The 55196-nt window shown below is 63.0% G+C and carries 58 protein-coding genes, 2 tRNA genes and 4 pseudogenes (2 of these 64 cut by a window edge); 8 read left to right on the forward strand and 56 right to left on the reverse strand.

The genetic code is table 11. From position 1 onward, the window contains the following. From rplE to rpsL, 18 genes are all read right to left on the reverse strand, one after another. A protein-coding gene (rplE, locus tag IVA80_RS25450; protein ID WP_247436924.1) for a 50S ribosomal protein L5 crosses the window boundary here: on the reverse strand, window positions 1-389 show its 5' portion. It extends 169 nt beyond the left edge of the window; the window shows 389 of its 558 coding nt (coding positions 1-389); it begins with the start codon at window positions 387-389; its stop codon lies off the left edge, out of view. Beyond that, window positions 382-696 (reverse strand): 50S ribosomal protein L24, encoded by a 315-nt coding sequence (gene rplX, locus IVA80_RS25455; RefSeq protein ID WP_247436927.1) that lies wholly within the window; start codon window positions 694-696, stop codon window positions 382-384. The genes rplE and rplX overlap by 8 nt, the downstream gene beginning before the upstream one ends. Next, on the reverse strand, window positions 696-1064 hold the full coding sequence (gene rplN / locus IVA80_RS25460; RefSeq protein ID WP_007603030.1) for a 50S ribosomal protein L14: 369 nt from the start codon (window positions 1062-1064) through the stop codon (window positions 696-698). Before rplN ends, rplX begins: the two co-directional genes overlap by 1 nt. An 83-nt stretch (window positions 1065-1147) precedes the next feature. Then, on the reverse strand, window positions 1148-1396 hold the full coding sequence (gene rpsQ, locus IVA80_RS25465) for a 30S ribosomal protein S17 (protein WP_247436929.1): 249 nt from the start codon (window positions 1394-1396) through the stop codon (window positions 1148-1150). Window positions 1397-1409: 13 nt separating this feature from the next. Beyond that, the gene (rpmC, locus tag IVA80_RS25470; protein ID WP_011088144.1) at window positions 1410-1616 is read right to left on the reverse strand and encodes a 50S ribosomal protein L29; all 207 of its coding nucleotides are present in this window, start codon (window positions 1614-1616) and stop codon (window positions 1410-1412) included. A 5-nt stretch (window positions 1617-1621) separates the two neighbouring features. Further along, window positions 1622-2035 (reverse strand): 50S ribosomal protein L16, encoded by a 414-nt coding sequence (gene rplP / locus IVA80_RS25475; RefSeq protein ID WP_063982581.1) that lies wholly within the window; start codon window positions 2033-2035, stop codon window positions 1622-1624. A 31-nt stretch (window positions 2036-2066) separates the two neighbouring features. Continuing rightward, the gene (gene rpsC, locus IVA80_RS25480) at window positions 2067-2789 is read right to left on the reverse strand and encodes a 30S ribosomal protein S3 (RefSeq protein WP_028177968.1); all 723 of its coding nucleotides are present in this window, start codon (window positions 2787-2789) and stop codon (window positions 2067-2069) included. An 18-nt stretch (window positions 2790-2807) separates the two neighbouring features. Then, window positions 2808-3194, reverse strand: a complete 387-nt coding sequence (gene rplV / locus IVA80_RS25485; protein WP_092034894.1) for a 50S ribosomal protein L22 — start codon at window positions 3192-3194, stop codon at window positions 2808-2810. 10 nt (window positions 3195-3204) lie between these two features. Continuing rightward, window positions 3205-3483, reverse strand: a complete 279-nt coding sequence (gene rpsS, locus IVA80_RS25490) for a 30S ribosomal protein S19 (RefSeq protein WP_008136357.1) — start codon at window positions 3481-3483, stop codon at window positions 3205-3207. Window positions 3484-3495: 12 nt separating this feature from the next. Further along, window positions 3496-4329: a 50S ribosomal protein L2 gene (gene rplB / locus IVA80_RS25495; RefSeq protein WP_247436931.1), complete on the reverse strand. Its 834-nt coding sequence runs from the start codon at window positions 4327-4329 to the stop codon at window positions 3496-3498. Between the two features lie 12 nt (window positions 4330-4341). After that, a complete protein-coding gene (locus IVA80_RS25500) occupies window positions 4342-4644 on the reverse strand; it encodes a 50S ribosomal protein L23 (protein ID WP_247436933.1) in 303 nt (100 codons plus the stop codon). Then, window positions 4641-5261 carry a 50S ribosomal protein L4 gene (gene rplD, locus IVA80_RS25505; RefSeq protein ID WP_011088150.1) on the reverse strand — a complete coding sequence of 207 codons (621 nt, stop codon included), beginning with the start codon at window positions 5259-5261 and terminating at the stop codon, window positions 4641-4643. The genes IVA80_RS25500 and rplD overlap by 4 nt, the downstream gene beginning before the upstream one ends. A 1-nt stretch (window position 5262) precedes the next feature. Next, window positions 5263-5976, reverse strand: a complete 714-nt coding sequence (gene rplC, locus IVA80_RS25510) for a 50S ribosomal protein L3 (RefSeq protein WP_247436935.1) — start codon at window positions 5974-5976, stop codon at window positions 5263-5265. 53 nt (window positions 5977-6029) lie between these two features. After that, window positions 6030-6338, reverse strand: coding sequence for a 30S ribosomal protein S10 (rpsJ, locus tag IVA80_RS25515; protein ID WP_002712302.1), 309 nt, complete (start codon window positions 6336-6338; stop codon window positions 6030-6032). 82 nt (window positions 6339-6420) lie between these two features. Next, window positions 6421-7611: an elongation factor Tu gene (tuf, locus tag IVA80_RS25520; protein ID WP_148770523.1), complete on the reverse strand. Its 1191-nt coding sequence runs from the start codon at window positions 7609-7611 to the stop codon at window positions 6421-6423. A 40-nt stretch (window positions 7612-7651) separates the two neighbouring features. Next, window positions 7652-9724, reverse strand: coding sequence for an elongation factor G (gene fusA, locus IVA80_RS25525; RefSeq protein ID WP_247436937.1), 2073 nt, complete (start codon window positions 9722-9724; stop codon window positions 7652-7654). Between the two features lie 30 nt (window positions 9725-9754). After that, a complete protein-coding gene (rpsG, locus tag IVA80_RS25530; RefSeq protein WP_247436939.1) occupies window positions 9755-10225 on the reverse strand; it encodes a 30S ribosomal protein S7 in 471 nt (156 codons plus the stop codon). A gap of 15 nt (window positions 10226-10240) precedes the next feature. Next, the gene (gene rpsL / locus IVA80_RS25535) at window positions 10241-10612 is read right to left on the reverse strand and encodes a 30S ribosomal protein S12 (RefSeq protein WP_007603006.1); all 372 of its coding nucleotides are present in this window, start codon (window positions 10610-10612) and stop codon (window positions 10241-10243) included. A gap of 658 nt (window positions 10613-11270) precedes the next feature. On the opposite strand from rpsL, the pseudogene IVA80_RS38680 reads away from it, so the two are divergent. Continuing rightward, window positions 11271-11620 (forward strand): annotated as a pseudogene (locus IVA80_RS38680) (FAD-dependent monooxygenase); the annotation flags it as partial. 62 nt (window positions 11621-11682) lie between these two features. On the opposite strand, the gene IVA80_RS25545 reads toward IVA80_RS38680, so the two are convergent. From IVA80_RS25545 to IVA80_RS25600, 12 genes are all read right to left on the reverse strand, one after another. Then, window positions 11683-13716, reverse strand: a complete 2034-nt coding sequence (locus IVA80_RS25545; RefSeq protein WP_247436945.1) for an ABC transporter ATP-binding protein — start codon at window positions 13714-13716, stop codon at window positions 11683-11685. Between the two features lie 132 nt (window positions 13717-13848). Next, window positions 13849-15912: an FAD-dependent oxidoreductase gene (locus IVA80_RS25550; protein ID WP_247436948.1), complete on the reverse strand. Its 2064-nt coding sequence runs from the start codon at window positions 15910-15912 to the stop codon at window positions 13849-13851. A gap of 192 nt (window positions 15913-16104) precedes the next feature. After that, entirely contained in the window at window positions 16105-20301 is a 4197-nt protein-coding gene (gene rpoC, locus IVA80_RS25555; RefSeq protein WP_247436951.1) for a DNA-directed RNA polymerase subunit beta', read from the reverse strand. 129 nt (window positions 20302-20430) lie between these two features. Then, window positions 20431-24546 carry a DNA-directed RNA polymerase subunit beta gene (gene rpoB / locus IVA80_RS25560; protein WP_247436954.1) on the reverse strand — a complete coding sequence of 1372 codons (4116 nt, stop codon included), beginning with the start codon at window positions 24544-24546 and terminating at the stop codon, window positions 20431-20433. 482 nt (window positions 24547-25028) lie between these two features. After that, window positions 25029-25400 carry a 50S ribosomal protein L7/L12 gene (gene rplL / locus IVA80_RS25565; protein WP_247436956.1) on the reverse strand — a complete coding sequence of 124 codons (372 nt, stop codon included), beginning with the start codon at window positions 25398-25400 and terminating at the stop codon, window positions 25029-25031. 52 nt (window positions 25401-25452) lie between these two features. Continuing rightward, window positions 25453-25971, reverse strand: coding sequence for a 50S ribosomal protein L10 (rplJ, locus tag IVA80_RS25570; RefSeq protein ID WP_247436959.1), 519 nt, complete (start codon window positions 25969-25971; stop codon window positions 25453-25455). 577 nt (window positions 25972-26548) lie between these two features. Next, entirely contained in the window at window positions 26549-27502 is a 954-nt protein-coding gene (locus IVA80_RS25575) for a 2-hydroxyacid dehydrogenase (RefSeq protein WP_247436961.1), read from the reverse strand. A 90-nt stretch (window positions 27503-27592) separates the two neighbouring features. Continuing rightward, window positions 27593-28285 carry a 50S ribosomal protein L1 gene (gene rplA, locus IVA80_RS25580; RefSeq protein ID WP_247436963.1) on the reverse strand — a complete coding sequence of 231 codons (693 nt, stop codon included), beginning with the start codon at window positions 28283-28285 and terminating at the stop codon, window positions 27593-27595. 6 nt (window positions 28286-28291) lie between these two features. After that, window positions 28292-28720 (reverse strand): 50S ribosomal protein L11, encoded by a 429-nt coding sequence (gene rplK / locus IVA80_RS25585; protein ID WP_247436965.1) that lies wholly within the window; start codon window positions 28718-28720, stop codon window positions 28292-28294. 133 nt (window positions 28721-28853) lie between these two features. Then, on the reverse strand, window positions 28854-29411 hold the full coding sequence (gene nusG, locus IVA80_RS25590; protein WP_247436967.1) for a transcription termination/antitermination protein NusG: 558 nt from the start codon (window positions 29409-29411) through the stop codon (window positions 28854-28856). Then, window positions 29411-29602 carry a preprotein translocase subunit SecE gene (secE, locus tag IVA80_RS25595; RefSeq protein WP_007611620.1) on the reverse strand — a complete coding sequence of 64 codons (192 nt, stop codon included), beginning with the start codon at window positions 29600-29602 and terminating at the stop codon, window positions 29411-29413. The genes nusG and secE overlap by 1 nt, the downstream gene beginning before the upstream one ends. 340 nt (window positions 29603-29942) lie before the next feature. After that, a tRNA-Trp gene (locus IVA80_RS25600) sits at window positions 29943-30018 on the reverse strand. 162 nt (window positions 30019-30180) lie between these two features. Here IVA80_RS25600 and IVA80_RS25605 point away from each other — a divergent pair. Further along, window positions 30181-31416, forward strand: coding sequence for a serine hydrolase domain-containing protein (locus IVA80_RS25605; protein ID WP_247436969.1), 1236 nt, complete (start codon window positions 30181-30183; stop codon window positions 31414-31416). A gap of 155 nt (window positions 31417-31571) precedes the next feature. Here IVA80_RS25605 and IVA80_RS25610 read toward each other — a convergent pair whose 3' ends face one another. Both IVA80_RS25610 and IVA80_RS25615 read right to left on the reverse strand, forming a co-directional pair. Beyond that, on the reverse strand, window positions 31572-32339 hold the full coding sequence (locus IVA80_RS25610; protein ID WP_247436972.1) for an SDR family oxidoreductase: 768 nt from the start codon (window positions 32337-32339) through the stop codon (window positions 31572-31574). A 72-nt stretch (window positions 32340-32411) separates the two neighbouring features. Further along, window positions 32412-33110, reverse strand: a complete 699-nt coding sequence (locus IVA80_RS25615; protein WP_247436975.1) for a histidine phosphatase family protein — start codon at window positions 33108-33110, stop codon at window positions 32412-32414. A gap of 133 nt (window positions 33111-33243) precedes the next feature. On the opposite strand from IVA80_RS25615, the gene IVA80_RS25620 reads away from it, so the two are divergent. Next, window positions 33244-34029, forward strand: coding sequence for an SDR family oxidoreductase (locus IVA80_RS25620; protein WP_247436977.1), 786 nt, complete (start codon window positions 33244-33246; stop codon window positions 34027-34029). A gap of 359 nt (window positions 34030-34388) precedes the next feature. Here the strand turns inward: IVA80_RS25620 and IVA80_RS25625 are convergent, their stop codons facing one another. Continuing rightward, on the reverse strand, window positions 34389-34919 hold the full coding sequence (locus IVA80_RS25625; RefSeq protein WP_247436979.1) for a hypothetical protein: 531 nt from the start codon (window positions 34917-34919) through the stop codon (window positions 34389-34391). A gap of 43 nt (window positions 34920-34962) precedes the next feature. On the opposite strand from IVA80_RS25625, the gene argE reads away from it, so the two are divergent. Next, window positions 34963-36156, forward strand: coding sequence for an acetylornithine deacetylase (gene argE, locus IVA80_RS25630; protein ID WP_247436982.1), 1194 nt, complete (start codon window positions 34963-34965; stop codon window positions 36154-36156). A 244-nt stretch (window positions 36157-36400) separates the two neighbouring features. Here the strand turns inward: argE and IVA80_RS25635 are convergent, their stop codons facing one another. Both IVA80_RS25635 and IVA80_RS25640 read right to left on the reverse strand, forming a co-directional pair. Continuing rightward, window positions 36401-37459 carry a phosphotransferase family protein gene (locus IVA80_RS25635; protein ID WP_247436984.1) on the reverse strand — a complete coding sequence of 353 codons (1059 nt, stop codon included), beginning with the start codon at window positions 37457-37459 and terminating at the stop codon, window positions 36401-36403. Window positions 37460-37617: 158 nt separating this feature from the next. Beyond that, window positions 37618-38853, reverse strand: a complete 1236-nt coding sequence (locus IVA80_RS25640; protein ID WP_247436986.1) for an acyl-CoA dehydrogenase family protein — start codon at window positions 38851-38853, stop codon at window positions 37618-37620. Window positions 38854-39106: 253 nt separating this feature from the next. Here IVA80_RS25640 and IVA80_RS25645 point away from each other — a divergent pair, with 253 nt between their 5' ends. Further along, window positions 39107-39778, forward strand: coding sequence for a TetR/AcrR family transcriptional regulator (locus tag IVA80_RS25645; protein ID WP_247436988.1), 672 nt, complete (start codon window positions 39107-39109; stop codon window positions 39776-39778). Window positions 39779-39781: 3 nt separating this feature from the next. Here the strand turns inward: IVA80_RS25645 and IVA80_RS25650 are convergent, their stop codons facing one another. From IVA80_RS25650 to IVA80_RS38425, 18 genes and pseudogenes are all read right to left on the reverse strand, one after another. Beyond that, window positions 39782-40174: a RidA family protein gene (locus IVA80_RS25650; RefSeq protein WP_247436990.1), complete on the reverse strand. Its 393-nt coding sequence runs from the start codon at window positions 40172-40174 to the stop codon at window positions 39782-39784. 96 nt (window positions 40175-40270) lie between these two features. Beyond that, a complete protein-coding gene (locus IVA80_RS25655) occupies window positions 40271-40486 on the reverse strand; it encodes a hypothetical protein (RefSeq protein WP_211386695.1) in 216 nt (71 codons plus the stop codon). Between the two features lie 242 nt (window positions 40487-40728). After that, on the reverse strand, window positions 40729-41958 hold the full coding sequence (locus tag IVA80_RS25660; RefSeq protein WP_247436992.1) for a CaiB/BaiF CoA-transferase family protein: 1230 nt from the start codon (window positions 41956-41958) through the stop codon (window positions 40729-40731). 179 nt (window positions 41959-42137) lie between these two features. Continuing rightward, window positions 42138-43343: an MFS transporter gene (locus tag IVA80_RS25665; RefSeq protein WP_247436994.1), complete on the reverse strand. Its 1206-nt coding sequence runs from the start codon at window positions 43341-43343 to the stop codon at window positions 42138-42140. A gap of 112 nt (window positions 43344-43455) precedes the next feature. Next, a complete protein-coding gene (locus IVA80_RS25670; RefSeq protein ID WP_247436995.1) occupies window positions 43456-43626 on the reverse strand; it encodes a hypothetical protein in 171 nt (56 codons plus the stop codon). A 45-nt stretch (window positions 43627-43671) separates the two neighbouring features. Next, window positions 43672-43875: a hypothetical protein gene (locus IVA80_RS25675; protein ID WP_247436996.1), complete on the reverse strand. Its 204-nt coding sequence runs from the start codon at window positions 43873-43875 to the stop codon at window positions 43672-43674. 57 nt (window positions 43876-43932) lie between these two features. Then, complete coding sequence (locus IVA80_RS25680; protein WP_247436997.1) at window positions 43933-45267, reverse strand: sorbosone dehydrogenase family protein; 1335 nt, start codon at window positions 45265-45267, stop codon at window positions 43933-43935. Continuing rightward, window positions 45264-45716 carry a DUF2231 domain-containing protein gene (locus IVA80_RS25685; RefSeq protein WP_247436998.1) on the reverse strand — a complete coding sequence of 151 codons (453 nt, stop codon included), beginning with the start codon at window positions 45714-45716 and terminating at the stop codon, window positions 45264-45266. The genes IVA80_RS25680 and IVA80_RS25685 overlap by 4 nt, the downstream gene beginning before the upstream one ends. A 63-nt stretch (window positions 45717-45779) precedes the next feature. Next, a pseudogene (locus IVA80_RS25690) lies at window positions 45780-45989 on the reverse strand (GDP-L-fucose synthase); the annotation flags it as partial. Window positions 45990-46035: 46 nt separating this feature from the next. Further along, window positions 46036-46266: pseudogene (locus IVA80_RS25695) on the reverse strand (GDP-mannose 4,6-dehydratase); the annotation flags it as partial. Between the two features lie 171 nt (window positions 46267-46437). After that, the gene (locus IVA80_RS25700) at window positions 46438-47205 is read right to left on the reverse strand and encodes a glucose 1-dehydrogenase (protein ID WP_247437089.1); all 768 of its coding nucleotides are present in this window, start codon (window positions 47203-47205) and stop codon (window positions 46438-46440) included. Window positions 47206-47215: 10 nt separating this feature from the next. Beyond that, a complete protein-coding gene (locus IVA80_RS25705) occupies window positions 47216-47605 on the reverse strand; it encodes a putative quinol monooxygenase (RefSeq protein WP_247436999.1) in 390 nt (129 codons plus the stop codon). After that, window positions 47602-47985: a DUF2255 family protein gene (locus IVA80_RS25710; protein ID WP_247437000.1), complete on the reverse strand. Its 384-nt coding sequence runs from the start codon at window positions 47983-47985 to the stop codon at window positions 47602-47604. Before IVA80_RS25710 ends, IVA80_RS25705 begins: the two co-directional genes overlap by 4 nt. 8 nt (window positions 47986-47993) lie before the next feature. Continuing rightward, window positions 47994-48389, reverse strand: a complete 396-nt coding sequence (locus IVA80_RS25715; RefSeq protein WP_247437091.1) for a cupin domain-containing protein — start codon at window positions 48387-48389, stop codon at window positions 47994-47996. A 116-nt stretch (window positions 48390-48505) separates the two neighbouring features. Further along, entirely contained in the window at window positions 48506-49288 is a 783-nt protein-coding gene (locus IVA80_RS25720; protein WP_247437001.1) for a carboxymuconolactone decarboxylase family protein, read from the reverse strand. Further along, on the reverse strand, window positions 49285-50493 hold the full coding sequence (locus tag IVA80_RS25725; protein WP_256467519.1) for an arabinose transporter: 1209 nt from the start codon (window positions 50491-50493) through the stop codon (window positions 49285-49287). The genes IVA80_RS25720 and IVA80_RS25725 overlap by 4 nt, the downstream gene beginning before the upstream one ends. 209 nt (window positions 50494-50702) lie before the next feature. After that, the gene (locus IVA80_RS38420; RefSeq protein ID WP_256467525.1) at window positions 50703-50864 is read right to left on the reverse strand and encodes an SDR family NAD(P)-dependent oxidoreductase; all 162 of its coding nucleotides are present in this window, start codon (window positions 50862-50864) and stop codon (window positions 50703-50705) included. Between the two features lie 40 nt (window positions 50865-50904). Further along, window positions 50905-51321 (reverse strand): annotated as a pseudogene (locus IVA80_RS38425) (SDR family NAD(P)-dependent oxidoreductase); the annotation flags it as partial. A gap of 42 nt (window positions 51322-51363) precedes the next feature. Between IVA80_RS38425 and IVA80_RS25735 the strand changes: the two are divergent. Beyond that, window positions 51364-52263 carry a LysR family transcriptional regulator gene (locus IVA80_RS25735; protein WP_247437002.1) on the forward strand — a complete coding sequence of 300 codons (900 nt, stop codon included), beginning with the start codon at window positions 51364-51366 and terminating at the stop codon, window positions 52261-52263. Between the two features lie 253 nt (window positions 52264-52516). On the opposite strand, the gene IVA80_RS25740 is transcribed toward IVA80_RS25735, so the two are convergent. Both IVA80_RS25740 and IVA80_RS25745 read right to left on the reverse strand, forming a co-directional pair. Beyond that, window positions 52517-52590 (reverse strand) — tRNA-Gly (locus IVA80_RS25740). 377 nt (window positions 52591-52967) lie between these two features. Beyond that, entirely contained in the window at window positions 52968-53129 is a 162-nt protein-coding gene (locus IVA80_RS25745) for a hypothetical protein (RefSeq protein WP_247437004.1), read from the reverse strand. 200 nt (window positions 53130-53329) lie between these two features. On the opposite strand from IVA80_RS25745, the gene IVA80_RS25750 reads away from it, so the two are divergent. Then, entirely contained in the window at window positions 53330-53710 is a 381-nt protein-coding gene (locus IVA80_RS25750) for a YciI family protein (protein ID WP_247437095.1), read from the forward strand. Window positions 53711-53719: 9 nt separating this feature from the next. Here the strand turns inward: IVA80_RS25750 and IVA80_RS25755 are convergent, their stop codons facing one another. Then, window positions 53720-54310 carry a TMEM175 family protein gene (locus tag IVA80_RS25755; RefSeq protein WP_247437006.1) on the reverse strand — a complete coding sequence of 197 codons (591 nt, stop codon included), beginning with the start codon at window positions 54308-54310 and terminating at the stop codon, window positions 53720-53722. Between the two features lie 128 nt (window positions 54311-54438). Between IVA80_RS25755 and IVA80_RS25760 the strand changes: the two genes are divergently transcribed. Next, window positions 54439-55196, forward strand: partial view of an ATP-dependent helicase gene (locus IVA80_RS25760; protein ID WP_247437008.1) — the 5' portion only. The gene runs 1300 nt beyond the window's last position; the window shows 758 of its 2058 coding nt (coding positions 1-758); the start codon lies at window positions 54439-54441; its stop codon lies beyond the right edge, outside the window.

Raw genomic sequence — 55196 nt, forward strand, 5'->3', positions numbered from 1 at the left:
CCGTCGAAGCTCTTCGGATTCAGGCCGCGGAAGTCGCGGACGCGCGGCAGCGCGACCGTCACCAGGCGATCGATGAACTCGTACATGCGCGCCTTGCGCAGCGTGACCTTGCAGCCGATCGGCTGGTTCTCACGCAGCTTGAAGGTCGCGATCGCGACACGCGAATAGGTCACGATCGCCTTCTGGCCGGAGATCAGGGTCAGCTCGGCAGCGGCGGTCTCGGCCTTCTTGCGGTCGTTGACGGAATCGCCGACGCCCATGTTCAGCACGACCTTGTCCAGGCGCGGAACCTGCATCACGTTCTCATAACCGAATTTCTCGGTCATCTCCGTGCGGATCTTCGCGTCGTATTCCGCGCGCAGGCGCGGCGTGTAAGCGGCCTCAGCCATCGATCTCAGCTCCCGAGCGCTTGGCGATGCGGACCTTCTTGCCGTCCGCCAGAATCTTGAATCCGACGCGGGTCGGCTTTCCATCCTTGCCGGCATACGCGATGTTGGACAATTGGATCGGCGACTCCTTGGAGATGATGCCGCCCTCCTGGGCCTGCGTCTGCTTCTGGTGACGCTTGACCATGTTGATGCCGCGCACGAGCGCCGTGCCGGCGTCGGGGCGCACTTCGAACACTTCGCCGGTGCGGCCCTTGTCGCGACCGGTCAGCACGACGACCTTGTCGCCCTTGCGGATCTTCGCAGCCATCACAGCACCTCCGGCGCGAGCGAGATGATCTTCATGTGGTTCTTGGCGCGCAGCTCGCGCGGCACGGGCCCGAAGATACGGGTGCCGACCGGCTCGGACTGATTGTTGATCAGAACGGCGGCGTTGCGGTCGAAGCGGATGACCGAGCCGTCGGCGCGGCGGATGTCCTTGCGAACGCGCACCACGACGGCCTTCATCACGTCGCCCTTCTTCACCTTGCCACGCGGAATCGCTTCCTTGATCGAGACGACGATGATGTCGCCAATCGTGGCGTAGCGGCGCTTGGAACCCCCGAGCACCTTGATACACATGACACGGCGTGCGCCAGAATTATCGGCCACGTCGAGGTTGGTCTGCATCTGAATCATTGATGCACCTCGTCCTCTTCTCTTTGCGCCAGCCCAGCCGGCGCTCAACATTTTCCTGAAGTCAGTCGGCTAAAGCCAACAGATCAGGCGCTTTTCTTGTGTTCGCCCCGGATCACGACCCAGTGCTTCAACTTCGAAATCGGCTTCGATTCCTCGATCCACACCATGTCGCCCGGCTTGAACTCGTTGCTCTCGTCGTGCGCGTGATAGTTCTTCGAACGGCGGATCGTCTTCTTGTAGATCGGGTGCGTGAAGCGGCGATCGACGCGCACCACGATGGTCTTGGCCTGCTTGTCGCTGACGACCACGCCCTGCAAAGTACGTTTCGGCATCTTCGTAAGCCTCTTACTTCTTCTTCGCGCGCGTCTGCGCGGCGACGGTCTTGATCCGGGCGATGTCACGACGAGCCTCGCGCAGGCGCGAGGTGTTCTCGAGCTGCCCGGTGGCGCGCTGGAAGCGCAAGTTGAAGCGCTCCTTCTTCAGGTTCAGGATGGCGTCATCCTGCTGGTCGGGGCTCATCGCGCGGATGTCTTCGATCTTCATCTGTGCCATGGCCATTACTCCGCAATACGCTCGACGAAGCGCGTCTTGATCGGCAGCTTGGCCGCCGCCAGGGTCAGCGCTTCACGCGCCGTCTGGGTGTTGACGCCGTCGATCTCGAACAGCACCCGGCCCGGCTTGACGCGCGCGACCCACAATTCCGGCGCGCCCTTGCCGGAGCCCATGCGGACTTCGGCCGGCTTCTTCGACACCGGAACGTCGGGGAACACCCGGATCCAGACGCGGCCGGCGCGCTTCATGTGGCGGGTCAGCGCGCGGCGAGCGGCTTCGATCTGGCGCGCGGTGACGCGCTCAGGTTCGGTCGCTTTCAGGCCGAACTGGCCGAACGCCAACGTCGCGCCCGAAGACGCAACGCCGTGGATGCGGCCCTTGTGCGCCTTCCGGAACTTCGTTTTCTTAGGTTGCATCATGGCTTTAAGCCCTCAAATTCCTGTGCTGGCTTTAGGCTGCAGCCGTGTCGCGGCGCTGACGGCCACGATCACCACTACCACCAGTCTCGCCTTCGGCCATTCTCTTGTCCTGGGCCATCGGATCGTGCTCGAGGATCTCGCCCTTGAAGATCCAGACCTTGACGCCGCAAGTGCCGAAGGTCGTGAACGCGGTCGCAACGCCGTAGTCGATGTCGGCGCGCAGCGTGTGCAGCGGCACGCGACCTTCGCGGTACCACTCCATGCGCGCGATTTCGGCACCGCCCAGACGTCCCGAGCAGTTGATGCGGATGCCTTCCGCGCCGAGACGCATCGCCGACTGCACCGCGCGCTTCATGGCGCGGCGGAACGCCACGCGGCGCTCCAGCTGCTGCGCGATCGACTCGGCCACCAGCGTCGCATCGAGCTCCGGCTTGCGGATCTCGACGATGTTGATGACGACGTCGGACGAGGTGATGTCCGCGACCTTCTTGCGCAGCTTGTCGATGTCGGCGCCCTTCTTGCCGATCACCACGCCCGGACGGGCCGAGTGGATGGTGACGCGGCACTTCTTGTGCGGACGCTCGATCACGATGCGGGCGACGGCCGCCTGCTTGAGCTCCTTGTGCAGGATCTCGCGGATCTTGACGTCCTCGTGCAGCAGCTTGCCGTATTCCTGCTTGCCGGCGAACCAGCGGGAATCCCAGGTCCGGTTGATGCCGAGACGCAGACCGATCGGATTGATCTTTTGACCCATCGTGTTCTCCTGCGTCCCTTAAGCCGCTGCTTCGGCTTCGACCTGACGAACGATAATCGTCAGCTGCGAAAATGGTTTGTAGACACGGCCCGAGCGGCCGCGGCCGCGGGCGGCAAAGCGCTTCATCACCAGGCCGTTGCCGACGAAGGCCTGCGCCACGACGAGATCGTCGACGTCGAGGTCATGATTGTTCTCGGCATTGGCGATAGCCGATTCGAGGCACTTCTTCACGTCGACCGCGATCCGCTTGCGCGAGAACTGCAGATCGGCAAGCGCAGAAGCCGCCTTCCGGCCGCGAATGAGCTGGGCGACCAGGTTGAGCTTCTGCGGGCTCACCCGCAGCATCCGGGCGACCGCCTTGGCCTCGTTCTCGGCGAGGCTCCGTTCGCGCTTAGGTTTGCTCATCGTTTAATCCTCAAGCCTTCTTGGCTTTCTTGTCGCCGGAGTGGCCATGGAAGGTCCGGGTCGGCGAGAACTCGCCGAACTTGTGACCAACCATTTCCTCGTTGACGGCCACCGGCACGTGCTTCTGACCGTTATAGACGCCGAAGGTCAGGCCCACGAACTGCGGCAGGATCGTCGAGCGACGGCTCCAGATCTTGATGACGTCGTGACGGCCGGACGCGCGGGCGGCATCTGCCTTCTTGAGCAGAGAACCCTCGACGAACGGGCCTTTCCAGACTGAACGAACCATGTCCGGCGTTCCTTACTTCTTCCGCTTGTGGCGGCTTAGGAGAATGAATTTGTTGGTCGACTTGTTGCTGCGGGTCTTTTTGCCCTTGGTCGGCTTGCCCCACGGAGTGACCGGGTGGCGACCGCCCGAGGTACGACCTTCACCACCGCCGTGCGGATGGTCGATCGGGTTCATCGAAACGCCGCGGTTGTGCGGCTTGCGGCCCAACCAACGGTTGCGGCCGGCTTTGCCGATCGAGGTGTTCATATGATCCGGGTTCGACACCGCGCCGATCGTGCCACGGCAACGGCCGTGCACCAGGCGCTGCTCGCCCGAATTCAGGCGGATGATCACGTAGTCCTGGTCACGGCCGACGAGCTGGGCGTAGGTGCCCGCGGAACGGGCGAGCTGGCCGCCCTTCCCGATCTTGGTCTCGATGTTGTGGATGATCGTGCCGACCGGCATGTTGCCGAGTGGCATGACATTGCCCGGCTTCACGTCGACGTAGTTGCCGGCCACGACGGAATCGCCGACGGCCAGGCGCTGCGGCGCCAGGATATAGGCCTGGGTGCCGTCCTCGTATTTGACGAGCGCGATGAACGCGGTGCGGTTCGGATCATATTCCAGCCGCTCGACCGTCGCGGGCGCATCGACCTTGTCGCGCTTGAAATCAACGGTGCGCAGGGTCCTCTTGTGACCGCCGCCGCGGAAGCGCACGGTGATGCGACCGGTGTTGTTGCGACCGCCCGAGGAGTGCTTGCCTTCGGTAAGCGCCTTGACCGGCTTGCCCTTGTAGAGGGCCGAACGATCGACCATGACCAGCTGGCGCTGGCCCGGCGTCGTGGGATTGAATTTCTTCAGTGCCATCGTCGTACGACCTTACAGACCGGTGGTGACGTCGATCCGGTGGCCCTCTTCGAGGGTCACGATCGCGCGCTTGGTGTTCGACTGCGAGCCGAGGTTGCCGCGGAATATCTTGGTCTTGCCCTTGCGGACCAGCGTGTTGACGCTCTTGACCTTGACGTCGAACAGCTTCTCGATCGCTTCCTTGATCTGCGGCTTGGTTGCCTTGGCGGCAACCTTGAACAGGACCTTGTTGTGCTCGGACGCCAGCGTCGCCTTTTCGGTGACGACCGGCGCGACGATCACGTCGTAGTGGCGAGGCTCGATGTTCTTCGTCATTTGAAGCGCGCCTCCAGCGCATCGATGGCGGCCTTGGTCAGAACGAGCTTCTGGCGGCGCAGGATGTCGTAGACGTTGATGCCCTGGATCGGCAGCACGTCCATGTTCGGGATGTTGCGGGCCGCAGCGGCAAAGCCGTTGTTGAGCTCGGCGCCGTCGATGATCAGCGCGTTGGTCAAGCCGAGGCCCGAGAAGTGGCCGAGCAGCGCCTTGGTCTTGGCGGCTTCCAGCGCGGCCTTGTCGATTACCAGCAGATCGCCGTCCTTGGCCTTCGCCGACAGCGCATGCTTGAGAGCAAGCGCGCGGACCTTCTTCGGCAGGTCGGTGGCGTGCGAACGCACCACCGGACCAAAGGCACGACCACCGCCGCGGAACTGCGGCACGCGGGCCGAGCCGTGACGAGCGCCGCCGGTGCCCTTCTGCTTGTACATCTTCTTGCCGGTGCGCCAGATCTCGGCGCGGCCCTTGGCCTTGTGGGTGCCGGCCTGACGCTTGTTGAGCTGCCATTGCACGCAACGCGCAATGATGTCCTGGCGCGGCTCGAGGCCGAAAATGGCGTCGGAAAGCTGGACCGAGCCAGCTTCCTTACCTTCGAGGGTCGTGACCTTCAATTCCATCTCACGCCTCCTGCACTGCCGGAGCGGCTTCCGCTTCGCCAGCAACCTTGAACTTGCCGGGCTTCGGAGCTTCCCTCGGCAGCGGCTTCTTGACGGCGTCGCGCACGCGGATCCAGCCGCCCTTGGAGCCGGGAACGGCGCCTTCGACGAGGATCAGACCGCGCTCGACATCGGTCTGGACGACGCGAAGGTTGAGCGTGGTGATGCGGTCGACACCCATGTGGCCGGGCATCTTCTTGTTCTTCCAGGTCTTGCCGGGGTCCTGACGGCCACCGGTCGAACCGATCGAACGGTGCGAGACCGACACACCGTGCGTAGCGCGCAGACCACCGAAGTTCCAGCGCTTCATGCCGCCGGCGAAACCCTTGCCGACCGAGGTGCCGGTGACGTCGACGAACTGGCCGACGACGAAGTGGTCGGCCAGGATCTCGGCGCCCACCGGGATCATGGCATCCGCGGACACGCGGAATTCCTCGACCTGCCGTTTCGGCTCGACCTTGGCGACCGCGAACTGGCCGCGCTCAGCCTTGGGCATGTACACGGTCTTGCGGCTGCCAGAACCAAGCTGGAGCGCGACGTAACCATTCTTCTCTTCGGTACGGTGGCCTAAGACCTGGCAATTGCCGAGTTTCAGCACGGTCACGGGGATATGTTCGCCGGCCTCCGTGAAGACCCGCGTCATCCCGACCTTTTGTGCGATCACTCCGGAGCGCATCGGCGTGCTTCCTGTTCTTTCTGTCCGCTAGTCGCGAACCTGATCCAAAAATCTTAGAGCTTGATCTCGACGTCGACACCGGCGGCCAGGTCGAGCTTCATCAAAGCATCGACGGTCTGCGGGGTCGGATCGACGATATCGAGCAGGCGCTTGTGGGTGCGCATCTCGAACTGCTCGCGGCTCTTCTTGTCGACGTGGGGCGAACGGTTGACGGTGAACTTCTCGATGCGGGTGGGCAGCGGAATGGGTCCGCGAACCTGCGCGCCGGTGCGCTTCGCCGTGTTCACGATCTCGCGTGTCGACGTATCGAGGATACGATGGTCGAACGCCTTGAGACGGATACGAATATTTTGGCCGTTCATTGCCGTGGTCTCTCTTCGTTGGGTGGCGAATAGCGAATAGCGAATGTCTCCATTCGCTACTCGCCGATCCCTATTCTCGTAATTACTCGATGATCGAGGCGACGACGCCGGCGCCGACGGTACGGCCGCCTTCGCGGATCGCGAAGCGGAGCTTCTCTTCCATCGCGATCGGCACGATCAGGTGCACTTCCATCGCGATGTTGTCGCCCGGCATCACCATTTCGGTGCCTTCCGGCAGATGCACGACACCGGTCACGTCGGTGGTGCGGAAGTAGAACTGCGGACGGTAGTTGGTGAAGAACGGAGTGTGGCGACCGCCCTCTTCCTTGGTGAGGATGTAAGCCTCAGCCTTGAACTTGGTGTGCGGCTTGACCGAACCCGGCTTGCACAGCACCTGGCCGCGCTCGACGTCCTCGCGCTTGGTACCGCGGAGCAGCGCACCGATGTTGTCGCCGGCCTGGCCCTGATCGAGCAGCTTGCGGAACATTTCGACGCCGGTGACGGTGGTCTTCTGGGTCGCACGCAGACCGACGATCTCGATTTCCTCGCCGACCTTGACGATGCCGCGCTCGACACGGCCGGTCACGACGGTGCCGCGGCCCGAGATCGAGAACACGTCTTCAACCGGCATCAGGAACGGCTGGTCGATCGGACGCTCCGGCTGCGGGATGTACTCGTCGACGTTCTTCATCAGCTCGAGGATGGCGTCGTGACCGAGCTTCTTGTCGGAATCTTCGAGAGCGGCGAGCGCCGAGCCCTTGATGATCGGGATCTTGTCGCCCGGGAAGTCGTACTTCGAGAGCAGTTCGCGAACTTCGAGCTCGACGAGCTCGAGCAGTTCCGGATCGTCGACCATGTCGCACTTGTTGAGGAACACGACGAGCGCGGGCACACCGACCTGGCGGGCGAGCAGGATGTGCTCGCGGGTCTGTGGCATCGGGCCGTCAGCAGCCGACACGACCAGGATCGCACCGTCCATCTGGGCGGCGCCGGTGATCATGTTCTTGACGTAGTCGGCGTGGCCGGGGCAGTCGACGTGGGCGTAGTGGCGGTTCTTGGTTTCGTACTCGACGTGGGCGGTCGAGATCGTAATGCCGCGCGCCTTCTCTTCCGGCGCCTTGTCGATCTGGTCGTACGCCGTGAACGTCGCACCGCCGGTCTCAGCGAGGATCTTGGTGATCGCAGCCGTCAACGACGTCTTGCCATGGTCGACGTGACCGATGGTGCCGATGTTGCAGTGCGGTTTGTTACGTTCAAACTTTGCTTTGGCCATTTGACTCTCCGTTCAATCGTCAGTTCGAGACCGACGACAATCAGGCAAACTTCTTTTGGACTTCTGCCGACACGTTTGCCGGCGCTTCTGCGTAGTGGTCGAACTGCATGGTGAAGGTCGCGCGACCCTGGCTCATCGAGCGCAGGTTGTTCACGTAACCGAACATGTTCATGAGCGGCACCATCGCGTTGATGACGTTGGCGTTGCCGCGCATGTCCTGCCCCTGGATCTGACCGCGCCGGGAATTCAGGTCGCCGATGACCGAGCCGGTGTAGTCTTCCGGGGTCACCACTTCGACCTTCATGATCGGCTCGAGCAGGACGGACTTGCCCTTCTGCAGCGCTTCGCGGAATGCCGCGCGCGATGCGATTTCGAAGGCGAGTGCCGACGAGTCGACGTCGTGGTACTTGCCGTCGACGAGCTGAACTTTGACGTCGACCACGGGAAAGCCCGCGACGACACCAGAGCCCATCACGCTGTTGAGGCCCTTTTCGACGCCGGGGATGTATTCCTTCGGAACCGCACCGCCGACGATCTTGGACTCGAACTCGTAGCCCTTGCCGGGCTCGTTCGGCTCGACCACGATCGACACTTCCGCGAACTGACCGGTACCGCCGGTCTGCTTCTTGTGGGTGTACTTGACCTCGGCCTTCTTGGTGACGCGCTCACGGAACGCAACCTGCGGCGCACCGATGTTGGCGTCGACCTTGTAGGTGCGCCTGAGGATGTCGACCTTGATGTCGAGATGGAGTTCGCCCATGCCCTTGAGGATGGTCTGGCCGGACTCCTGGTCGGTCGACACGCGGAAGGACGGATCCTCCGCGGCAAGCTTCGCCAGCGCCACGCCAAGCTTTTCCTGGTCGGCCTTGGACTTGGGTTCGATCGCGATCTCGATGACCGGCTCGGGGAATTCCATCTTTTCGAGGATCACCGCCTTGTCAGGATCGCACAGCGTGTCGCCGGTGCGCGCTTCCTTCAGGCCAGCCAGCGCAACGATGTCACCGGCATAGGCTTCCTTGATGTCTTCGCGGTTGTTCGCATGCATCAGCAACATGCGGCCGATGCGCTCCTTGCGGTCGCGCGTCGAATTGATGACGCCGGTACCCGACAGCAGCGTGCCCGAATAGATACGGCAGAAGGTGATGGTGCCGACGAACGGGTCGTCCATGATCTTGAACGCCAAGAGAGCCAGCGGCTCCTTGTCGTCCGGCAGGCGAACGATCTCGTTGCCGTCTTCATCGACACCCTTGATTGCGGGCACGTCTACAGGCGACGGCAGATAATCCACGACCGCGTCGAGCAAAGGCTGCACGCCCTTGTTCTTGAACGCCGAGCCGCACAATACCGGGAAGAACGCGCCAGTCAGCACGGCCTTGCGGATCAGGCGCTTCAACGTCCCCTCATCGGGCTCCTTGCCGTCGAGGTAAGCGGCGAGAACTTCGTCGTCGAGTTCGACGGCGGCTTCCAACAGCTTCTCGCGATATTCCTTGGCCTTCTCGACCATGTCCTCGGGAATATCGATGTCCACGAACTTGGCGTCGAGCTTCTCTTCTTCCCAGACCACACCCTTCATGCGAACGAGATCGACCAGCCCCTTGAAATTGTTCTCGGAGCCGATCGGAAGCTGGATCGCGATCGGCTTTGCGCCGAGGCGATCGATAATGTCCTGCATGCATTTGTAGAAGTCGGCGCCGGTCTTATCCATCTTGTTGGCGAAGACGATGCGCGGAACCTTGTACTTGTCGCCCTGGCGCCAGACCGTCTCGGTCTGGGGCTCGACGCCCTGGTTGGAGTCGAGCACGCACACGGCGCCGTCGAGCACGCGCAAGCTGCGCTCGACTTCGATGGTGAAGTCGACGTGGCCGGGAGTGTCGATGATGTTGAGACGCTTGCCTTCCCAGAACGCGGTGGTCGCAGCCGACGTAATCGTAATGCCGCGCTCCTGCTCCTGCTCCATCCAGTCCATCGTCGCGGCACCTTCGTGCACTTCGCCGATCTTGTGGCTCTTGCCGGTGTAATAGAGGATGCGCTCGGTGGTCGTGGTCTTGCCGGCATCGATATGCGCCATGATACCGAAGTTGCGGTAATTCTCTATGGCATGAACGCGGGGCATGGAGTGTTCCTTAGATTCCGTGTGTCGCCGTTACCAGCGATAGTGCGAGAAGGCGCGGTTGGCTTCCGCCATACGATGCACATCTTCACGCTTCTTGACGGCGTTACCCCGGCTGTTCGATGCATCCAGGAGCTCCGCCGAGAGCCGCTCTGTCATCGTCTTCTCGTTGCGCTCGCGCGCGGCCGAAATCAGCCAGCGAATGCCCAGCGCCTGACGCCGCACCGAGCGAACCTCGACCGGAACCTGGTAGGTCGCGCCGCCAACGCGGCGGGAGCGCACTTCGATCGTCGGCATGACATTCTCGAGCGCCTGCTCGAATACGCCGAGCGGATTCTGCTTAGTCTTGCTTTCGATGAGGCCGAGCGCACCGTAGACGATGCCTTCGGCGACCGACTTCTTGCCGGCATACATCACCGAGTTCATGAACTTCGTGATCACGATGTTCCCGAACTTCGGATCCGGCAGAACTTCGCGCTTTTCCGCTGAGTGGCGACGAGACATGGACCTGGTTCCCGCTTACTTCGGACGCTTCGCGCCGTACTTCGAACGGCGCTGCTTACGGTTCTTGACGCCCTGGGTATCCAGAACGCCGCGGAGGATGTGGTAGCGCACGCCGGGCAAGTCCTTGACGCGGCCGCCGCGGATCATGACCACCGAGTGCTCCTGAAGGTTATGGCCCTCACCCGGAATGTAGCCGATCACTTCGAAGCCGTTGGTCAGGCGCACCTTGGCGACCTTACGAAGCGCCGAGTTCGGCTTCTTCGGCGTCGTGGTGTAGACGCGCGTGCAAACGCCACGCTTCTGCGGCGACTGCTGCAGCGCCGGCACCTTCTTGCGCGACTTCTGCACTTCCCGCGGTTGTGCGATCAGCTGGTTGATCGTCGGCATCCTGGCCTTCACCCTTTTTCTGCTGCGATCCCTTTCGGGCCCGCTGTCTTGCCGCAGCCCGTCACCGGGTCCGCAAACTCTCTTCGGACTACCCGCCCGAGGGGCCGCCTGCACGGAAACAATCCGCACAAAGCGAAATCGCGCCAACCGCTCGTCACTGAGCGGAAAGCGCTTCGACGCCACAGAGGACCGCAGTCTTTGGACCACATAGCGAAAACGCCGTAGCCCGCGCACCGAGGTCATGCATCCGAATTCGATCTCAAGAGAACAAGCTCAAGAGAACTAGAATCGTCCTGGCATTGCCTAGCTATAATCGACAGCGTTTGAGCGGCATTCGTCGAGGTTGGTGCCCGTTTAGCGATCCCAGGAGGATCAAACGGGTGGCCCGTTCCGACGTTGGCGATGCTCACCGCCTGTCGTTAAGTGAGGGGGGTTCTATAAGTGAGAGTCGATCAAGTCAAGGCGAAACGACAGTCACAAAGCGCTTGAGGAGGCTGTCAAATCGCTGTTTGCCGCGCTCACGCGCCTCTCCGATATGGGAACACAGACTCCAGTCCGCCAGCCCGAAAAATTATTTATATCCGGGCGAATTGTACTTTTATAACCCTTACTAGGGCTTTTTCTCTGTTGATGCATCAATCTGCCCTCTTCGGCAGAGATTTGCACCGTCCGGTACACCGACAGTGCCACTATCGGTGGGGATTGTCCGGCTCGGCCGCCGCCGCAATGCTCGGCCGTTCCGGCATTTCGGCCGTGTTGATTGATCCGCATGAGAGCTATTCGGCGGACTTTCGAGTCGAAAAACTCAGTGGTCACTTCCAGATCGAGCGATTCCTGAAGACCGGAATCGGAGAATCGGTGCTCCGCCGCGCGACCTTTGCCGGCGAAAACTGGATCGCGCGATTCGGCCGTTTGCTCGACGAGGCGCCGAGCCGGCAGTTCAACATCCTCTGCGATTCCCTCGTCGACGCCGTCCGCGTCGAAATCCCTGCTGGCGTCGCGCGCATCTCGGCCTTGTCGACGTCCTGCCCCGCCCGCCGACACCGGCTGCGACAAGGTCTTCACGGATGTCACTCCTCCTCGTCGTCCTCATCGTCCTCGTCCTCATCATCCTCGTCGAGGTCGTCTTCATCCTCGTCGCGGTCGTCATCAGCCCGAGCTGCAGCGCCATGCGGCTGGTGGATCTGGTCGTTCCACAGCTTGCGATAGGTGCCGTTCTTGGCGAGCAGCTCGGCATGCGAGCCGCGCTCGATCGCCCTGCCTTCTGAGATCACGATAATCTCGTCCATCTCGACCACCGAGGTCAGGCGATGGGTCGACCAGATCATGGTGCGACCCTTGGCGACCTTCAGCAGCGTGCGGTTGATTGCGGCTTCCGTGGTCTGATCGAGCGCCGAGGTGGCTTCGTCCAGCAGCAGCACGGACGGATTACGGATTACGGCGCGCGCGATCGCGATGCGCTGACGCTGGCCGCCCGACAGGGTATCGCCGCGCTCGCCGACCGGCGTGTCGTATCGCTGCGGCAGGCTCATGATGTAGCGGTGGATCTCGGCCTTCTTGGCCGCCTCCTCCACCTCCTCGTCGGTCGCGCCTTCCTTGCCGAGCCGGATGTTCTCGCGGATCGACATGTTGAAGAGCATGTTCTCCTGGAACACCACCGCCATGCTCCGCCGCAGCGAATCCAGCGTCACCTTGCGGACGTCGACGCCGTCGATCGTGACGCGCCCCTCGTCGGGCACGTAGAGCCGCAGGATCAGGTTGAGCAACGTGCTCTTGCCGGAACCTGAGGGGCCGACAATGGCGATGCGCTTGCCGACATTGAGCTTGAGGCTGAGATTGTCCAGCACCGGCGTCTGGCTGCCTTCGTACTGGAACGTCACGTGGTCGAAGCTAATGTCGTTGGTGATGCGCGGCAGATCAGGTGCGCCGGGACGATCGGCGCCGCGCGTCGGCTCGTCCAGCAGCTCCTGCATGTGGCGGATCGCGGCGGCCGAGGAGATCGACACCGGGATGAAGTGCATCACGTGGGTGATATTGTAGGAGACCTCCCAGAACGCGCTCTCAAACGTGACGAAGGTGCCGATGGTGATCTGGCCCTTGGTTGCCAGATAAGCGCCGATCGCGAGCACGACGAGGTGCAGCAGCAGCACCGAAATGGTGACCGTCCGCTCCACCATAGTCGACAGGAACGCGGCCGAGGCGATCCTGTTGCGTGTCTCGTCGTTGCGGAAGCTGAAGAACCCGAACATCTTGCGTTGCAGGCTGAACGCCTTGATCACGGCCTGCGCCGCCACGTTCTCCTGCACCATGCCGAGCAGCGCGCTCTCGTTGAGCTTCTGCTCGTAATTGGCCTGCACCGCTTTCGGGGTGAGGATGCGCGGGCCGATCAGCGTGATCGGGAACACCAGCAGTGCGACCGCGGCGAGCTGCCAGTTCAGGAACACCATCAGGATGATGCCGGCGATCAATTCCAGGAACGGCAGCGCTGCGCTGTTGGCGAAGCTCTTGACCGAGCCCTCGAAGGCCGAAAGATCGACGGAAAAGCGCGACAGGATCTCACCGCGCTTGGTGCGGCCGAAATAGGCCGCCGGCAGGTCCTGGACATGTTCGAACAGGCGCTTACGGACGTCGGAGATGATGCAGGCAGCTAGCCGCGCGTCCCAGCGCTCGTACCAGACCGCCACGATCGAGGTGAAGATGCCGGCGACGGCGAGCACGCCGAGAATCTTGTAGAGCGCCTGGAAATCCTCCTCGCCGAGCGCATCGTCGATCAAGTACTTCAGGCTGAGCGGCATGATGACGTTGAACAGCGTCTCGACGAAGACGCCGAACGCCACGAATGACAGCATCCGCTTGTAATTGGACAGGAAGGGCTTGACGAAACCCAGGATGGTCGCGAGCGCGCCGGCGGCTTCGCGCGCGGTAAAGACAACGAGGTCCTCGTCCTCATCATCGTCGTCGAGTTCCAGCTCGTCATCGTCCTCGTCTTCGTCGTCCTCGTCGTCTTCGAGGTCCGGCTTGGCGGGGACAAGCTTGTCGTCGAGCTCGGCCGCCTCTTCCGCGGCGAGCTTCTGTTTGTCGGGCGGGAGGGGCTTGGACGCCATGAAACCAACCGATGCTGACGGCCGGCATGACCGCGGAGAAAGCAGGAAATAGCGGCAGCCGCTATCGCACCGATTCTATGCGATCATGATGAATTCGGCAAAGCAATTGGCCAGGCCGGTCCGATCCTGCGTCTAGTCCTCGTCCTCATCCTCGACCTTGTCGAAGAAGGAATAACGCAAGCTGTCGGCGTCGGCGTACCACTGGCTCGGACCCTTGTTGGCGGCAAGCGTCGCCTCCCAGAGCGCATCGGTGCAGTCCTTGCGATGCATCGACAGATCGAAGCCGTTGCCGAAGAACAGCTCGGACCATTCCCACCAGGTGCCGAGCTTCTTGACCCCGCGCAGCAGGTCGAAGCGGTCGATCAGTGCCGGCGCCATGTCCGAGGTGATCGAGCCGAACACGAGGCCGGTCCTGACCACGCGGTTGAGCTCGCGAATCGCGCGGACCGCCTGCTTCGGGGAAACGTGGCAGAGGCTGGTCTCGAACACGAAGTCGAAGGCGCCGTCCTTGAACGGCATGTCGGTGACCGAGCCGAGCTTATTGTACTTCTTCAGCGCCTTCGGCGTCTTGGCGTGGATGGCGCGGTTGTTCTCGATGCCCCAGGCATTGAGGCCGCGATCGCGCAGAGCGCCGACCAATTCACCGCTGGCCGAGCCCGCGACCAGAAGCTTGGCGCCCTTGGCCTTGCCCCAGACGATGCCGATCAGCTTAGTGAGATAATCGGGATCGGTGAAGTGGCGCCATGCCTCGCTATAGGGACCGAGGCCGCGATAATTCTCGAAATAGTCGCGGTCGATCTTGTCCGAGACCGGCTTGCCCTCCTCCTGTGCGCGCTCCCGGCGCAGGCGCATCATCTCTGTGAGGATGATGTCGGTCGCCGCATCCGAGGAATCGAGCAGACCGTTCAGCGTGGAGTCGAACAGATAGTCCCCGACCACGACGATGCCGGGATGCTGCTTCGGCTCCGGCCGGTGATTGGTCATGACGTCGCGCACGGGCAGACCGCCCGGGACGGCGTTCACCGACGACAGCCAGCGGTGGATCTTGCCTTCCACGAAATGCGAACGCGCATCGCCAAGCGAGGCCGGCAATGATTTCAGCGCGGCGTCGATCAGCTCCTGATCCGACAAATTGGCGAAGGCCAGCGCGTCGGAGCCGGGAACCAGCCAGTTCAGCACGCCGTGCTTGCCGACGTCGTGGCGCGCGCCCTCGTTGTAGACGCAGCAGCCGCCGAAGGCTTCCGACATGAACCAGGCGCCGGAAATCTTCTCGCCCCAGAACGGCGCGTCGAACAGGATCGAGACGCGCAGATAGTGCGCGGGACGATCGAAATACGACACATGCTGGACCATCGACTTGCGGAGCTGCTCGCCCTCCCAGCCGACGGTGGCGAGCCAGGAATGCGGCAGGCAGACCAGTACGAGGTCGAAGTCGCGCGTCTCCGGCCCCTTGCCGTTCATCATCTTGAGCTGGTAGCGGCCGGTCGGCGCCTTGCCGACGGAGAGCACGCGGTGATTGAGCTGAATGTCGGCATTGACCTCCGAGTGGAGGCATTCGATCAGCTGCTCGTTGCCGTTCTGGATGGAATAGAGGCCGATATAACCATCGACATCCATCAGATAGTTCTTGAGCGCGTTGAGGCCGTTGGTGTTGTGGCTTTCGGTCGCGATGTCGGAGCGCGCCATCACCTTGAAGAAACGCTTTGCGGTTTCGTCCTCGACCTCCTCGTCGAGCACCTGCTCGGCGGTCTTGTAGGCCCAGGGATTCTCGTTGTCGTGCGCGCCGAGGCCCTCGTAATATTCGATCGGCGACATCGCCTCGGCGCAGCGCTTGCGGAACGCTTCGATCGCCGCCGCAGTCTTGTCGCCGTATTTGCGGCGCATGCCCGCCACGTCGTTGAGGAGCTCGCCGCCGAACTGCACCTGCTCGGCGTCCATCGGAATGGTCTGAAGTCCGAAATGCTGGATCAGTTCGCGCAGCGGATCGGGACCCGTCATCGAGTAGTCGTAGATCTCTGCAACGCCGGCCTCATACATCGCGGGCCCGGAATCGAATTTGCGCGTGACGATCTTGCCGCCGAGCCGGTCGGAGGCCTCATAGATGGTGATGCGGCAGAGGTCCCCGAGCTTACGTTTCAGGTACCAGGCGCTCATCAGCCCGCCGGGGCCGCCGCCTACGATTGCAAGATCAAGCATGTGAGTTCCGCGGTCTCCGGCCCTGCCCCCTTTGCGGGACCACCGGTCTAAGCTCTCCTAGCAGAAGCGCTTTTGCGCCTGAAGGAAAGATGAACAAAGGTTGATCCTGCACCGCAACAGCCAAACAAAGCAGCAAAAAGGCCGGCTTGCGCCGGCCTTTTCATTGTCCTCGGTATTCCTACGGATGAACGATCATTCCGCAGGCGGGAGCGCCATCGGCTCCGCTTCCGGCGCGGGCGATACGACGGCCGCCTGCTTCTCGCGCTCGTCCAGGATCAGCTTGTCGCGTTTCATCGCAACTTCGCGGATCTTGGCCATGGAGGCACCGGTGCCCGCCGGGATTAGCCGGCCGACGATGACGTTCTCCTTGAGGCCTTCGAGCGGATCGACCTTGCCGTTGACCGCCGCTTCCGTGAGGACGCGAGTGGTCTCCTGGAACGAGGCCGCCGAGAAGAAGGAGCGGGTCTGAAGGCTCGCCTTGGTGATGCCGAGCAGAACCGGCGTCCCCGTGGCAATCTTCTTGCCCTCTTCCTTGGCCTTCTCGTTGATCTGGTCGAACTCGATCTTGTCGACCTGCTCGCCGGAGATCATGTCCGTGTCGCCCTGATCGGTGACTTCCACCTTCTGGAGCATCTGACGGACAATCACCTCGATGTGCTTGTCGTTGATGAGCACGCCCTGGAGTCGGTAGACCTCCTGGATCTCGTTGACCAGATAGGCCGCGAGCTCCTCGATGCCCTTCACCGCCAGGATGTCGTGCGGTGCCGGGTTGCCTTCCACGATGAAGTCGCCCTTTTCGACGACGTCGCCGTCCTGAAGGTGGATGTGCTTGCCCTTCGGGATCAGGTACTCGCGCGGCTCGTCGGTCTTGTCCATCGGCTCGATCGAGATGCGGCGCTTGTTCTTGTAGTCGCGCCCGAACCGGATGGTGCCCGCGATTTCGGCGATGATCGCCGCATCCTTCGGACGCCGAGCCTCGAACAGTTCCGCCACCCGCGGCAGACCGCCGGTGATGTCACGCGTCTTGGCGCTTTCGGTCGAGACACGGGCGAGGATGTCACCCGTATTGACCTTGGCTCCGACGTCGACCGAGAGAATGGCGTCAACCGACAGCATATAGCGGGCATCGCCACCACGGGCGAGCTTGAGCACCTTGCCGTCCTTGCCCTTGATCACGATCGCCGGACGCAGGTCCGCGCCGCCGCGGGTCGAGCGCCAGTCGATGACCACGCGCTTGGCGATGCCGGTGGCTTCGTCGAGCGTTTCGGTGATCGACTGCCCCTCGACCAGATCCTCGAAGCCGATGGTGCCTTCGACCTCGGTGAGAAGCGGACGGGTGTAGGGATCCCACTCGACGATACGCTGGCCGCGCTTAACGGTGTCGCCCTCGTCGATGTGCAGCCGCGAGCCGTACTGGATACGGTGCGTCGCACGCTCGGTGCCGTCAGCGTCGACGATCGCCACCACCATGTTGCGCACCATCGCGACCAGGTGGCCTTCGCTGTTGCGGGCGATGGCCTTGTTCCTGATCACGATCTTGCCGTCGAAGTTGGATTCGACGAACGACTGCTCGTTGAGCTGCGCCGCACCACCGATGTGGAAGGTGCGCATGGTGAGCTGGGTGCCCGGCTCGCCGATCGACTGCGCCGCGATGACACCGACCGCTTCGCCGTGGTTGACCGGCGTGCCGCGGGCGAGATCGCGGCCGTAGCACTTGCCGCAGATGCCGTTGACGAGTTCGCAGGTCAGCGCAGAACGGATCTTGACCTCCTGCACGCCACCCTGATGGATGGCATCCAGATGGCTCTCTTCCATCAGCGTACCGCGCTTGATGATCACCTTGCCCGAGCTGTCACGCACGTCTTCGCAGGCCGTGCGTCCGAGGATGCGCGAGCCGAGCGAAGCAACCACGGTGCCGGCGTCGACGATGGCGCGCATCTTGATGCCAAGCTTGGTGCCGCAATCGTCCTGCGTGATGATGCAGTCCTGCGCGACGTCGACGAGACGACGGGTCAGGTAGCCGGAGTTCGCGGTCTTCAACGCGGTGTCCGCGAGGCCCTTGCGGGCGCCGTGGGTCGAGTTGAAGTACTCGAGCACCGAGAGGCCTTCCTTGAAGTTCGAGATGATTGGTGTCTCGATGATCTCGCCCGACGGCTTGGCCATCAGGCCGCGCATGCCGGCGAGCTGACGCATCTGGGCCGGCGAACCGCGGGCACCGGAGTGAGCCATCATGTAGATCGAGTTGATGTCGGCATCGGCCCCGCTCGCCGTCTTCTTGGTCGAGGAGATCTCCTTCATCATCGCCTTGGCGATTTCTTCCGTGGCCTTCGACCAGGCGTCGACCACCTTGTTGTACTTCTCGCCATGGGTGATCAGACCGTCGTTGTACTGCTGCTCGAAATCCTTCGCCAGCGTACGGGTGGTGTCGACGATCTTCCACTTGGAGTGCGGCACGACCATGTCGTCCTTGCCGAACGAGATGCCGGCCTTGAAGGCGTTGTAGAAGCCGAGCGCCATGATGCGATCGCAGAAGATCACCGTCTCCTTCTGGCCGCAGTGGCGGTAAACCTGGTCGATGACGCCGGAGATCTCGCGCTTGGTCATCAGCTTGTTGATGATCTCGTACGAAATTCTCGGGTTCTTCGGCAGGAGATTGCCCAGCATGACGCGGCCGGCGGTGGTCTCGATCCACCGCGTCGAGACCTTGCCGGTCTCATCCATGCCTTGCCACCGATACTTGATCTTGGTGTGGAGGTGAATGACCTTGGCGTGCAGCGCGTGCTCGAGCTCGGCCATGTCGCCGAAGATCTTGCCCTCGCCGGGCAGGCCTTCGCGCATGATGGAGACGTAGTAGAGACCAAGCACGATGTCCTGCGATGGCACGATGATCGGCTGGCCGTTCGCCGGATGCAGGATGTTGTTGGTCGACATCATCAGGACGCGCGCTTCCAGCTGCGCTTCGAGCGACAGCGGAACGTGCACGGCCATCTGGTCGCCGTCGAAGTCGGCATTGAACGCGGCGCAGACCAGCGGATGAAGCTGGATCGCCTTGCCCTCGATCAGCACGGGCTCGAACGCCTGGATGCCGAGGCGATGCAGCGTCGGTGCGCGGTTGAGCAGCACCGGATGTTCGCGGATCACCTCGTCCAGGATGTCCCAGACCTCCGGCCGTTCCTTCTCGACCAGCTTCTTCGCCTGCTTCACGGTCGTGGACAGGCCCTTGGCGTCAAGCCGCGAATAGATGAACGGCTTGAACAGCTCGAGCGCCATCTTCTTCGGCAGACCGCACTGATGCAGGCGCAGCTCTGGACCGACCACGATCACCGAACGGCCCGAATAGTCGACGCGCTTACCGAGCAGGTTCTGGCGGAAGCGGCCCTGCTTGCCCTTGAGCATGTCGGCGAGCGACTTCAGCGGACGCTTGTTGGCCCCGGTGATGACACGGCCGCGGCGGCCGTTGTCGAACAGCGCGTCGACGGCCTCCTGAAGCATGCGCTTCTCGTTGCGGATGATGATGTCGGGCGCACGCAGCTCCATCAGCCGCTTCAAGCGGTTGTTGCGGTTGATGACGCGGCGGTAGAGGTCGTTGAGGTCCGAGGTCGCGAAGCGGCCGCCGTCCAGCGGCACCAGCGGACGCAGGTCCGGCGGGATCACCGGAACCACGGTCATGATCATCCATTCCGGCTTGTTGCCGGAGTGGCGGAACGCTTCCACGATCTTCAGGCGCTTGGCGAGCTTCTTGTGCTTGATGTCGGAGTCGGTCTCCTGCATCTCCGCGCGCAAGGTCAACTCGAGCTTCTCGAGATCCATGCCCTTGAGCAGTTCGCGGATCGCTTCCGCGCCGATCATGGCGGTGAAGGAATCCTGGCCGTACTCGTCCTGTGCCTTCAGGTACTCGTCTTCCGACAGCAGCTGACGGTCCTTCAGCGCGGTGAGGCCCGGCTCCAGCACGACGTAATATTCGAAGTAGAGGATCCGCTCGAGATCCTTCAACGTCATGTCCAGCAGGAGGCCGATGCGCGAGGGCAGCGACTTCAGGAACCAGATGTGGGCGACGGGGGCTGCGAGCTCGATATGGCCCATGCGCTCGCGCCGGACGCGCGACAGCGTGACCTCGACCGAGCACTTCTCGCAGATGATGCCCTTGTACTTCATGCGCTTGTACTTGCCGCACAAGCACTCGTAGTCCTTGATCGGCCCGAAGATGCGCGCGCAGAACAGGCCGTCGCGCTCGGGCTTGAAGGTCCGGTAGTTGATGGTCTCCGGCTTCTTGATCTCGCCGTAGGACCAGGACAGAATCTTCTCTGGGCTCGCGATCGATATCCGGATCTGGTCGAAGACCTGAGCCGGAGTCGTCGGGTTAAAGAGATTCATAATTTCTTGGTTCATCGTCTTCTCCTCGCGTGCCGGTCGCCTCCGGCAGCAAATTCGAAAATCACTTTGCGGGGCGCCCTGCCCTTAAGGCCTTGGGAGGGGCGCCGATGCCCGGCCCGAGCCGGCCGGGCATGATAGATCGCGTTACTCGGCCGCTTCCGCCGTCCCCGGCCCGACTTTGGAATTGTGCAGGTCGACATTGAGGCCGAGCGAGCGCATTTCCTTGACCAGCACGTTGAACGATTCCGGAATACCGGCCTCGAACGTGTCGTCGCCGCGCACGATCGCCTCGTAGACCTTGGTGCGGCCGGCGACGTCGTCCGACTTCACCGTCAGCATCTCCTGGAGCGTGTACGCCGCGCCGTAAGCCTCGAGCGCCCACACCTCCATTTCGCCGAAGCGCTGGCCGCCGAACTGCGCCTTGCCGCCCAACGGTTGCTGGGTGACGAGCGAGTACGGACCGATCGAACGCGCGTGGATCTTGTCGTCGACAAGATGGTGCAGCTTGAGCATGTAGATGTAGCCCACCGTCACCTTGCGATCGAAGGCATCGCCGGTGCGGCCGTCATAGACGGTCGACTGACCCGAAGCGTCGAGACCGGCAAGCTTCAGCATCTCCTCGATGTCGGCTTCCTTGGCGCCGTCGAACACCGGCGTCGCGATCGGCACGCCGCGGCTCAAATTGTGGCCGAGCTCGATCAACTCGTTGTCGTTGAGCGACTTGATCGTCTCGTCCTCGCCGTAGACCTTCTTCAAGGTCTCCTTCAGCGGCTTGATGTCCTGCTTCGACAGGTAGGCATCGACCGTCTGGCCGATACGCTTGCCGAGGCCGGCGCAGGCCCAGCCGAGATGGGTCTCGAGGATCTGTCCGACGTTCATGCGCGAGGGCACGCCGAGCGGATTGAGCACGATATCCGCATGCGTACCGTCTTCGAGGAACGGCATATCCTCGATCGGCACGATCTTCGACACCACGCCCTTGTTGCCGTGGCGGCCGGCCATCTTGTCGCCGGGCTGGATCTTGCGCTTCACCGCGACGAAGACCTTGACCATCTTCATCACGCCGGGCGGCAATTCGTCACCGCGCTGAAGCTTCTCGACCTTGTCGAGGAAGCGCTGTTCCAGCCCCTTCTTCGACTCGTCGTACTGCTTCCGCATGGCTTCGATCTCGGCCATCAGCTTGTCATTCGGCGAGGCGAACAGCCACCACTGCGACTTCGGGTACTCCTCGAGCACCGCACGGGTGATCTTGGTGTCCTTCTTGAAGCCCTTCGGGCCGGCAATGCCCTGCCGGCCCTCGAGGAGCTCGGCAAGACGGTTATAGACGTTGCGGTCCAGGATCGCCTGCTCGTCGTCGCGGTCCTTGGCCAGGCGCTCGATCTCTTCCCGCTCGATCGCCAGCGCACGCTCGTCCTTGTCAACGCCGTGACGGTTGAACACGCGCACTTCCACGATCGTGCCCTGCACGCCCGGAGGAACGCGCAACGAGGTGTCGCGAACGTCAGAGGCCTTTTCGCCGAAGATGGCGCGCAGAAGCTTTTCTTCCGGCGTCATCGGGCTTTCGCCCTTCGGCGTGATCTTGCCGACCAGGATGTCGCCGGCGCGCACTTCGGCGCCGATATAGACGATGCCGGCTTCGTCGAGGTTCTTCAGCGCTTCTTCCGAGACGTTCGGAATGTCGCGGGTGATTTCCTCGGGTCCGAGCTTGGTGTCGCGGGCCATCACCTCGAATTCCTCGATGTGGATCGAGGTGAAGACGTCTTCCTTCACGATCCGCTCGGAGAGGAGGATCGAGTCTTCGAAGTTGTAGCCGTTCCACGGCATGAACGCGACCAGCACGTTGCGGCCGAGCGCGAGCTCGCCGAGATCGGTCGACGGACCGTCGGCGATGATGTCGCCTTTCTTGACGATGTCGCCGACCTTCACCAGCGGACGCTGGTTGATGCAGGTCGACTGGTTGGAGCGCTGGTACTTCATGAGACGGTAGATATCGACGCCCGACTTGGTCGGATCGAGATCTTCCGTCGCGCGGATGACGACGCGGGTGGCGTCGATCTGGTCGATCACGCCTGAACGGCGCGCCGCGATTGCGGCACCCGAGTCACGCGCAACCACGCCTTCCATGCCGGTGCCGACGAACGGCGCCTCGGCGCGAACCAGCGGCACCGCCTGGCGCTGCATGTTCGAGCCCATCAGCGCGCGGTTGGCGTCGTCGTTCTCGAGGAACGGGATCAGCGCGGCGGCGACCGACACGAGCTGCTTCGGCGACACGTCCATGTAGTCGACCTTGTCCGGCGTCACCGGCAAGACTTCGCCGGCGTGGCGGCAAACCACGAGATCTTCGGTGAAGCGGCCCTTCGAGTCGAGCGGCACGTTGGCCTGCGCGACCGTGTAGCGGCCCTCTTCCATCGCCGAGAGGTACACGACCTCGTCGGTGACGCGGCCATCCTTGACCTTGCGGTACGGCGTCTCGACGAAGCCGTATTTGTTCACGCGCGCGAAGGTCGCGAGCGAGTTGATCAGGCCGATGTTCGGACCTTCCGGCGTCTCGATCGGGCAGATGCGGCCGTAATGCGTCGGATGCACGTCGCGCACCTCGAAGCCGGCGCGCTCGCGGGTCAGACCGCCCGGTCCAAGTGCCGACAGGCGCCGCTTGTGGGTGATCTCCGACAGCGGGTTGGTCTGGTCCATGAACTGCGAGAGCTGCGAGGAGCCGAAGAACTCGCGCACGGCGGCAGCCGCCGGCTTCGCATTGATCAGGTCCTGCGGCATGACCGTGTCGATGTCGACCGAGGACATGCGCTCCTTGATCGCGCGCTCCATGCGCAGCAGGCCGATGCGGTACTGGTTCTCCATGAGTTCGCCGACCGAGCGCACACGGCGGTTGCCGAGATGGTCGATGTCGTCGATCTCGCCCTTGCCGTCGCGCAGATCCACCAGCGTCTTGATGACGGAGAGGATGTCTTCCTTGCGCAGCGTACGCTGGGTGTCGGGCGCATCGAGGTCGAGGCGCATGTTCATCTTGACGCGACCGACCGCAGACAGGTCGTAGCGCTCGGCGTCGAAGAACAGCGACTGGAACATGGCCTGCGCCGAATCCAGCGTCGGCGGCTCGCCCGGACGCATCACGCGGTAGATGTCGAACAGCGCGTCTTCGCGCGTCATGTTCTTGTCGGCCGAGAGCGTGTTGCGGATGTAGGCGCCGACATTGACGTGGTCGATGTCGAGCAGCGGCAGCTCCTTGTAGCCGTGCTCGTTGAGCGCCTTCATCGACTTGTCGGTAATCTCTTCACCGGCTTCCGCATGGATCTCGCCGGTCTTCGAATTGACGAGGTCCTCGGCCAGGTAGTTGCCGACGAGCTCTTCGTCCGACAGCCGCAGCGCCTTCAGCCCCTTCTCCTGCATCTGACGCGCACCGCGAACGGTGAGCTTCTTGCCGGCCTCGAGCACGACCTTGCCGGTGTCGGCGTCGATCAGGTCGTTGATGGTCGAGTAGCCGCGGAAACGGTTGGCATCGAACGGAACGCGCCAGCCTTCCTTGGTCCGCTTGTAGAGAATCTTCTTGTAGAACGTGCTGAGGATCGCCTCGCCGTCGAGGCCGAGCGCGAACATCAGCGACGTCACCGGAAGCTTGCGGCGACGGTCGATACGCGCATAGACGATGTCCTTGGCGTCGAACTCGATGTCGAGCCAGGAGCCGCGATACGGGATGACGCGGGCGGCGAACAGCAGCTTGCCTGAGGAATGGGTCTTGCCCTTGTCGTGGTCGAAGAACACGCCGGGCGAACGATGCATCTGCGAGACGATGACGCGCTCGGTGCCGTTGACGATGAAGGTGCCGTTCATCGTCATGAGCGGGATGTCGCCCATGTAGACGTCCTGCTCCTTGATGTCCTTCACCGACTTCGCGCCGGTTTCTTCGTCGATATCGAACACGATGAGGCGCAGCGTCACCTTGAGCGGCGCGGCGAAGGTCATGCCGCGCTGGCGGCACTCGTCGACATCGTATTTCGGCGGTTCGAACTCGTAACGGACGAATTCCAGCATCGAGGTGCCCGAGAAGTCCGAGATCGGAAACACCGAGCGGAACACCGCCTGCAAGCCCTCATCGGACCGCCCGCCCTGGGGTTCGTCGACCATCAGGAATTGGTCATAGGACGCCTTCTGAACCTCGATGAGGTTCGGCATCTCGGCGACTTCCTTGATGTGTCCGAAAAACTTGCGAACGCGTTTGCGACCGGTGAATGTCTGCTGCGCCATCGTGGCCTCTCATTTCGTCGCCCGCTCTGGGCGCGCCGTCCAGGACGCGGCTGCCGCCGCTCCCCGGGTTGAATTTTTCGAACCCGTTTTGGGGACTGGAAGTCCAGTTTCAGGCCGCAATGTCCTGAATCTGTTCTTCAGACCTTCAAAACGCAAAAGGACGCGCGGGGCGCATAGGCACGCCCGCCCGTCACAACGATCGTTTTCACGGACTGCAAAAGCCCGAAATAGCCTGCTCTCCCAACGGCTTACAGGGAATCCCGCATCCCTGCCCACCGCGCTTTCGTGCTGTCGAACCGATATGGGGCGACAATAGTGCAGATTCGAGGGGTAAACCCTCTAATCTCCACACTTTTTCGTGTTCGGCCTGCGTCGGGACGTTCCGTCGCACGCCTTTTGCATCTGCCCCACGCTTTCGAGCGAGGACCAAGATCCCGGGCTTCGCGGATACCCGCCCGGGATCTCGCGCCAGCAAGCGTTGCTTACTTGAGCTCGACCTTCGCGCCAGCCTTCTCGAGCTGGACCTTGAGCTTCTCGGCCTCGTCCTTGTTCACGCCTTCCTTGACAGGCTTCGGCGCGCCCTCAACGAGGTCCTTTGCTTCCTTCAGGCCCAGGCCGGTGATGGCGCGGACTTCCTTGATGACCTCGATCTTCTTGTCGCCGGCAGCGGCCAGAACGACCGTGAACTCGGTCTTCTCTTCCGCCGGAGCGGCGGCAGCAGCGGCGGGACCGGCAACGGCCACTGCCGCAGCGGCGGACACGCCCCACTTTTCTTCGAGGAGCTTGGCGAGTTCGGCAGCTTCGAGCACGGTGAGGCTCGAGAGGTCGTCAACGATTTTCTGCAAGTCAGCCATTGTTCTGTTTCCTTAAACTAGTCTGGTTCGGGTTTGAGTTTTGCGAAGGGCGTCAGGCCGCTTCGCTCTTTGAGGCATAAGCCTGAATGACGCGCGCGAGCTTGCCCGCGGGCGCGTTGGCGAGCTGAGCGATCTTGGTCGCCGGGGCCACAAGCAGGCCGACGATCTTTGCGCGCAGTTCGTCAAGCGACGGCAGCGAGGCAAGTGCCTTCACGCCGTCGACATTCAAGACGGTCGTTCCCATCGAGCCGCCGACGATGACGAACTTTTCGTTCGTCTTGGCGAATTCGACGGCGACCTTTGGCGCCGCTACCGGATCGTTCGAAGTGGCGATCACGGTCGGCCCCCTCAGCATGGGACCGATGGCAACGACGTCAGTGCCTTCAAGAGCAATTTTGGCGAGACGGTTCTTCGAGACCTTCACCGAAGCGCCAGCCTGCTTCATCTGCATACGCAGCTTCTGCATCTGGGCAACGGTCAGGCCGGAATATTGGGCAACGACCGCGACGCTCGTGGTCTTGAAGACCCCATTGAGCTGTTCGACCGCTTCCTTTTTTGCCGCTCGTTCCACAGCAAGCTCTTTCCGGTTGGCGGTCATCGCAAAGAGCGGGACCGCCGGGTTGCACCCATCGTCCGCCCAAACCTGAACCTCGGGGCCAAAACCCTTCGGACACGCCGGGCAAGACGACAATTCAAAGCCTGCCCTCCGGGAGCCCGCTAGAGCCCACGGTGTGTCGAGGTCCGAACCAAACCCATTCCGCAACCACCTTAAGGTGGAAGGCGAAGTGAAATCCGGTCTTCACCCGTCTATGCAGGCCATGCGATTAAGCCGTTGAGAAATCGAAACTTCCCGCGGGCGCCTGCAGTCTTGGACAGGACAAGGCCAGCCGGCGAACCGCCTGACCTCTGCCCGCATTCCACCAACCGATGTTTTTCCTTCCTTTTCCGGCAAATCCTTACGGACGTCCTGAAAAGGAATGAACTCCTGTCGTGTCGGATTTTTCGGAATACGTGCACGGACGCGCCAGCCAAGGCCGGCCCGTCCGGAAGCGGTTCTTTAACCGCTCGGGGCCCACTTGCCAAGAGCAAAATTCACACCAGTTCCAATCGATTGGCACAGGCCCTTGACCCGCCCCGAAAGGACCGATTCAGACCGATTTGATCGCGTAAGGCAGCGGCGTGCCCTCGAAGAAAGCACTCAAGTTCGCCAGCACGCAGTTCTGCATGGCGACATGCGATTCGAGGGTGTGGCCGCCGATATGCGGGGTGAGCACCACGCTGGGGAGCGCCGTCAGCGCGTCGGGAGCGTGCGGTTCCTTCTCGTAGACGTCCAGGCCGGCACCGGCGATGGTCTTGTCGGTTAGGGCGACAACCAGGGCCTTCTCGTCGATCACCGAGCCGCGGGAGATGTTGACGACATAGCCGTGCTCCCCGAGCCGCTTGAGGATATCGGCGTTGACGACGTGCTGGGTCTCGGCCCCGGCGCGGACCGCGATCATCAGCACGCTGCACCAGTCCGCGAGCGCCGCCAGCGTCGGGAAATATTGATAGGGCAGATCGTATTTGCTGCGGCTGAAATAGCCGACCTCGCTCTCGAAGGCGGCGCAGCGGGCGGCAATCTTGCGGCCGATCTCCCCCATGCCGTAGATGCCGATGCGGCGGCCGGGCATGCCCGGTTGCGGGCGCATCATCGGCGAGGGTTTCGACGCCGCCCAATCGCCGCTGCGGACATACTGGTCGGCGATCAGGATCCGCCGGGTCGTCGCCAGCATCAAGGTCATCGCGATGTCGGCGACCGGGGCCGCATTGGCGCCGGGACTGTGGCCGACCGCAATGTTGCGTGTAGCGGCCGCCTCCAGGTCGATGCCGTCATAGCCGGTGCCGTAGCAGACGATGGCGCCGAGCTTCGGAAACAGGTCCATCGCCTCGGCGCCGAGGGCCGTGCCGCCCGCGGTGAGCATCGCGCGGATGCCGCTGAGCTCTTCGACCGAAAACACATCTCGCGCCGGCTTGCCGCCGGTGTCGAGCAATTCGAACCGCTCGGCGAAACGCGCCATCATCGTCTTCGGGAAGCGCGAGTAGATCAGGACCTTGTCAGCCATTGTTCTTGTTTCCGGTGAACGCCGTCACGAACGACGAGGGGCGGAATTGGTTGCCCAATTCCGCCCCTCGCCTCATGCAATTTTCAAACCTTAGGCGAGAATGGTGCCCGGCTCGACCTTCACGCCCGGGCCCATGGTCGAGGACACCGCAACGCGCTGGATGTAGGTACCCTTGGAGCCAGCCGGCTTCGCCTTGGAGACGGCATCAGCCAAGGCCTTGATGTTCTCGACCAGCTTCTCCTCGGAGAACGAGGCCTTGCCGACGCCGGCCTGGAGGATGCCCGCCTTCTCGACCCGGAACTCGACCGAGCCGCCCTTGGCACCCTTCACCGCACCGGTGACGTCCATGGTCACGGTGCCGATCTTCGGGTTCGGCATCAGGCCGCGCGGGCCGAGCACCTTACCGAGACGGCCGACCAGCGGCATCATGTCGGGGGTGGCGATACAGCGGTCGAATTCGATCGTACCGTTCTGCACCTTCTCGACCAAGTCCTCGGCGCCGACGACGTCGGCACCGGCAGCCTTGGCTTCATCGGCCTTGGCGCCGCGGGCGAACACGCCGACGCGGAGCGTACGGCCGGTGCCGTTCGGCAGGGTCACGACGCCACGGACCATCTGGTCGGCGTGACGGGGGTCGACGCCGAGATTGATCGCGATCTCGATCGTCTCGTCGAACTTCGACTTGGCGCGCTCCCTAACCATCTTGATGGCGTCCGCGAGCGGGTAAAGCTTTTCGCGATCAACGCCTTCACGGGCTTTCTTCAAACGCTTTCCGATTGCCATGACCGTTTACCCCGCCACTTCCAGGCCCATCGAACGGGCAGAGCCCTCGACCATCTTCATGGCCGACTCGATCGAGTCGCAATTGAGATCCTTTATCTTCTTCTCGGCGATCTCGCGCACCTGCGCCTTGGTCACCGCGCCGGCCTTGTCGCGGCCCGGCGCCTTCGAGCCGGACTGGATCTTTGCAGCCTGCTTGAGGAAGAACGACATCGGGGGCGTCTTCATCTCGAAGGTGAACGAACGATCGGCGTAGATCGTGATCACCACCGGAATCGGGGTGTTCTTCTCTTCCTTCTGGGTCTGGGCGTTGAACGCCTTGCAGAACTCCATGATGTTGAGACCGCGCTGACCAAGCGCGGGACCGATCGGGGGCGAAGGATTCGCCGCACCGGCCGGGACCTGAAGCTTCAGGTATCCGGTCACTTTCTTTGCCATGTATTACTCCTGTTGTGCCGGCAGATCGCCGGCGGTTTCAGGTTCGTGGTCTGGGTTGGGTGCGGCTGGCGACCGCCCTCTCCCTCCCACGGCCTATTTCGCGCCAAGCCCTTAAGCTTCGCACGTTGTCCGGTCAGACCTTCTCGACCTGACCGAATTCCAGTTCGACTGGAGTGGCGCGGCCGAAGATCGACACCGCGACCTTTACGCGCGAGCGCGCCTCGTCGATTTCCTCGACCACACCCGAGAACGAGGCGAACGGGCCGTCGGCCACGCGCACGTTCTCGCCGATCTCGAACGACACCGACGCCTTCGGCCGTTCCACGCCCTCCTGCACCTGGTGCAGGATGCGCATGGCCTCGGATTCCGAGATCGGCATCGGCTTGTTTTCGGCGCCGAGGAAGCCGGTCACCTTCGGCGTGTTCTTGATCAGATGGAACGCCTCGTCAGTCAGCTTCATCTTCACCAGCACATAGCCCGGGAAGAATTTGCGCTCGGCGTCGATCTTGCGGCCGCGGCGCACTTCGGTGACCTTTTCGGTTGGCACCAGCACCAGCTCGAACAGCTCCTCGAGCCCGCGCTGCTTGGCCTGCTCGCGGATCGATTCGGCGACCTTCTTCTCGAAGTTCGAATAGGCGTGGACGATGTACCAGCGCTTGTCGGACGATTGGGTTGCAGCGGCTATTGCCATCAGTGAATGCCCAAAAGGAAGGTGATGAGATAGCGGATGATCTGGTCGGCGGCGAAGAAGAAGATCGAAGCCACGGCGACCATGACGAACACCATGATGGTGGTGATCGTCGTCTCGCGACGGGTCGGCCAGGTGACCTTGGCGGTCTCCGAGCGCACTTCCTGCAAGAACTTGAACGGGCTGACTGCCATCGTTTGATGTCCAACGTCCGTCGCCGGACGCGAATGAATTTCAGGGATCCGAACAGCCGCCGTTGGCCCAGCCCTCTGTCTCGAAGGATGAGCCGGAAACCGGGCTCGATTGTTCGGGGATTTCAAAGCCGCGCCGGAGGTCCGCGTCTAACGGGCCGGCTGCGAGTGCGGGGTAAATACTGCGGATAGGGCCAAAGGTCAAGCTGTGGCAGGCTTGGCAGCTTGCGGCCTCGCCTTGCGGACCTGATCCGGATCAAGGGCTTATCCGATCCTCATGACCCACGGTCCGAGCTTTCGGCCCGGCGCCGTCCTGCCTGTCGATCCTGATTGTCGGATGAGCTGGCAGGAGTGGCAGGGCTCGAACCTGCGACCCCCGGTTTTGGAGACCGGTGCTCTACCAATTGAGCTACACTCCTACGACCCTGCGTCGCCGCACGGATCAGGGCCGCTTTCAAGCACAGGGGGCGGCCGGATTGCAAGGACGGATTGCAAGGTGAAGCGCGCTGGCTTCGCTTGTTTGTGCCGCGCCTTCTGGGCCACAGTTCGTTCCCGATAATCAAGAACAACCGGGAGTGCCCATGACTGCCCAAGCGTCTGCGACAGCCGCCCCTCGCCCCGCGACCGCGCCGAAAACCCCGCCTTTGCCCGAGGCCAAGCCCGAGATGCTGGGCCTGTCGCGCCCCCGCCTCAAGGCGATGTCGGATGCGTTCAAGCGCGAGATCGACAAGGGAACCGTTCCCGGCGTCACCGTTCTGGTGGCGCGGCGGGGCCAGGTCGGCTGGTTCGAGGCACTCGGCAAGCAGAGCCCGGCTGCTTCCGCGCTCATGGCAACTGATTCGATCTTCCGCATCTTCTCGATGACCAAGCCGATCGTCTCCGTCGGCGTCATGGCGCTGGTCGAGGATGGCCGCCTCCTGCTCGGCGATCCCGTCGCCAAGTTCATTCCGGAGTTCGCGGACCAAAAGGTCGGCGTGGTCAGCCGCGGCAAGCTGGAACTGGTTCCGCCCAGGCGGCCGATGACGGTGCAGGACCTGCTCCGCCACACCTCGGGCCTGACCTATGAGCACCAGGGCGACGGCCCCGTACACAAGATCTACCAGGATTCGCGGGTGCGCAGCCGCAAGATCACCAATGCCGAGCATGCCGCGCTGGTCGCAAGCTTCCCGATGGTCTGCCACCCCGGCGACGAGTTCAACTACAGCCGCTCCACCGACATCCTCGGCCGCATCATCGAGGTCGTCAGCGGCAAATCGCTTGGCGCGTACCTCACCGAGCGCATCCTCGCACCGCTCCAGATGGCGGAGACCGGCTTTGTGACCAGCGAGGCCAATGCCGGCCGGCTCGCCGAGCCGTTCGCGGCCGATCCCTGGACCGGCGACAAGGTCGCGCTGTTCAACATGCTCGAACAGCCGATCATGGAGTCCGGCGGCGGCGGCCTCGTCTCCACGACCATGGACTATGCCCGCTTCGCGCTGATGCTGCGCAATGGCGGCACCCTCGACGGCAACAGGATCATCGGCCGCAAGACGCTGGAGCTGATGGCCTCCGATCATCTCGGACCTCACGTCGTGACCAACGGCACTCTCCTGTCGCCCGGCCACGGTTTCGGCCTCGGCTTCGCGGTGCGCCGCGAGGCCGGCATCGCGCCCTTCCCCGGCAGCGTCGGCCAGTATTTCTGGAGCGGCATTGCGGGGACGTTCTTCTGGATCGATCCGAAGGAGGATCTGTTCGTCGTGTTTATGAGCCAGGGACCGGGGCAGCGCGACTACACGCGGACGTTAGTGCGGGATCTGGTTTACGCGGCGGTGGAGTAAAGTCAGTCGCTGACGCGCGACGCTGCATCCCCACACCCACTGTCATGCCCCGCGAAGGCGGGGGCATCCAGTACGCCGCGGCGTCCCGATTCAATCACGTCTGTCACGGAGTACTGGATCGCCCGCCTTCGCGGGCGACGACACCTGCTGTTACCTCAGCTAATCGTCGCGCCGCCGTCGATCACCATGGTCTGGCCGGTCATGAAGTCGCCGGCCTTCGATCCCAGGAACACTGCGGCGCCCGCGATCTCGTCGGGGATGCCGATGCGCAAGAGCGGCGAGCGCGAGGTCGAGGCTTTCAGGTTCTCCGGATTGTCCCACAGCGCCTTGGCGAAATCGGTCTTGATCAGGCCGGGCGCAATGCAGTTCACGCGGATATTGTCCTTGCCGTACTCGCAGGCGAGATTGCGTGCGAGCTGCATGTCGGCGGCCTTGGAAATGGCGTAGGCGCCGAGAATGGTCGAGCCCTTCAATCCGCCGATCGAGGAGATGATGATGATCGAGCCGTCCTTGCGCTCGATCATCTGCGGCACCACCATCGAGATCAGCCAGTTGTTGGCGACGATGTTGTTGTCGAGGATCTTCCTGAACTGATCGTCGGAGATGCCGGCGAGCGGACCGTAATATGGGTTCGAGGCCGCGTTGCAGACCAGAACGTCGATCTTGCCAAATGCGCGGTTGCTCTCGTCGATCAGGTTTTGCAGGTTTTCCTTGGACGAGATGTTCGCAGCGATCGCGACCGCCGTGCCCTTACCGAACTTGTCGTTGATGCCCTTCGCAACCTGCTCGCAGACGTCGGCCTTGCGCGAGGAGATCACCACCTTGGCGCCGTGCTCGGCCATGCGCTCGGCGATCGCAAGCCCGATGCCGCGCGTCGAACCGGTGATGACGGCGACTTTCCCCTTCATGTCGAACAAGGTCATGTTTCTCTCCCAGAGTACGATGTAATTGATTGGCCTGAAGCTTACGCCGCATCCGCGCGACCCGGCAATTGCTCAGGCGAGCTTCTTGACTTCCGGTCCGGCCGGCTGGTGCATCGCCGCGTGTGCATCGTCAGCGATCCACGGCTGCTGGTTCACCATCGGCAGCCGCCAGACCGTGCGCTCGGGGCTTGCGAAATAGTCGAGCCGCGTCACCGAGCAATTGTCGATGTCGAACGACAGCCCCCGCTCCGGCTGGCCGTCGAGGGCCAGCCCCAGCGCAGCCTTGATGGTGCCGCCATGTGCGACCGCGATCACGTCCTGCCCGGCCGCCTCGACGGTGATCCGCTCGATGGTGCGGCGTGTGCGGTTGTAGAGGTCCATGAAACTTTCGCCGCCGGGCGCGGGCTCGTTGATGTCGGCGAACCAGCTCGCGCCGACGGGACGGCTGGCGATGAACTGAGCGCGGTTCATCCCCTGCCAGCGGCCGAGATTTTGTTCGGCAAGGTCCGCCTCCCATTTCATCGACGCGGGCCGCGGGAAGCCGGCCGCCCAGATCGCTTCCGCGGTCTGGTGCGTGCGCATCAGATTGCTCGAATACCAGACCGCCTTGCGTGGCAGCAACCTGGCAACAGCGTTGAAGACGTAAGCGTCGCTGGTGTCGCAGGCGATGTCGGACTGTCCGTAAATATTGCCGCCGTCATTGCGCACCGGCGCGTGACGGACCCACCACCAGCGTGTCGTGACCACATTGGGCTTGTCTGCACCTGCCATCGAAGCTCTTCCATCCCGTTTGATGTCGCTGTACGTCAGTAGCGAACGTGTCTCAAGACACTTTACCGTTTGAAATCTTGTTTGAAATTCCGTCGCGCGGCAAGCGTCGCGTCCGAACCAAAGGGAGAAACGCATGGGCCGTCTGCAAGGCAAATCCGTCATCATCACCGGCGCCGGCAGCGGCATCGGCCGCGCGGCTGCGCTCTTGTTCACCAGGGAAGGCGCGAAGTTGCTCGCGGTCGATCGCACCGAGGCGGTGAAGGAGACCGTCGACGAGGTGAAGAAGGCCGGCGGTGTCGCGGAAGCCGTGGTGGCGGACGCGGGCTCCGAAAAGGACGTCATGGCCGTGATCGACAAGGCGGTGAAGACGCACGGCCGGCTCGACGTGATCTGGGCCAATGCGGGCGTCAGCGGCGGACTCGTCCCGCTCGGCGAGCAGACCGTCGAGCAATGGCAGGAGGTTTTGCGGATCAATCTGATCGGGCCGTTCCTCGCGGTGAAGCATGCGATGCCGCACATGGTGAAGCAGCAGTCCGGCGCGATCGTGCTGACGGCGTCCGTCGCGGGCCTGAAGGCCGGCGCCAGCGGTCATCCCTATGCCGCGAGCAAGGCCGGGGTGATCAGCCTGGTGCAGACCACGGCGTATTCGCTCACCGGCACCGGCGTGCGCATCAACGCGGTGTGCCCGGGCCTGATCGAGACCGGCATGACCAAGCCGATCTTCGATCGCGCCAAGGAGCGCGGCACCGCTGACAAGATCGGCCAGCTCAACCCGCTCAAGCGCCCCGGCCAGCCGCACGAGCTCGCGGCGATGGGGCTGTTTCTGGCCAGCGACGAAGCGTCGTATGTGAACGGCCAGGCATTCCCGGTGGATGGCGGTCTGACGGCGTCGATGCCGTATACGGGCAAGCCGGTCTAGCACGCGCGCTCTCGTGTCCCGGACGCGCTGCAGTGTTCTTACGCTGCTGCGCAGAGCCGGGACCCAGGATGCCACGGCAATCACTGCTGCATGGGCCCCGGCTCTGCAGCGCATCACGTCGTGCTGCGCAGCGTCCGGGGCACGAGACCTCTCTTCAATAGACACACCTTCGCCCTCTCGCGGCTTGTTTCGCCCGAGCTTTGCTTCGTCGCCTTGCCCTCGATTGAAAAGGGCGCAGGGAAGACCGGGCGCCGGCTGGCACCCGCGGTCCACTGTGCGAAGTTGTAGCGAGAAGTCTGCACAGCGGCATACAGGTGAAGCCAAAACGTCCGGCCTTCCCTGCGCAGTGGTTTTACGACTTATGTCGTGCTCTCCCCGGGGAGCGATGCACTATTGCCCCCGTCGCCTTGCCGATAGCTGATGCGCGCGCCCGGTCGGGCAACACACATCACCACAAGACTTGACGCACAGACCCCGGGCGTCAGGACCACACGATTTTGCCGTACGCCGATCACACCGGTCGTGCGCGCGACGTCCTCGCTCACGATTGCCCGCCCTGCGAAACCCTTCGCGCCGATGTAACCAACGTCCACCGCCGTCCGGCCCGCGTTCGTGACGATCGCGATACGCCCCTCTTCCTTGGGCCGGGTTGCGGCGACACATACGCCATTTCCGAATTTCGGTAAAGTGGAATATTTTCGATGGTACGCATTGACCTGCGGCTCGCGTGTTTTGCCCGACAGGAACGCAACACCTCGTAGCCCGGATGGAGCGCAGCGCAATCCGGGATTCCATCCATGGAGGTACTGGCCCTGGATTGCGCTTCGCTCCATCCGGGCTACAGGCCTGTGTTGATTTGCCCGATCGGCCGCAACATTGGTATGGTTCATGCAAGCGCCTCAGCCTCCATCTTCCTCTGACAAGAACGTGACAATGCCAAGCTCAAGACCCGACCGTATCCGCAAGCTGCTCGCCGACCTCGTCGGCTTCGACACGATCAGCGATCGCTCCAACCTGCCCCTGATCGCGCATATCGAGAGCTATCTCGCCGCGTTCGGCGTCAACAGCGAGCGCATCGTCGATGAGACCGGCCAGAAAGCCTCGCTCTGGGTCACGATCGGCCCCGAGGATCGCCCTGGTCTCGTGCTGTCCGGCCATACCGACGTCGTGCCGGTCGCGGGCCAGGACTGGAGCCACGATCCGTTCAAGCTCGTCGAACGCGATGGCAAGCTCTACGGCCGCGGCACGACCGACATGAAGGGCTTTGTCGCGGTGTGCCTTGCCATGGTGCCGGAGATGCTGGAGGCGAAGCTTGCAACGCCGATTCATCTTGCGATCTCCTATGATGAGGAGATTGGCTGCGTCGGCGTGCGGCCCATGCTGCGCGAGGTCGCGAAGAAACGGATAAAACCGCTCGGCGCTTTCATCGGCGAGCCGACTGAGATGAAGGTCATCATCGGCCACAAGGGCAAGCACGGCGTACGCGCGACCTTCCGCGGTCTCGCCCGCCACTCCTCGATCGCGCCCGACGGCGTCAATGCGATCGAATATGCGGCCGAGCTGATCGTCGAGATCCGCCGCCGCGCCGTGGCGCTCGCAGCAGTGCGATCAACCGTCAGTCTCTACGACGTTCCGCATTCAACACTGCTCACCAGCATCGTGCATGGCGGCGCCGCGCTGAACATCGTGCCCGACACCTGCACGGTGGATTTCGAATGCCGCGGCATCGGTATCACCGAGTCGCGCGAGGTGACGGATGCGATCGTCGCCTGGGCCAAGGCCGAGATCGAACCCGCGATGAAGGCGCGACACCCAGAGTGCGCCATCGATTTCGAGGAGATCCTCGACTATCCCGCGCTCGACACCGCCGCCGATGCGACAATCGTCACGCTGGCCAAGAGCCTTGCGGGCCGCAACGACCACGCCAAGGTCGCGTTCGGCACCGAAGCGAGTTTGTTTGCCAGCATGGCCGACATCCCGTCAGTCGTGATCGGCCCCGGCGCGATCGCGCAGGCGCACACGCCGGACGAGTTCGTGGAGATGGCGGAGTTGGAGAAGTGCGCGGGGTTCGTGGAGAGACTGATCGCGCATTGCGCGAAGGCGGAATCGCAGGCGATGCTGCCGTAGGGCGGGCAAAGCGAAGCGTGCCCACCACTTTCGGGCGGGCAAAGCGAAGCGTGCCCACCACTTTCGCCGCAATCGCGGAGAGATGGTGGGCACAGCGCTACGCGCTTTTGCCCACCCTACAGGAGCTGCGTGGCCCGCATGAGCAAAGCGACATGCGGGACCGCTGTCCCGGGTATCGCTTCGCTCATCCGGGCTACGAAGCTCCAAGCAAAAGGCGCAGCCACCGACCGCGCCTTCATCTCGTTCAAACCGCGCCCGCCTTCTGCGCGTAGTCCCATGACGCCTGCGACAGCGGCACGGTGCGCTTGGCGGATTCGAGCGCCTTGGCATTCGCGGCGGTGCCGTCACGGACGCGGCCGGCGATGCCTTGGGTAATGCCGGCGAGGCGGAACAGATTATAGGCGAAGTACCAGTTGAGATCAGGCACCGTCATCTTGGTGACGTTGCAATAAATCTGCGCCGCCTCCTCCACGCTCGGGATGTTGAGCGCCTCGAGGTCGGCGCCGTGCAGGCCCGGCATGATCCACTGCATCAACAGATAGGTGAAATCGGCCATGGGATCGCCGAGCGTCGACAATTCCCAATCGAGCACGGCCTGCACGCGCGGTTCCGTCGCGTGGAAAATCATGTTGTCGAGGCGGTAGTCGCCGTGGACGATCGAGACCCGCGCCTGCTCCGGCACGGTCTTCGGCAGCCATGCGGCGACCTTCTCGAACTCCGGAATGTGCTGGGTCTCGGACGCGCGATACTGCTTGGTCCAGCGATCGATCTGGCGCGCGAAATAATTGCCGGGCTTGCCGAACTCGCCAAGGCCGATCGCGGTGGGATCGTACATGTGGAGCTTTGCCAGCGTCTCGATCTTGCTGGTGAAGATTTTTCGGCGATCTTCCGGCGTCTGGCTCGGCAGCGTCGGATCCCAGAACACCCGACCGTCTTCCATCGACATGATGTAGAAAGCGGCGCCGATGATGCTGTCGTCCTGGCACAGCGCGTAGGCGCGCGCGACCGGAAAGCCCTGCTTTCCAAGGGCCGCAATGACGCGATATTCGCGATCGACCGCGTGCGCCGACGGCAACAATTTGCCGAACGGCTTGCGGCGGATCACGTAGGACCGGTTCGGCGTGTTCAGCCGGTAGGTCGGATTGGATTGGCCACCCTTGAATTGAAGGATCACCAACGGGCCTTCAAAGCCTTCGACGTTGTCGCGCATCCATGCTTCCAGGCGCAGCTCGTCGAAACGATGCCGCTCCTCGACCGGCTTGGTGCCCGAGAACTCTTCGTCTTTCCTGACGCCGTCAGCCACGATGACGCTCCCTCTTCAGTCCTGACCATTTCAGGTCGAGCACGATCCTAATCGGTCACCGCTGACGCACTTGCGTCAAGTGGTCACCGAAAGCGGATCATGCCTTGTCATTTCTTCAAGTCGGGAGCGCCGCAGGGCTCTCCCTCCTGATGATTTGCTTAACGACTTGGAGAATTTGCATACTTCCGAACTTCAAGCCTGGCAATGGCGCGATTGTGCACCTCGTCCGGGCCGTCGGCGAGACGGAGTGTGCGGATGTGGGCGTAGTCCTTGGCAAGGCCGGCTTCGTCCGACACGCCCGCGCCGCCAAACGCCTGGATCGCCTCGTCGATGATCTTCAGCGCCATGTTGGGCGCTGCGACCTTGATCATGGCGATCTCGGCCTGCGCGGTCTTGTTGCCGACCTTGTCCATCATGTCGGCGGCCTTGAGGCACAGCAGCCGCGTCATCTCGATATTGGTGCGGGCCTCGCCGATGCGCTGCTCCCACACCGAATGCTCGACGATCCGCTTGCCGAAGGCGGTGCGCGAGGTGAGCCGCTTTACCATTTTCTCCAGCGCCTCCTCGGCCTTGCCGATGGTGCGCATGCAGTGGTGGATACGGCCGGGACCGAGGCGGCCCTGCGCAATCTCGAAGCCGCGGCCCTCGCCGAGCAAAATGTTCTCCTTCGGCACGCGCACGTTTTCGAGCAGCACCTGGGCGTGGCCGTGCGGCGCATCATCGAAGCCGAACACGGGCAGCATCTTCTCGACCTTGATGCCGGGAGTGTCGAGCGGAACCAGGATCTGCGACTGCTGCTGATGCTTGGCGAGTGACGGATCGGTCTTGCCCATCAGGATCGCGATCTTGCAGCGGGGATCGCCGACGCCCGACGACCACCATTTGCGGCCGTTGATGACGTAGTGATCGCCGTCGCGCTTGATGCTGGTCTCGATGTTGGTGGCGTCAGACGAGGCCACGGCCGGTTCCGTCATCAGGAACGCGGAGCGGATCTCGCCGTCCATCAGCGGGCGCAGCCATTTGCGCTTCTGCTCCTTGGAGCCGTAGCGCATGAACACTTCCATGTTGCCGGTATCGGGCGCGGAACAGTTGAAGACTTCCGAAGCCCAGGAGATGTGGCCCATCTGCTCCGACAGCAACGCGTATTCGAGATTGGTCAATCCCGCGCCGCGGAATTCGTCATCCTCATGCTCGTTCGGCGGCATGAACATGTTCCAGAGGCCTTCGGCCTTGGCCTTCTTCTTGAGGTCTTCCAGCACCGGGATGACCTTCCAGCGCTCGCCGCTGTGATCCTGCTCGTTGTAAACAGGCACCGCCGGACGCACGTGCTTGGTCATGAAGGACTGCACGCGGTCGAGCCATTCCTTCTGCTTGGGGGACAGATCGAAATCCATGGGACGCTCCTCGTTTCTCTCTTTGCAAGCTTTGCAAGCCTGTTTTGGCAAGCCTGCTTTGGCGAACCTGTTTTGCGCCGGACTGTCCTCCCGCCTCGCGCGGCCCGCAAGCGCGAATGCACGAGCCTTGCGAGCTTCACCAACCGGTTCGCGAGTTGCGAACGAGTCTCGATTGCGGATTGACTTTCTCCGGCCTTCAAACGATAGTTTCATACAAGTGTTTGAATTGCAACTCCCCTCCCTGAGGGCACCCATGGCCAGCGATCATACAAGATCAGCCATCCTCGCCGCCGCCGAACGGCTCTATGCCGATCGCGGCTTTGGCGACGTGACGCTGCGCGACATCGTCGCGGAGGCCAATGTCAATTTGGCTGCGGTGAACTATCATTTCGGTTCGAAGGACGAGTTGATCGCGGAACTGTTCGTCTCCCGCTCGATCGCCACCAACCGCGAACGCCTGCGCGAGTTGAAGGCCGCGGAAGAGCAAGGCGGCGGTCGCGCGCCGATCGAGGTGATCTTGCGCGCCCTCGTCGGCCCGACCTTGCGCGGTTGCCTCGGCCCGGAAAACCAGCGCTCCACCGCGGCGCGCTTCATGATCCGCGCCTCGATCGAATCCGTGCCGCCGATCCGCCGCATCAAGAACCGCGAGATCGACCATCTGCGGAAATTCGTCGGCGCGATGCGAAGGTCTCTGCCCGACCGCAACGACGTCGATATCTACTGGGGTCTGAACTTCGCGCTCGCGATGGCGCACCACACCATCCGCGAGAGCGAGCGGCTGACAAAGCTGTCCGAAGGCAAATGCGATCTCGACGACGTCGAGAACGTCGTCGCGCGCGTGGTCAGCGTCGCGACGATGGCGCTGACAGCGGGACGGGCCGAGACAAGGGCGCCGGCGCGCGCGCTGGCGAGGGACGCGCGCTAGCGCTCACATCATCGCGATGCAATCGATCTCGACGTCGAAGGGGCCGAACCATTCCGGCGTGCAGACGAAGATCCGCGCCGGCGGATCAATCGGAAAGTAGCGCGCATAGACCGCATTGAACGCAGCGAAGTGTTTTGTCGAGGTGCAGTAGACGTTGCACTTCATGACGTTATCCAGGGAGGCGCCGGCCGTCTCCAGGCAGAGCTTCATCTGCTCCATGACGAGTTCGCTCTGCCGCTCGATCGGCGCTTCCGCAATCTCGCCCGTCTCGGGGTCGAACGGCGGCAGGCCGGCGACGAAGATCATGCTGCCGGCCCGCGTCACCGGCGAGGTCGGCGCCTTCCAGCGATCAAGAAACGTCGAGATCGGTTCGACACGGAGCACTTCGCGTTTCATCGGCGGCCACCTTCGGTTGGAGCGTGAACAACGCCTGGCTACATTATCTTGCAGCCGGCATGCTTCGCTTCTGATCGAATGGTGGTCGTCGGCGTTTTACGCCCCCTGCGGCATCTCCTCGGCCTCTTCCTTGGCGAGCAGCAGCAGCATCTCGATGCCCATCTCGCCTTCCTGGGGCGAGCGGATGAACTTTATTTCGTCGGCGCTTTGCCGCAGCGCGGCAATGATGGCGACGGCCTGATTGGCCGTTGCTGCCTCGGTCGCCAGAATTGCCTTCTGGTTCTTGGCCTGAAACCCGATCGTGTAGGACATTCCACTTCCCTCCCGAGCTCGATTGGAGAGATCGAACCAGAGTCGCGCACGAAGCGGAAGCCTGTGCGAGTACGGACCGGGTTTATCTGGGATTGCGCGCAAGCCTCAGGCAAGGCCGGGCATGGCGCGCGCGTCGTTCGCGCTCGCAACGAGGCTCTTGAGGATGCCTGAGGCATGCGCGACCGGTTCGGCATTGATCTTCGCCAGCGCGCCCTTCGACATATAGAGATTGCGTGGCGACGCTAGATAATACCCTGCTGCTTCAGCGTTTCGATCTTGCCCTCATCATAGCCGAGTTTCCCGCCGAGAACTTCCTGCGTGTGCTCCCCTAGCAGCGGCGGGGCGCGATATGTCTCGATCGGGGTCTCGGAGAGGGTCAGCGCGTTGCGGATCAGCGAGAGATCGGGTTCGAAGGGATGGTTGACCTTCACCCGCATGCCGCGCGATTGCACGTGCGGATCGCTGAACACCTGCTCGAAATTGTTGATCGGACCTGACGGCACGCCGGCCTCCTCCAGCTTTTCCAGCCAATAGGCCACCGGCTTCTTCAGGAACAGCCCGGCGAAGATGGCCATGATCTCTTTGCCATGCACGACGCGGTCGTTGTTCTTGATGAAGCGCTTGTCATTGGCGAGCTCGGGCTCGCCGAGCACGGCGCAGGTACGCTGGAACTGGCCGTCATTGCCGACCACCAGCATCAGTTCGCCGTCGGTGCAGCGGAACACGCCGGCCGGCATGCCACCATTGCCCCAGGTGCCGCGACGCGGCGGTGTCTTGCCGTTGACGAGGTAGATCTGGAGCCAGTGCGACAACGATGCGATGACGGTATCGAACAGGCAGACGTCAATGTGCTGTCCTTGCCCGCCATTGACGTCGCGATGATAGAGCGCCGAGAGAATCCCGGTCGAGGTGTTCATGCCGGTCATGTAGTCGACGATCGACGGGCCGACCTTCATCGGGCCCTCGCCGGGCTCGCCGTCGATATGGCCGGTGACGCTCATCAGGCCGCCCATCGCCTGCAGGATGGCGTCGTAGCCGGCGCGCGGCGCGTAGGGGCCGGTCTGGCCGAAGCCGGTCACCGAGCAATAGATGATGCCGGGGTTGATCGCCTTGATCGTCTCGTAGTCGAGGCCGTAACGCTTGAGATCGCCGACCTTGTAGTTTTCCATGAAGACGTCGGCGTCCTTGGCGAGCTCGCGGATGATCGCCTGCCCCTCGGGCTTGGCGATGTTGACCGTGACGGACTTCTTGTTGCGGTTGGCGCAGAGATAGAATGAATTGTTGTTGTTCGCCTTGCCTTCGGGATCGGCCAGATAGGGCGGGCCGAAGGCGCGCGCGTCGTCACCGGTGCCCGGCCGCTCGATCTTGATCACCTCCGCGCCGAGATCGCCCAGCATCTGGGCCGACAAGGGCCCGGCAAGCACGCGGGTGAGGTCAAGGATCTTGATGCCTGAAAGCGGCAGGGCCGACATGTCGATTTCCTCCGGGGAACTGGATCTTGGCGCGGCGGCTCGCAGCGGACCACGCTCCCTGCCGATACACTATTTTTGCGCCGTGAGCCCTGCACTGGCGGCATACCGGCATCCTCCTGCCCGGCAGCGGAGCCAGCCGGCGGCGACGAATTCCGCGCCGCGAATATGACCTCAACGGCTCAGGTCGGCGCCGCCGCGGCGATTCGCGGCCGCCGGCGGCCGAGCAGGACCAGGATCAGCACCGTCGCGCAGGAGAAGACAAAGGTGAGACCGAGCGCACCGCGGCTGCCGAACTGGGTGAGCAGGCCGACAAGGAGCGGCGGAGAGATCGCGGACGCGAGATTAAGCGGCAGAGCGATCATCGACATCGCCTTGGCGAACTCGGCCTGGTCGTAGAACACGAGCGGGATCGTTGCCCGCGCCACCGCCATCGCGCCGCTGCCGGCGCCGTAGAGCAGGATGAAGACCGCAACGGCCCAGGTCGCACCCTCGTTCGTCATCAGGAGCAGCATGGCCACGGGCAATGCCGTGCCCGCCACGAGTCCGGTCGTGATGCCGTCCCATCGCCCGCCGCCGAGGAAATCCAGCCCGCGGGCGCTGACCTGGATCACGCCCAGCATCGAACCGAACGCGAGTGCCTGCGCGGGCGCCAACCCCTCCGCCCGGAGCAGCTCGATCATGATGGCGCCGATACCGAAATTGACGAAGGCGTTCAGCGTGATCGCGGCGACGACGAGGCTGAAGGTGGTCTTGGGAATGGCGGCCGGTGGCGCAGCCTTGGCCGGCTCACCACCATCATCCCTGGCAATTTTCCGGCGCGGTGCGAGAAACGCGTAGAGTGGAAGGTTGATGACGGCCATCATGGCCGCGTAGACAAGGCAGGTCCCGCGCCAGCCGAGCAGACCACTGAGAAACGACGTGGTCGGCCAGAAGATGCTGCTGGAGAGACCCGTCACCAGCATCAGCGCGCCGATAGCGTTCTTGGCGCTGCGCCCGGCGACCTCGTTCAGCATGATATAGGCGCCGGTCGAGAGCGTGGCGCTGCCGGCGATGCCGAGCACGACCCAGGCGGCGAAATAGAGCATCGGTTCGCTGGCGAAGGACAGCAGAACGTAGCCGGGGATGGCGACGACGGTCCCAGCCATCATGACGTTCCGCGCGCCATGCCGCGCAAAGGATTTTGCCAGCCAGGGAGCGCACAGCCCCATCGACACGTAGAGCACGGAGGTGCCGGCGAACGCCACCGGCAGGCTCATGCCGAGATCGGCTGCGAGATCGCGCCCGACGATGGCGGGAAGCCCGACGGTGCCCCATCCAACGAGTTGAGTCACCGCAAGCACCAGCAGGAGGCCGATGAGCCTGCTGTCAGATTTCAAGAACCGCATTCCGTCGCCAGCCCGCCAGATCACGCCCGTGGAGCAGTCTTACGCTTGGAAATGACAATCGGGAATGGCGGTTCCGAATGGCAAGGCGGCGTCAGCCGCAGAGCACGCCCACTCAGGATGTGTGGCCGGGATCGATATGCTTCGGCGTCTTCTTGTCGCGTTGGGGCGTCATCTTGGCCGGATCCGGCGCACCAGGCACCCCGCGCGGACCGAGCTGGTCGCGCTGGATATCGTCTTCGGACCGGGGCGGCTCGACGCCGTTTTGCTCGCGAGGCTTGGTCATCATGGCCTCCTTGTGGAACTTCGCCCGAAGGCACGCGCGCGCAAATCAAACGCCGAGCGCGTTTTCGCTGGCCTCGCGGCCGGGCACACTGACATGAACCTCATGCCCCTGACGCAGCGCCAGCGAAGCGGCGGCCACCGCCGATTCGAACGCGGATTCCTTGGTTGCGTATTTGCCGTTGACGGTGCCGTCATGCAGCACGCCCCATTCGTCCTGCACCGGCACGATGGCGTATTGAGCAAGGCCCATTGTCCGACTCCTGGCTTGCCTTTCAAAGATCGTCTGCTCAACAACGCGCCGGCGAGCTTAACGTTGCGTCACCTGCGAGTGCGCGGCGGTCACGCGCCACACCGTGTTGCCGCTGTCGTCGGCGACCAGCAGCGCACCGGACTTGTCGATGGCGACGCCGACGGGACGGCCGCGTGCCTGACCGTCGTTGTTGAGGAAGCCGGTGACGATGTCTTGCGCCGGCCCGCTCGGCTTGCCATCCGCGAAAGGCACGAACACGACCTTGTAGCCATTCAAGACCTGCCTGTTCCAACTGCCGTGCTCGCCGACGAAAGCCCCGCCGCGATAGGCGCTCGGCAGGCTGGTGCCGGTGGAGAAAGCCATTCCGAGCGGGGCGACATGCGAGCTGAGGGCATAGTCCGGCACGATCGCCTTGGCCACGAGGTCCGGCCGCTCCGGCTTGACGCGGGGATCGACGTGCTGGCCGTAATAGCTGTAGGGCCAGCCATAGAAGCCGCCGTCCTTCACCGATGTCATGTAGTCGGGGACGAGATCGGGGCCGAGCTCGTCGCGCTCGTTCACCACCGTCCACAGCGCGCCGGTCTGCGGCTCGAAGCTGAGACCGTTGGGATTACGCAGGCCGCTTGCGAAGATGCGCCAGCGGCCGCTGGCGCGATCGACCTCGAGAATGTTGGCGCGATTGTGCTCGGCCTCCATGCCGTTCTCGGTGATGTTGCTGTTGGAGCCGACGCCGGCATAGAGCTTTGAACCGTCCGGGCTCGCGACCAGGCTCTTGGTCCAGTGATGGTCGATCGGCCCGCCCGGCAGCGGCGTCAGCACCGTGCCGGGCGCAGTGATCCTGGTGTCGCCTTCGGTGTAGGGATATTTGACGATCGCATCGGTGTTGGCGACGTAGAGGTCGTTGCCGACCAGCGCGACGCCGAACGGCGAGTTGAGATGGTCGAGGAAGACGCTCTGCGTATCCGGCACGCCGTCGCCATTTGTGTCGCGCAGCAGCGTGATGCGGTTACTCTCGCCGGTATCGCCGCCGGAGGTCGCCCAGGACTCGATGTATCCCATCACGATCTCCTTGGGCCGCTTGATCGCGGCGCCCTTCGGCGCCTTGGATTCCACGACCAGAACGTCGCCGTTGGGAAGTACGTAGAGGAAACGCGGATGCTGCAAGCCCGTCGCAAAGGCCTTGGCCTGCAGGTCCTGCGCGACGGTCGGGGTCTCGTCCTTCTTCCAGCCGACGATGCGCGCGATGTGCATCGGCGGCAGCAGATATTGCTGAATGTCGGGGAGCGTCGGGTTGGCGCCGATCTGCGCTTTGGGATCACCGCTGCCGTCATCGCAACCGGCAAGACACAGAAACGAGGAGCACAGCAAGGCGCGGACAAGCAGGGACATCATCGCGCAACTCCCACGCCGTGGCGGTACACCATCGCCCAGCCGAGCCAGCCGGTGACCGGCAAGATCAGCACGGTGATCACCGAAAGAATGAGCCCGGTCGGCCACACCGAGGTCCAGGCATCACGCGTGTGGACCAGCGCATTGACGATCGCCAGGATCAGCGCCACCGCATTGCCGATCAGATGCGGCCAGGCCGGTGGCTGCGCCCGCACCAGGCGGTTGCCGAGGAAGTCGGTCAGGCCCGCAATCGCCGCCAGCACGCCAAAGATGACGCCGACGACCAGAAGCCAGGCGGAGAAATCCGCCCACATGATCTCGGCGCTGACGACATAGGCTATGTCGGTCAGCAAGGCGCCGATGAAGCACGCGATCGGTATCGGCACCAGCATCGGATGAATCGGATGACCCGCGATTTGCGCGGTGGAACGCACGCGCACAGCTTCTTGCACGGTTGGCCTCGTGTGACCCTCTTGCCCACCCGATCGGCCAACTCGTGCTGGAAGGGATGGTTCCTAGGGAGATTGGACGCGCCGGCCGAGCTTGGCGAGACGGCTGACATCGAGCAGCTTGCGCGGTGTTCCATCTGGACGCCAGGTGTCGAAACTGATCCCGCCGCCGTAACCGACGACGTCAGCCACGACCCGCGCGAACTCGGCGATGATGATGTCCTCGCCGCTGCCGACGTTGACCAGGTCCGCACCCGAATAGGTCTCCATCACGTTCGCGGCAATCGCGATGTTGTCGGAGATGAACTCGGCGCGCAGCGTGTCGCTGCACCCGGCGGATCAGACGGCTCGAGTCCCTCATGTCGCCATAGTGCATCAGGAACGGCATGCCGACATGCGGGGCCTGGCAGAAATGGTCGACGCGCGCGGCGTTGAACAAGGACGAGCGCCGCTTGATGCCGTGCACGACATAACCGAGCGACAGCAGGTATTCGGCGAGATAGGCGCCGTCCCGGCCGGTCACGCCGGTGGCGAGAGCGATGCGTTCAGCTATTCAGTTTCTCGATACCTCACTTGTACCTTTTACAGCCCAAACGACCGGAGTCTGTAAACCGCGCGCCAGCAATCACCAAAGAAGAAATCCCGCGGCGTCAGGACAAATCCGATCGTGCCGTCGGAGCGACACCACTAGGGTGACTACCACTGCGCCCCTCCGCCCTAAGCTTCAATGCGCGGTAAAGCCGCCGTCCACCGGCAACGCGACGCCGAGGACGAAGGTGGCGCCCGGGCTGCATAGCCAGAGGACGGCGGCCGCGATCTCGTCGGATTCGCCTAGTCGTCCGATCGGCTGGTCGCGCATGATCTCCTTCATCGCATCGGCCTGCTCCTTGAGCATGTCGGCGACCATCGGGGTGTTGATCGTGCCGGGGCAGACGGCGTTGATCCTGATGCCGCGCGGCGCGTATTCCATCGCCGCACTCCTCGTAAGACCGATCACACCATGCTTGGAAGCGTGATAGGCGGCGCGACTGGGCAATCCGACGAGACCACCCAGCGACGAGCAATTCACGATGGCTCCGTTTCCCTGCGTCCTCATCTGTTGCAATTCGTGCTTCATGCAGGCCCAGACACCGCGAAGGTTTATTCCATTCACCCGATCGAAGTTCTCCGCGGTCTCGTCCGCAGCATCGCTGGGCGGCACCTGGATGCCCGCGTTGTTGAAGGCCATATCGAGCCTGCCAAAGTGCGCCACCGTCCGCTCGATCATGTTTGCGACCTGAGTCTCGTCCGAGACATCGCAGACCAGACCCAGGACCTTACGCCCGACTGACGTCAGTCTGTCGGTCGCCGCCTTCAATGCCCGTTTGTTAATGTCGGCGAGAACGACGGCCGCTCCGGAAGTGGCGAAAGCTTCCGCGGTCGCCAGTCCCATGCCCGAACTCGCCCCGGTTACCAAAGCGACTTGGCCACTGAAATCATAAGTCGGATTCATCATAACCAACTCACTTCGTTTTGGCTCCAAGAGCGATCGGCGTCGCCTGTACCAGCTTGAGCGACTTCACCATTTTCTCCACAGTCGATTTGTATTTCTTGAAATGCTCTGATCCGAGGTGCGCTTCGTATGCCCTCCTGTCGCGGTAGATCTCGAATACTTTGACGCGGCTCGAGTCGTCCTTTTCAGACACCGCGTAAAGCACCAGGACGCCCGGCTCTTTTTGGATCGCCGCGTCTATCTGCTTTTGGACTGCGGCCCTGTAGGCGTCCAATTGAGCGGGATCGACCTCGATCTCCGCCACCTGGACGTACTCTCCGCCCGCTTCCTGGGCGACGGCGGCGCCAAGCGCTGTAGCCAGCACAGATGCGCCGTAGACGAAGAACTGCATCGTATTCATGACCTGCTCCCGTCGAGTGGCATGATCCTAAGGGTCGCGGCACGGGCGCGCGCCCCGATCATCGGTTCGAGATATCGATTGCCGCGATACTTCGCACGATAGGCACCGTCGATCGTATCCAAGACTGGCCCTTCGACCGGCTCGAACGTCACTTCCTTGGTGACCCCGGCGGCCAGGATCCGCCCGGCATTCTCCGGCGCAGCGGCCCGGTACCATTGTGAGTCCTGTCCGTTGTAGCCGCGAACGTAGAGCGCGCCGTCGACCGCCACGGACCATATCCACGTCGGCGTTCCATACGTCGTGCGGTCCTCCCTGAACGGGGAGACATGCAAGTCGTCAGCGTCGGCGATCTTGCGCAGTTCATCGCCGTCCCAGCGCATCTCGGATCTCACTTCCGGTATTGGTCGTCGGCGACCTTCTCCATCCAATCGACGTTCTTTCCGTCAAGGGATTCCTGAATGGCGATGTGCGTCATGGCCGTCGTAGGCGAAGCTCCATGCCAATGCTTGAGGCCCGGCGGAAACCACACCACGTCACCGGCGCGGATCTCTTCGATCGGTCCGCCGTCGCGCTGCACCCATCCGAGACCGGCGGTGACCACCAGCGTTTGCCCGAGCGGATGCGTGTGCCAAGCCGTTCGAGCACCGGGTTCGAAGGTGACCTGACCGCCGCTCACTCGGCCCGGGTCCGGAGCCTGGAAGAGAGGATCCACCCGGACCGAACCGGTGAACCAGTCGGCATTCCCCTTGGTCGAGGGGCGAGAACCGTTTCGTTTGATGTCGATGTCCATGACTGCGTTCCTTTGCGTGGTCGAATCTTTGGCATGGGCGTCCAGTGCCGCTGACGCTGTGAAACCGGCGACCAAGACGATGGCCTGTCGACGGGAGTACGGCGACATCGCTACCGAGGCCGCTTCTCAATGACTTCCTTGGCCACCGGCGCCGCCGAGAACGCGTTGGGCCAACCCGCATAGAATGCAAGATGTCCGACGACCTCACCGGCTTCCTCCTTGGTCAACCCGTTATCCATCGCCCGGTTCAGATGGTAGGTGATCTGCGCGACCTGGCCGGTCGCGACGAGGGCGCTGACCGTAACGAGACTACGGTCGCGCGGCGCGAGCCCCGGCCTCAGCCAGAGATCGCGGAACAGCACATCTGTCGTGTACTGGACGAGACTGGGTGTGATCTTGCCGAACTGCTCGCCGACTCGCGTCGCCCGCTGTGCTTCTGCCACCTCATCGAGGGGAAGCTGGGGACCGGAGGCCGGCGGAAGCTGGTCGGCGCCGATGTTGCGGCTCTTGAACACGTCCTTGGCCGCAGCGACCGCATCCATTGCGTTGGCCCAGCCGGTGTAGAATGCCAGGTGCGTAATGATCTCCGAGAGTTCGGCCGGCTTCACGCCGTTGTCGAGCGCGAGGTTGAGATAGTACGGCAGTTCGACCGTCTGATCGCGCGCGATGAGCGCGGCGACCGTGACGATGCTTCGGTCGCGCGCGGGCAGTCCCGGCCGCTTCCAGAGATCGCCGCGCACGACGTCCTTCGCATATTTTTCGAGGGCGGGCGCGACGGCGCGAATGTCTTCGGTCGTGGGCATAACTTTTACTCCTTCGATGATTGTCTGTTGACCGTTCGCCGCGGCGGCGACGATCGAAAACGAAAGTACGGCTGCCGCGAGAAGCTTCATTGCTGCTGTCCTCCGACGGTTGGCGGGTTCATCATCAGCCATGACGCGACGAACGCAGCGCAGAGTACGGTGATGGCGCTGACCAGAAACACGACGTTCAGGCCGGCCCCCTTCGCGACCAAGCCGAGCGCCGGGCTTGCCAGACCCTGAGCCAGGTCGAGAAAGGCGGTGTAGGCTCCCATGGCCAAGCCACGGCTCTGTGCCGGCACCCGGCGGACCGCTTCGACGCCGAAGCCGGGATAGACCAACGAAAACCCGAATCCGGTGAGCGCGGCCCCGAACAAAGCCGATTCGGGACGCGCGGCACGCCACATCAACGCCTGACCGGCTGTTTCGATCAATACGCAGATCAACGCGATTTTGGCACCGCCAATCCGGTCAGCCGTATGGCTGAAGAACAGGCGCGCCAGAATGAATCCAACGGCGTGGGCAGTGTAGGCGAGCCACCCGTTGGCCCAGACGCGATCGGCGAACAGGAGCACGGCGAACGTGGTCACGGCGCCGAAGCCGACGCTGCCGAGCGCCGAGCCGAGACCCGGTATCCACACTCGCCCGACCACGTCGGCAAACGAAAAGCGGGCGCGCTGCACCGGTAGGACAGCGGGAACAGGAGCGATGAGCAGCAGCGTCGCCAGGGGAGCCAGCGCCGTGGTGAGCGCGATCGCTACAAAACCGAAGCCGGCGTAGAGCGCAGAACCAATCGGCGCGCCAATCGCGAAGGCGGCGAACATCGCGGACCCCACCCAAGCGATGACCTTGCCGGTGTTCCGGGGATCGACAATCGCCAATCCCCAACTGACCGCTGCCGTAATGATGAAACTTTCCGCGGCTCCCAGCACGGCACGCCCAAGCAGGAGCACCACGACCGAGGCTTCCGCCGCGTTGCCGATCCAGAGCGAGCACAAATAAAGCAGCCCGGAAGCGGAGGCCGCCAGCAGACCTGCGATCACCGCACGTTTCGCCCCGCGACCGTCCGAATAATGACCCGCCCACGGCCGCGAGATCAGGGATGCGGCGAACTGACTGCCGGCGACGAGGCCAACCACGAAGGTGCCGAACCCCAGCCTGCCATGGACGTAGAGCGGAAGCACCGGCATAGCGACGCCGATGACGAGAAAGGCGACGAAAACCACGCCCATGATCGGCAACAGCGCAGCCGCAAACGGACGTGGTTCGGTCATCTCTTGCACGGTTACAACGGACATGGTCGGCCCCCCTCAGAATGCCTGGCTGTTCAGTCTGTAGAGGATCTCGTTGATGTCCACGCTCTCCGGCTGGCTCATCGCGAACGCCACCACGCGCGCGAACGAGTCGGCCGGTACGGCCACCTGCGAATAGAAGGTCCGGACCCGCTCCGCGGTCTCGGTATCGCTGATGCCGGCGGGAAGCTCGGTCGCGACCGCGCCGGGCAAGATCACCGTCGTGCGGATGTTGTAGGGTTGACTTCCTGGCGAAGGCCCTCGGACTGCGCGCGAACGGCGTGCTTCGTCGCCGCATAGACGGCGAAATCGGGACCGATCTGGTGCCCGGCGACCGACGACACGTTGATGAAATGGCCTGCCTTCTGCCGCTGCATGTGAGGCAGCGCGGCGGCGATTCCGTACAACACGCCCTTGATGTTTGACGTCGATCATGTGGTCCCACTCGTCGACCTTCAGCCGTTCCGGCGCCTGCGGCATCAGGCCGGCAATGTTGATCGTCACGTCGATGCGACCGAAGCGCTGAACCGCCTCCTCTACCAGCGCCTTTACCTGTTCGCGGCTAGTCACGTCAGTAGAGACCACGAGCGCCTTCCCGCCACCCTCCACGATTTCGTTTGCCAGCGCCTTCAGGCGGTCCGCTCGCCGCGCGCCCAGCGCCACCGCAGCCCCTCCAGCGGAAAGGAGCCGTGCGGTTGCCTCGCCCAATCCGCTGCTGGCGCCGGTTATGACAATGACCTTGCCTGCAATACTTTCCGTCATTCTTCCCACTCCGCGTTGCCGCCGCGCGAGGCGACGGCCGTCTCCAAAGTAGGCGCTAGGGTTCATCGGCATTAGACGATAAAATCCAATTGGATTTATTGGAGTAACCCATAAATGGAACGCGCCGATGCGAGCGATCTGCTCGCCTTCTTGGCCGTGGCGAGAGAGCGCAGCTTCACCCGGGCGGCGGCTCGGCTCGCGATTGCCCAGCCGACCCTTAGTCAAATCGTCCGGAACCTGGAAGAACGGCTGGGCGTCAGGTTGCTGAACCGCACGACCCGCAGCGTCACGCCGACGCAAGCGGGCGAGCAGCTCTTGCGCACGATCGGGCCCAAATTCGACGAAATGGATGCCGAGCTCGGAGCCTTGAGCGAATTGCGCGAAAAGCCGGCCGGGACAATCCGGATCACTGCAACGGAATATGCGGCGCAGGCGATCCTCATGCCTGCCATGAGCAAGCTCCTGCCGGCCTATCCGGACATCAACGTCGAGGTTCTGATCGACTACGGCCTCACGAACATCGTGGCGGCCCAATACGACGCCGGGATCCGGCCGGGCGAACTGGTCGCGAAGGACATGATAGCTGTCCGGGTCGGTCCGGACCTGCGCATGGCCGTGGTGGGCGCGCCCTCCTACTTCGCGACTCGGAAGAAGCCGCGAACCCCGCAGGATCTGACGGAGCACAACTGCATCAACCTTCGCCTGCCCACGCATGGCGGGAGCCTGTACGCGTGGGAGTTCGAGAGGAACGGCCGCGAAGTCAACGTGCGCGTGGAAGGTCAACTGATCTTTAACGGCGCCGGCGCCCTGCTTCAGGCTGCCCTGCAGGGGCTCGGTCTAGCCTACCTGACCGAAGGCTACGTGCAGCCCTATCTTTCAAGCGGCCGGCTTGTCCGGGTGCTGGCGGACTGGTGCCCACCTTTTTCCGGGTATCACCTCTACTATCCAAGCCGGCGCCAGTCCTCGCCAGCGTTCGCCCTATTGGTCAATACGCTTCGATACCGCGGGAAATAACGGATGCTGAACTTGGCTTCTGCAATGGTGCAGTCTATCTCGGCTTTCCGCGAAGCAACCGCACTGCCCAAGCAAGCAGGTTCTTGGGCTATCAAGTTGATCTATTTGCGCGAGAAGCGGCCGCTCAATTCCAGGACTACCTCAAGTAGAGCATGAAAACCCTCGCGAATTTTCATCAACCTTCAGCCGTGACGTGTCAAAATTGTCAGAATGGGAATTTAGAATTCCTGGCTAAGCTGTTTGAAATCGTTTTTGGAGCGGGTGAAGGGAATCGAACCCTCGTATTCAGCTTGGAAGGCTGCTGCTCTACCATTGAGCTACACCCGCGTTACCGGCTCCCTAACACGGCCGGGCGGCGGTCTCAACTGCCCAAGAAGCGGCTTTCCGGCGCCTTCCGGGCCCATGCGAACAGCCATGGTTCCTCCCGACCGCCTCCCCTTAACAAGGGCGGCGTCGCCGCCTATATTGAAATCTTCCGAAACCAACGAAAGGAGGTGATCCAGTGTCTTTTACCAAGCGCTGTCACCTCGCTGGGATCGCCCGCTAAGCTCTAGAAAGGGCTTGGCATCGGGGCGCTCTCAGCCCTGGACCAGCGAGCAAGAAATCGGGCGCGACGGGGCCTCCCCGCCGCGCCTTTTCTTTTCGGCATCACCGCGATCGATATTTGCAGGACGTCCATGTTGAAGACGTTGTCGCCGAAGGTTTCAGAAGCCACACACATTGAGCGCGCGCGGGCGTTTTCCGCGGCGGCTCTCGACCGAGCTGCCGTAATAACGGTGATGGCCGCTCTGGTCGTGCAAATCGGCAGGCTCCGATTGTGTCGCCCGCCGCGCGTCGCAGATGATCTTGATGGTCTGACTCGACATTGCCGCCTCCGATGGCCTTCCGTTTTCTTGTGGCCATCAGTCGCCTCGGCTTTCGGCGGCGTTCACCCGCTCGGGCCGCAATCGGGTTTCAGGACGGTTTCATCGAGGCCTGCACGATGCAATACTTGTGGTTCTGGATTGTCGGCGCGGCCCGCGGTCATACGTCCTTTGGAGCCGCGCAGCAAAAAAACGAGGTGACGATGCTTTACGCCATCCTGGCCTATCATGTGGAAGACGAGCTTTTGTCCTGGACGCCGGAGCAGGACGCCGCGGTTGTGGCCAAAGTCATCGAGGTTCAGGCGCCCTTGAGGGCAAGTGGACACTTTGGGCCGGCCGCCCGTCTGGATGACACAAAAAAGGCCCGCACCTTGCGTGGCCCCGGCGCGGGCATGGTGCTGGACGGCCCGTTTGCCGAGACCAAGGAGCAGCTTCTCGGCTTCCACCTCGTCGAATACGACACGGAGGAAGAGGCGATCGCAGCGGCGCGGAATCTGCGTCAGGTCAACCCGTCGGCGGTTTACGAAATCCGTCCGGTGAAGCTTTACCTGCCGGCCGATGGGTTCGGCGCGACACAAGCGTGAGCCGCCGCCTTACGCCTCTGGCTCGGTCCGCCCGATGGTGAAGCGCTGGATCAGGACGCCGCCGAAAGCGACGAACCACAGGAAGGGCGCGACACGTGGCGCGAACGCCGCCACGACCGTGCCCGGGATGAACACGAGCAGCGGAAACATCGAGGCCATGATCTCGTGGCGCCAGCCGCCCAATATCCTCCACCATAGCCAGGCATTGAGGCCGGCGATCGCAGTCAGGTGCAGGCCGTAGAGCACGGCGACCGCGCTGCTCATGGGGTAGTTGGTGTAAAGGCCGTTGGTCACCGGCAGCAGCACGATCGACAGCAGGAAAAACAAATTGAGGATCACCGCGCCGCGGCTGCCCACGGGCTGGCGCGCCAGCCGCCGGTGATGGCTGATCCAGAACACGCCGGCGATGATGAAGCTGAGCGCGAGGCCGGCGAGCTTGCCGGAATAGACTCGGGCGAGATCGTTCCAGTCGGGCGCGCTGGTGAACACCGCGGCCTTGGGCAGGTCGTAGGCGAGCAGCGTCATGGCGACACCAAAGATGGTGTTGCTGAGCGACTCCAGCCGCCGCATCTCGAACTGGTCGGGCTTAAGCTCGGTCATGCCGGCGCGCGCTTCTCGGGCTGGAACTTTGGGGCTGCCTTGTCCCTAGGTCTTAACATCGGTTCCGTCCAGCCGCATTGCGATTCGCACCGGGATCGCCGACTCTCGTCCTTTCACCGGGGCGATTCGTGGCGACATATCTGGATACGCTCAATGCGGAGCAGCGCCGCGCCGTGGAGCATGGCGTCGCCGATGGTGCGACCGTGGGCGCCCCCCTGCTCGTCATCGCCGGCGCCGGCTCCGGCAAGACCAATACGCTGGCCCATCGCGTCGCGCATCTGATCGTCGCGGGCGCCGATCCGCGCCGCATCCTCTTGATGACGTTTTCCCGCCGCGCCGCGGCCGAGATGGCCGGCCGGGTCGAGCGCATTGCCCGAAAGGTGCTCGGCGAGAACAATGCCGCGATCATGCGCGACGCCTTGGCATGGGCCGGCACCTTCCACGGCATCGGCGCGCGGCTCTTGCGCGAATATGCCGAGCGGATCGGCGTCGATCCTGCCTTCACCATCCATGACCGCGAGGATTCCGCCGACCTGATGAATTTGGTCCGGCACGAGCGCGGGTTGTCGAAAACCGAGAGCCGCTTTCCGGCCAAGGGCACCTGCCTGTCGATCTACTCGCGCTGCGTCAATGCCGAGATGGAGATCGAGAAGGTGCTGGGCCAGCACTATCCCTGGTGCGCGGGCTGGGCAGCTGAGCTGAAGAGCCTGTTCGCGGCCTATGTCGAGGCCAAGCAGGCCCAGCACGTGCTCGATTACGATGACCTCCTGCTCTACTGGTCGCAGATGATGAGCGATGCGCTGATCGCCGAAGAGATCGGCGGCCGCTTCGACCACGTGCTGGTCGACGAATACCAGGACACCAACCGCCTGCAATCCTCGATCCT

The sequence above is a fragment of the Bradyrhizobium sp. 139 genome, assembly GCF_023074175.1.
GTDB lineage: Bacteria > Pseudomonadota > Alphaproteobacteria > Rhizobiales > Xanthobacteraceae > Bradyrhizobium.

Excerpts from the sequence above, each read along its gene's own strand:
- rpmC (WP_011088144.1), bottom strand. The coding sequence starts at position 1,616 with ATGGCACAGATGAAGATCGAAGACATCCGCGCGATGAGCCCCGACCAG.
- rplL (WP_247436956.1), bottom strand. The coding sequence starts at position 25,400 with ATGGCTGACTTGCAGAAAATCGTTGACGACCTCTCGAGCCTCACCGTG.
- rpsG (WP_247436939.1), bottom strand. The coding sequence starts at position 10,225 with ATGTCTCGTCGCCACTCAGCGGAAAAGCGCGAAGTTCTGCCGGATCCG.
- IVA80_RS25500 (WP_247436933.1), bottom strand. The coding sequence starts at position 4,644 with ATGACGAAGAACATCGAGCCTCGCCACTACGACGTGATCGTCGCGCCG.
- IVA80_RS25735 (WP_247437002.1), top strand. The coding sequence starts at position 51,364 with ATGGAACGCGCCGATGCGAGCGATCTGCTCGCCTTCTTGGCCGTGGCG.
- nusG (WP_247436967.1), bottom strand. The coding sequence starts at position 29,411 with ATGGCAATAGCCGCTGCAACCCAATCGTCCGACAAGCGCTGGTACATC.
- IVA80_RS25655 (WP_211386695.1), bottom strand. The coding sequence starts at position 40,486 with ATGTCCTACACGATCGGGTTTCAGGCCAAGAACCAGAAGGCAATTCTG.
- IVA80_RS25670 (WP_247436995.1), bottom strand. The coding sequence starts at position 43,626 with ATGACCAAGCCTCGCGAGCAAAACGGCGTCGAGCCGCCCCGGTCCGAA.
- IVA80_RS25620 (WP_247436977.1), top strand. The coding sequence starts at position 33,244 with ATGGGCCGTCTGCAAGGCAAATCCGTCATCATCACCGGCGCCGGCAGC.
- rplA (WP_247436963.1), bottom strand. The coding sequence starts at position 28,285 with ATGGCAATCGGAAAGCGTTTGAAGAAAGCCCGTGAAGGCGTTGATCGC.
- IVA80_RS25550 (WP_247436948.1), bottom strand. The coding sequence starts at position 15,912 with ATGCTTGATCTTGCAATCGTAGGCGGCGGCCCCGGCGGGCTGATGAGC.
- secE (WP_007611620.1), bottom strand. The coding sequence starts at position 29,602 with ATGGCAGTCAGCCCGTTCAAGTTCTTGCAGGAAGTGCGCTCGGAGACC.
- rpsL (WP_007603006.1), bottom strand. The coding sequence starts at position 10,612 with ATGCCGACGATCAACCAGCTGATCGCACAACCGCGGGAAGTGCAGAAG.
- argE (WP_247436982.1), top strand. The coding sequence starts at position 34,963 with ATGCCAAGCTCAAGACCCGACCGTATCCGCAAGCTGCTCGCCGACCTC.
- IVA80_RS25710 (WP_247437000.1), bottom strand. The coding sequence starts at position 47,985 with ATGCGCTGGGACGGCGATGAACTGCGCAAGATCGCCGACGCTGACGAC.
- IVA80_RS25675 (WP_247436996.1), bottom strand. The coding sequence starts at position 43,875 with ATGGGCCTTGCTCAATACGCCATCGTGCCGGTGCAGGACGAATGGGGC.
- IVA80_RS25700 (WP_247437089.1), bottom strand. The coding sequence starts at position 47,205 with ATGAATCCGACTTATGATTTCAGTGGCCAAGTCGCTTTGGTAACCGGG.
- rpsS (WP_008136357.1), bottom strand. The coding sequence starts at position 3,483 with ATGGTTCGTTCAGTCTGGAAAGGCCCGTTCGTCGAGGGTTCTCTGCTC.
- IVA80_RS25755 (WP_247437006.1), bottom strand. The coding sequence starts at position 54,310 with ATGACCGAGCTTAAGCCCGACCAGTTCGAGATGCGGCGGCTGGAGTCG.
- rplC (WP_247436935.1), bottom strand. The coding sequence starts at position 5,976 with ATGCGCTCCGGAGTGATCGCACAAAAGGTCGGGATGACGCGGGTCTTC.
- IVA80_RS38420 (WP_256467525.1), bottom strand. The coding sequence starts at position 50,864 with ATGCAGCGGCAGAAGGCAGGCCATTTCATCAACGTGTCGTCGGTCGCC.
- IVA80_RS25665 (WP_247436994.1), bottom strand. The coding sequence starts at position 43,343 with ATGCGGTTCTTGAAATCTGACAGCAGGCTCATCGGCCTCCTGCTGGTG.
- IVA80_RS25625 (WP_247436979.1), bottom strand. The coding sequence starts at position 34,919 with ATGAACCATACCAATGTTGCGGCCGATCGGGCAAATCAACACAGGCCT.
- IVA80_RS25750 (WP_247437095.1), top strand. The coding sequence starts at position 53,330 with ATGCTTTACGCCATCCTGGCCTATCATGTGGAAGACGAGCTTTTGTCC.
- rpoC (WP_247436951.1), bottom strand. The coding sequence starts at position 20,301 with ATGAACCAAGAAATTATGAATCTCTTTAACCCGACGACTCCGGCTCAG.
- IVA80_RS25545 (WP_247436945.1), bottom strand. The coding sequence starts at position 13,716 with ATGGCGTCCAAGCCCCTCCCGCCCGACAAACAGAAGCTCGCCGCGGAA.
- IVA80_RS25745 (WP_247437004.1), bottom strand. The coding sequence starts at position 53,129 with ATGTCGAGTCAGACCATCAAGATCATCTGCGACGCGCGGCGGGCGACA.
- IVA80_RS25720 (WP_247437001.1), bottom strand. The coding sequence starts at position 49,288 with ATGAAGCTTCTCGCGGCAGCCGTACTTTCGTTTTCGATCGTCGCCGCC.
- rplV (WP_092034894.1), bottom strand. The coding sequence starts at position 3,194 with ATGAGCAAACCTAAGCGCGAACGGAGCCTCGCCGAGAACGAGGCCAAG.
- IVA80_RS25610 (WP_247436972.1), bottom strand. The coding sequence starts at position 32,339 with ATGACCTTGTTCGACATGAAGGGGAAAGTCGCCGTCATCACCGGTTCG.
- IVA80_RS25640 (WP_247436986.1), bottom strand. The coding sequence starts at position 38,853 with ATGGATTTCGATCTGTCCCCCAAGCAGAAGGAATGGCTCGACCGCGTG.
- rplP (WP_063982581.1), bottom strand. The coding sequence starts at position 2,035 with ATGATGCAACCTAAGAAAACGAAGTTCCGGAAGGCGCACAAGGGCCGC.
- fusA (WP_247436937.1), bottom strand. The coding sequence starts at position 9,724 with ATGCCCCGCGTTCATGCCATAGAGAATTACCGCAACTTCGGTATCATG.
- IVA80_RS25680 (WP_247436997.1), bottom strand. The coding sequence starts at position 45,267 with ATGATGTCCCTGCTTGTCCGCGCCTTGCTGTGCTCCTCGTTTCTGTGT.
- IVA80_RS25645 (WP_247436988.1), top strand. The coding sequence starts at position 39,107 with ATGGCCAGCGATCATACAAGATCAGCCATCCTCGCCGCCGCCGAACGG.
- rpsC (WP_028177968.1), bottom strand. The coding sequence starts at position 2,789 with ATGGGTCAAAAGATCAATCCGATCGGTCTGCGTCTCGGCATCAACCGG.
- rpoB (WP_247436954.1), bottom strand. The coding sequence starts at position 24,546 with ATGGCGCAGCAGACATTCACCGGTCGCAAACGCGTTCGCAAGTTTTTC.
- IVA80_RS25705 (WP_247436999.1), bottom strand. The coding sequence starts at position 47,605 with ATGAATACGATGCAGTTCTTCGTCTACGGCGCATCTGTGCTGGCTACA.
- IVA80_RS25660 (WP_247436992.1), bottom strand. The coding sequence starts at position 41,958 with ATGTCGGCCCTGCCGCTTTCAGGCATCAAGATCCTTGACCTCACCCGC.
- rplN (WP_007603030.1), bottom strand. The coding sequence starts at position 1,064 with ATGATTCAGATGCAGACCAACCTCGACGTGGCCGATAATTCTGGCGCA.
- IVA80_RS25725 (WP_256467519.1), bottom strand. The coding sequence starts at position 50,493 with ATGTCCGTTGTAACCGTGCAAGAGATGACCGAACCACGTCCGTTTGCG.
- IVA80_RS25605 (WP_247436969.1), top strand. The coding sequence starts at position 30,181 with ATGACTGCCCAAGCGTCTGCGACAGCCGCCCCTCGCCCCGCGACCGCG.
- rpsJ (WP_002712302.1), bottom strand. The coding sequence starts at position 6,338 with ATGAACGGCCAAAATATTCGTATCCGTCTCAAGGCGTTCGACCATCGT.
- rplB (WP_247436931.1), bottom strand. The coding sequence starts at position 4,329 with ATGGCACTGAAGAAATTCAATCCCACGACGCCGGGCCAGCGCCAGCTG.
- rpsQ (WP_247436929.1), bottom strand. The coding sequence starts at position 1,396 with ATGCCGAAACGTACTTTGCAGGGCGTGGTCGTCAGCGACAAGCAGGCC.
- IVA80_RS25650 (WP_247436990.1), bottom strand. The coding sequence starts at position 40,174 with ATGAAACGCGAAGTGCTCCGTGTCGAACCGATCTCGACGTTTCTTGAT.
- IVA80_RS25615 (WP_247436975.1), bottom strand. The coding sequence starts at position 33,110 with ATGGCAGGTGCAGACAAGCCCAATGTGGTCACGACACGCTGGTGGTGG.
- tuf (WP_148770523.1), bottom strand. The coding sequence starts at position 7,611 with ATGGCCAAAGCAAAGTTTGAACGTAACAAACCGCACTGCAACATCGGC.
- rplD (WP_011088150.1), bottom strand. The coding sequence starts at position 5,261 with ATGGAATTGAAGGTCACGACCCTCGAAGGTAAGGAAGCTGGCTCGGTC.
- rplX (WP_247436927.1), bottom strand. The coding sequence starts at position 696 with ATGGCTGCGAAGATCCGCAAGGGCGACAAGGTCGTCGTGCTGACCGGT.
- rplK (WP_247436965.1), bottom strand. The coding sequence starts at position 28,720 with ATGGCAAAGAAAGTGACCGGATACCTGAAGCTTCAGGTCCCGGCCGGT.
- IVA80_RS25575 (WP_247436961.1), bottom strand. The coding sequence starts at position 27,502 with ATGGCTGACAAGGTCCTGATCTACTCGCGCTTCCCGAAGACGATGATG.